Annotated in this window: 58 protein-coding genes and 1 other RNA gene (2 of these 59 running past the window's edge); 24 read left to right on the top strand and 35 right to left on the bottom strand. The window is 36.5% G+C overall.

What is annotated here, in order from left to right:
- On the bottom strand, positions 1–302 hold the start of the coding sequence (queA, locus tag LCM02_RS11675; protein WP_224929956.1) for a tRNA preQ1(34) S-adenosylmethionine ribosyltransferase-isomerase QueA. Its footprint begins 748 nt before the window's first position; only the first 302 of its 1,050 coding nucleotides appear in the window; it begins with the start codon at positions 300–302; its stop codon lies off the left edge, out of view.
- Positions 303–449: 147 nt separating this feature from the next.
- Here queA and ubiE point away from each other — a divergent pair, with 147 nt between their 5' ends.
- Entirely contained in the window at positions 450–1,178 is a 729-nt protein-coding gene (ubiE, locus tag LCM02_RS11670; RefSeq protein ID WP_224929953.1) for a bifunctional demethylmenaquinone methyltransferase/2-methoxy-6-polyprenyl-1,4-benzoquinol methylase UbiE, read from the top strand.
- A gap of 3 nt (positions 1,179–1,181) precedes the next feature.
- Positions 1,182–1,979 (top strand): type IX secretion/gliding motility protein PorT/SprT, encoded by a 798-nt coding sequence (gene porT / locus LCM02_RS11665; protein WP_224929948.1) that lies wholly within the window; start codon positions 1,182–1,184, stop codon positions 1,977–1,979.
- Positions 1,980–2,002: 23 nt separating this feature from the next.
- On the opposite strand, the gene LCM02_RS11660 is transcribed toward porT, so the two are convergent.
- Entirely contained in the window at positions 2,003–4,549 is a 2,547-nt protein-coding gene (locus tag LCM02_RS11660) for an adenosylcobalamin-dependent ribonucleoside-diphosphate reductase (protein WP_224929945.1), read from the bottom strand.
- A 251-nt stretch (positions 4,550–4,800) separates the two neighbouring features.
- Between LCM02_RS11660 and LCM02_RS11655 the strand changes: the two genes are divergently transcribed.
- Positions 4,801–5,313 (top strand): hypothetical protein, encoded by a 513-nt coding sequence (locus LCM02_RS11655; RefSeq protein WP_224929942.1) that lies wholly within the window; start codon positions 4,801–4,803, stop codon positions 5,311–5,313.
- A gap of 8 nt (positions 5,314–5,321) precedes the next feature.
- Here the strand turns inward: LCM02_RS11655 and LCM02_RS11650 are convergent, their stop codons facing one another.
- Positions 5,322–6,524 (bottom strand): NAD(P)-dependent oxidoreductase, encoded by a 1,203-nt coding sequence (locus tag LCM02_RS11650; RefSeq protein ID WP_224929939.1) that lies wholly within the window; start codon positions 6,522–6,524, stop codon positions 5,322–5,324.
- 149 nt (positions 6,525–6,673) lie between these two features.
- Here LCM02_RS11650 and ssrA point away from each other — a divergent pair.
- Positions 6,674–7,068, top strand: a transfer-messenger RNA (tmRNA) gene (ssrA, locus tag LCM02_RS11645).
- A gap of 84 nt (positions 7,069–7,152) precedes the next feature.
- On the opposite strand, the gene LCM02_RS11640 is transcribed toward ssrA, so the two are convergent.
- The 4 genes from LCM02_RS11640 to LCM02_RS11625 all read right to left on the bottom strand — a co-directional run bounded on the left by LCM02_RS11640 (position 7,153) and on the right by LCM02_RS11625 (position 10,218).
- The gene (locus tag LCM02_RS11640; RefSeq protein WP_224929935.1) at positions 7,153–7,836 is read right to left on the bottom strand and encodes a hypothetical protein; all 684 of its coding nucleotides are present in this window, start codon (positions 7,834–7,836) and stop codon (positions 7,153–7,155) included.
- Positions 7,833–8,627: a thymidylate synthase family protein gene (locus tag LCM02_RS11635; RefSeq protein ID WP_224929932.1), complete on the bottom strand. Its 795-nt coding sequence runs from the start codon at positions 8,625–8,627 to the stop codon at positions 7,833–7,835. Before LCM02_RS11635 ends, LCM02_RS11640 begins: the two co-directional genes overlap by 4 nt.
- A gap of 230 nt (positions 8,628–8,857) precedes the next feature.
- Positions 8,858–9,775 carry an HIT domain-containing protein gene (locus LCM02_RS11630; protein WP_224929929.1) on the bottom strand — a complete coding sequence of 306 codons (918 nt, stop codon included), beginning with the start codon at positions 9,773–9,775 and terminating at the stop codon, positions 8,858–8,860.
- 98 nt (positions 9,776–9,873) lie between these two features.
- Entirely contained in the window at positions 9,874–10,218 is a 345-nt protein-coding gene (locus LCM02_RS11625) for a hypothetical protein (protein WP_224929926.1), read from the bottom strand.
- Positions 10,219–10,420: 202 nt separating this feature from the next.
- Here LCM02_RS11625 and LCM02_RS11620 point away from each other — a divergent pair, with 202 nt between their 5' ends.
- Positions 10,421–10,747, top strand: coding sequence for a hypothetical protein (locus LCM02_RS11620; RefSeq protein ID WP_224929923.1), 327 nt, complete (start codon positions 10,421–10,423; stop codon positions 10,745–10,747).
- A 128-nt stretch (positions 10,748–10,875) separates the two neighbouring features.
- On the opposite strand, the gene LCM02_RS11615 is transcribed toward LCM02_RS11620, so the two are convergent.
- The 15 genes from LCM02_RS11615 to LCM02_RS11545 form a co-directional block, all read right to left on the bottom strand.
- Complete coding sequence (locus LCM02_RS11615; protein WP_224929920.1) at positions 10,876–11,871, bottom strand: hypothetical protein; 996 nt, start codon at positions 11,869–11,871, stop codon at positions 10,876–10,878.
- Positions 11,872–12,586: 715 nt separating this feature from the next.
- Positions 12,587–12,913, bottom strand: coding sequence for a hypothetical protein (locus tag LCM02_RS11610; RefSeq protein ID WP_224929915.1), 327 nt, complete (start codon positions 12,911–12,913; stop codon positions 12,587–12,589).
- Complete coding sequence (locus tag LCM02_RS11605; RefSeq protein ID WP_224929912.1) at positions 12,895–13,446, bottom strand: hypothetical protein; 552 nt, start codon at positions 13,444–13,446, stop codon at positions 12,895–12,897. Before LCM02_RS11605 ends, LCM02_RS11610 begins: the two co-directional genes overlap by 19 nt.
- 344 nt (positions 13,447–13,790) lie before the next feature.
- Positions 13,791–14,048: a hypothetical protein gene (locus tag LCM02_RS11600; protein WP_224929909.1), complete on the bottom strand. Its 258-nt coding sequence runs from the start codon at positions 14,046–14,048 to the stop codon at positions 13,791–13,793.
- 119 nt (positions 14,049–14,167) lie between these two features.
- Entirely contained in the window at positions 14,168–14,833 is a 666-nt protein-coding gene (locus LCM02_RS11595) for a hypothetical protein (RefSeq protein WP_224929906.1), read from the bottom strand.
- Positions 14,834–14,971: 138 nt separating this feature from the next.
- Positions 14,972–15,526: a hypothetical protein gene (locus tag LCM02_RS11590; protein WP_224929903.1), complete on the bottom strand. Its 555-nt coding sequence runs from the start codon at positions 15,524–15,526 to the stop codon at positions 14,972–14,974.
- Positions 15,527–15,683: 157 nt separating this feature from the next.
- On the bottom strand, positions 15,684–16,145 hold the full coding sequence (locus LCM02_RS11585; protein WP_224929900.1) for a hypothetical protein: 462 nt from the start codon (positions 16,143–16,145) through the stop codon (positions 15,684–15,686).
- A 498-nt stretch (positions 16,146–16,643) separates the two neighbouring features.
- Positions 16,644–17,270, bottom strand: coding sequence for a DUF4468 domain-containing protein (locus tag LCM02_RS11580; RefSeq protein ID WP_224929897.1), 627 nt, complete (start codon positions 17,268–17,270; stop codon positions 16,644–16,646).
- A gap of 60 nt (positions 17,271–17,330) precedes the next feature.
- Positions 17,331–17,900, bottom strand: coding sequence for a DUF4468 domain-containing protein (locus LCM02_RS11575; protein ID WP_224929894.1), 570 nt, complete (start codon positions 17,898–17,900; stop codon positions 17,331–17,333).
- 373 nt (positions 17,901–18,273) lie between these two features.
- The gene (locus LCM02_RS11570; protein WP_224929891.1) at positions 18,274–18,654 is read right to left on the bottom strand and encodes a hypothetical protein; all 381 of its coding nucleotides are present in this window, start codon (positions 18,652–18,654) and stop codon (positions 18,274–18,276) included.
- Between the two features lie 292 nt (positions 18,655–18,946).
- Positions 18,947–20,110, bottom strand: a complete 1,164-nt coding sequence (locus LCM02_RS11565; RefSeq protein ID WP_224929889.1) for an AAA family ATPase — start codon at positions 20,108–20,110, stop codon at positions 18,947–18,949.
- A gap of 4 nt (positions 20,111–20,114) precedes the next feature.
- Positions 20,115–20,399, bottom strand: coding sequence for a helix-turn-helix domain-containing protein (locus tag LCM02_RS11560; RefSeq protein WP_224929887.1), 285 nt, complete (start codon positions 20,397–20,399; stop codon positions 20,115–20,117).
- Between the two features lie 93 nt (positions 20,400–20,492).
- The gene (locus LCM02_RS11555; RefSeq protein WP_224929884.1) at positions 20,493–21,245 is read right to left on the bottom strand and encodes a hypothetical protein; all 753 of its coding nucleotides are present in this window, start codon (positions 21,243–21,245) and stop codon (positions 20,493–20,495) included.
- A 1-nt stretch (position 21,246) separates the two neighbouring features.
- Positions 21,247–22,506 carry a phage integrase SAM-like domain-containing protein gene (locus LCM02_RS11550; protein ID WP_224929880.1) on the bottom strand — a complete coding sequence of 420 codons (1,260 nt, stop codon included), beginning with the start codon at positions 22,504–22,506 and terminating at the stop codon, positions 21,247–21,249.
- 518 nt (positions 22,507–23,024) lie between these two features.
- Positions 23,025–23,609 (bottom strand): hypothetical protein, encoded by a 585-nt coding sequence (locus LCM02_RS11545; protein ID WP_224929877.1) that lies wholly within the window; start codon positions 23,607–23,609, stop codon positions 23,025–23,027.
- 201 nt (positions 23,610–23,810) lie between these two features.
- Here LCM02_RS11545 and LCM02_RS11540 point away from each other — a divergent pair, with 201 nt between their 5' ends.
- From LCM02_RS11540 to LCM02_RS11500, 9 genes are all read left to right on the top strand, one after another.
- On the top strand, positions 23,811–24,200 hold the full coding sequence (locus LCM02_RS11540; RefSeq protein ID WP_224929875.1) for a hypothetical protein: 390 nt from the start codon (positions 23,811–23,813) through the stop codon (positions 24,198–24,200).
- Between the two features lie 34 nt (positions 24,201–24,234).
- Entirely contained in the window at positions 24,235–26,634 is a 2,400-nt protein-coding gene (locus LCM02_RS11535) for a TonB-dependent receptor (RefSeq protein ID WP_224929871.1), read from the top strand.
- Between the two features lie 20 nt (positions 26,635–26,654).
- Positions 26,655–27,209, top strand: coding sequence for a type 1 periplasmic binding fold superfamily protein (locus tag LCM02_RS11530; RefSeq protein ID WP_224929868.1), 555 nt, complete (start codon positions 26,655–26,657; stop codon positions 27,207–27,209).
- 133 nt (positions 27,210–27,342) lie between these two features.
- Positions 27,343–28,191: a M48 family metalloprotease gene (locus LCM02_RS11525; protein WP_224929864.1), complete on the top strand. Its 849-nt coding sequence runs from the start codon at positions 27,343–27,345 to the stop codon at positions 28,189–28,191.
- A gap of 37 nt (positions 28,192–28,228) precedes the next feature.
- Positions 28,229–29,203, top strand: coding sequence for a phosphatidate phosphatase App1 family protein (locus LCM02_RS11520; RefSeq protein ID WP_224929860.1), 975 nt, complete (start codon positions 28,229–28,231; stop codon positions 29,201–29,203).
- Complete coding sequence (locus tag LCM02_RS11515) at positions 29,200–30,102, top strand: diacylglycerol/lipid kinase family protein (protein WP_224929857.1); 903 nt, start codon at positions 29,200–29,202, stop codon at positions 30,100–30,102. The genes LCM02_RS11520 and LCM02_RS11515 overlap by 4 nt, the downstream gene beginning before the upstream one ends.
- A 150-nt stretch (positions 30,103–30,252) precedes the next feature.
- Positions 30,253–32,148 (top strand): hypothetical protein, encoded by a 1,896-nt coding sequence (locus LCM02_RS11510; protein WP_224929854.1) that lies wholly within the window; start codon positions 30,253–30,255, stop codon positions 32,146–32,148.
- A gap of 41 nt (positions 32,149–32,189) precedes the next feature.
- Entirely contained in the window at positions 32,190–32,453 is a 264-nt protein-coding gene (locus LCM02_RS11505) for a hypothetical protein (protein WP_224929851.1), read from the top strand.
- On the top strand, positions 32,441–33,259 hold the full coding sequence (locus tag LCM02_RS11500; RefSeq protein ID WP_224929848.1) for a metallophosphoesterase family protein: 819 nt from the start codon (positions 32,441–32,443) through the stop codon (positions 33,257–33,259). Before LCM02_RS11505 ends, LCM02_RS11500 begins: the two co-directional genes overlap by 13 nt.
- 32 nt (positions 33,260–33,291) lie before the next feature.
- Here the strand turns inward: LCM02_RS11500 and LCM02_RS11495 are convergent, their stop codons facing one another.
- Positions 33,292–33,498, bottom strand: a complete 207-nt coding sequence (locus LCM02_RS11495) for a dodecin family protein (protein WP_224929845.1) — start codon at positions 33,496–33,498, stop codon at positions 33,292–33,294.
- 357 nt (positions 33,499–33,855) lie between these two features.
- Between LCM02_RS11495 and LCM02_RS11490 the strand changes: the two genes are divergently transcribed.
- From LCM02_RS11490 to LCM02_RS11480, 3 genes are all read left to right on the top strand, one after another.
- Positions 33,856–35,631, top strand: coding sequence for an amidohydrolase (locus LCM02_RS11490; protein ID WP_224929843.1), 1,776 nt, complete (start codon positions 33,856–33,858; stop codon positions 35,629–35,631).
- Positions 35,632–35,648: 17 nt separating this feature from the next.
- Complete coding sequence (locus LCM02_RS11485; protein WP_224929840.1) at positions 35,649–37,391, top strand: amidohydrolase; 1,743 nt, start codon at positions 35,649–35,651, stop codon at positions 37,389–37,391.
- A gap of 140 nt (positions 37,392–37,531) precedes the next feature.
- Entirely contained in the window at positions 37,532–38,155 is a 624-nt protein-coding gene (locus tag LCM02_RS11480; RefSeq protein ID WP_224929836.1) for a DUF4377 domain-containing protein, read from the top strand.
- Positions 38,156–38,345: 190 nt separating this feature from the next.
- Here the strand turns inward: LCM02_RS11480 and LCM02_RS11475 are convergent, their stop codons facing one another.
- The 6 genes from LCM02_RS11475 to LCM02_RS11450 form a co-directional block, all read right to left on the bottom strand.
- Positions 38,346–38,801, bottom strand: a complete 456-nt coding sequence (locus tag LCM02_RS11475) for a hypothetical protein (RefSeq protein WP_224929833.1) — start codon at positions 38,799–38,801, stop codon at positions 38,346–38,348.
- Between the two features lie 105 nt (positions 38,802–38,906).
- Entirely contained in the window at positions 38,907–39,566 is a 660-nt protein-coding gene (locus tag LCM02_RS11470) for a hypothetical protein (protein WP_224929830.1), read from the bottom strand.
- Positions 39,550–40,041: an RNA polymerase sigma factor gene (locus LCM02_RS11465; RefSeq protein WP_224929827.1), complete on the bottom strand. Its 492-nt coding sequence runs from the start codon at positions 40,039–40,041 to the stop codon at positions 39,550–39,552. The genes LCM02_RS11470 and LCM02_RS11465 overlap by 17 nt, the downstream gene beginning before the upstream one ends.
- A gap of 106 nt (positions 40,042–40,147) precedes the next feature.
- Complete coding sequence (locus LCM02_RS11460; RefSeq protein ID WP_224929824.1) at positions 40,148–40,516, bottom strand: YrdB family protein; 369 nt, start codon at positions 40,514–40,516, stop codon at positions 40,148–40,150.
- Between the two features lie 49 nt (positions 40,517–40,565).
- A complete protein-coding gene (locus LCM02_RS11455; protein ID WP_224929820.1) occupies positions 40,566–40,949 on the bottom strand; it encodes a hypothetical protein in 384 nt (127 codons plus the stop codon).
- A gap of 94 nt (positions 40,950–41,043) precedes the next feature.
- Positions 41,044–42,630 (bottom strand): M1 family metallopeptidase, encoded by a 1,587-nt coding sequence (locus LCM02_RS11450; protein ID WP_224929817.1) that lies wholly within the window; start codon positions 42,628–42,630, stop codon positions 41,044–41,046.
- Between the two features lie 243 nt (positions 42,631–42,873).
- Here LCM02_RS11450 and LCM02_RS11445 point away from each other — a divergent pair, with 243 nt between their 5' ends.
- A complete protein-coding gene (locus tag LCM02_RS11445) occupies positions 42,874–44,253 on the top strand; it encodes a glucoamylase family protein (RefSeq protein ID WP_394369940.1) in 1,380 nt (459 codons plus the stop codon).
- Positions 44,254–44,255: 2 nt separating this feature from the next.
- Here LCM02_RS11445 and manA read toward each other — a convergent pair whose 3' ends face one another.
- Entirely contained in the window at positions 44,256–45,464 is a 1,209-nt protein-coding gene (gene manA, locus LCM02_RS11440) for a mannose-6-phosphate isomerase, class I (protein ID WP_224929814.1), read from the bottom strand.
- Between the two features lie 237 nt (positions 45,465–45,701).
- Here manA and LCM02_RS11435 point away from each other — a divergent pair, with 237 nt between their 5' ends.
- Both LCM02_RS11435 and LCM02_RS11430 read left to right on the top strand, forming a co-directional pair.
- Complete coding sequence (locus LCM02_RS11435; RefSeq protein WP_224929811.1) at positions 45,702–46,268, top strand: RNA polymerase sigma factor; 567 nt, start codon at positions 45,702–45,704, stop codon at positions 46,266–46,268.
- Complete coding sequence (locus LCM02_RS11430) at positions 46,255–47,001, top strand: tetratricopeptide repeat protein (protein WP_224929806.1); 747 nt, start codon at positions 46,255–46,257, stop codon at positions 46,999–47,001. The genes LCM02_RS11435 and LCM02_RS11430 overlap by 14 nt, the downstream gene beginning before the upstream one ends.
- Here the strand turns inward: LCM02_RS11430 and LCM02_RS11425 are convergent.
- A complete protein-coding gene (locus LCM02_RS11425) occupies positions 46,989–49,862 on the bottom strand; it encodes a CHAT domain-containing protein (RefSeq protein WP_224929802.1) in 2,874 nt (957 codons plus the stop codon). The two genes, LCM02_RS11430 and LCM02_RS11425, sit on opposite strands and share 13 nt — an antisense overlap.
- Positions 49,863–49,930: 68 nt before the next feature.
- A complete protein-coding gene (locus tag LCM02_RS11420) occupies positions 49,931–50,509 on the bottom strand; it encodes a DUF3109 family protein (RefSeq protein ID WP_224929799.1) in 579 nt (192 codons plus the stop codon).
- A 141-nt stretch (positions 50,510–50,650) separates the two neighbouring features.
- Between LCM02_RS11420 and LCM02_RS11415 the strand changes: the two genes are divergently transcribed.
- Together LCM02_RS11415 and LCM02_RS11410 are read left to right on the top strand one after the other, a co-directional pair.
- Complete coding sequence (locus LCM02_RS11415; protein ID WP_224929796.1) at positions 50,651–51,226, top strand: MarC family protein; 576 nt, start codon at positions 50,651–50,653, stop codon at positions 51,224–51,226.
- Positions 51,227–51,232: 6 nt separating this feature from the next.
- Positions 51,233–51,844, top strand: a complete 612-nt coding sequence (locus LCM02_RS11410; RefSeq protein ID WP_224929793.1) for an NAD(P)/FAD-dependent oxidoreductase — start codon at positions 51,233–51,235, stop codon at positions 51,842–51,844.
- A 21-nt stretch (positions 51,845–51,865) separates the two neighbouring features.
- Here the strand turns inward: LCM02_RS11410 and LCM02_RS11405 are convergent, their stop codons facing one another.
- From LCM02_RS11405 to LCM02_RS11395, 3 genes are all read right to left on the bottom strand, one after another.
- Positions 51,866–53,458 carry a S41 family peptidase gene (locus LCM02_RS11405; protein ID WP_224929790.1) on the bottom strand — a complete coding sequence of 531 codons (1,593 nt, stop codon included), beginning with the start codon at positions 53,456–53,458 and terminating at the stop codon, positions 51,866–51,868.
- Positions 53,451–53,879 (bottom strand): deoxycytidylate deaminase, encoded by a 429-nt coding sequence (locus LCM02_RS11400; RefSeq protein ID WP_224929787.1) that lies wholly within the window; start codon positions 53,877–53,879, stop codon positions 53,451–53,453. Before LCM02_RS11400 ends, LCM02_RS11405 begins: the two co-directional genes overlap by 8 nt.
- A 97-nt stretch (positions 53,880–53,976) precedes the next feature.
- Entirely contained in the window at positions 53,977–54,513 is a 537-nt protein-coding gene (locus tag LCM02_RS11395; protein WP_224929784.1) for an RNA methyltransferase, read from the bottom strand.
- 210 nt (positions 54,514–54,723) lie between these two features.
- Between LCM02_RS11395 and LCM02_RS11390 the strand changes: the two genes are divergently transcribed.
- On the top strand, positions 54,724–55,398 hold the full coding sequence (locus LCM02_RS11390; RefSeq protein WP_224929781.1) for a phosphoadenylyl-sulfate reductase: 675 nt from the start codon (positions 54,724–54,726) through the stop codon (positions 55,396–55,398).
- A gap of 196 nt (positions 55,399–55,594) precedes the next feature.
- A protein-coding gene (mutS, locus tag LCM02_RS11385) for a DNA mismatch repair protein MutS (RefSeq protein WP_224930229.1) crosses the window boundary here: on the top strand, positions 55,595–57,671 show its 5' portion. The gene runs 497 nt beyond the window's last position; only the first 2,077 of its 2,574 coding nucleotides appear in the window; the start codon lies at positions 55,595–55,597; its stop codon lies off the right edge, out of view.

The raw sequence follows: 57,671 nt of genomic DNA, 5'->3' as shown, positions 1-57,671 counted from the left end.
GCGGGATCAACAAGAACGTCCCATAACCTGCTTTCAGCATTTAATTCCCTTAAAAGAAACACCTCGATACGAGCACCTGTTTTTTCCTTGTTTCCGTATAATCTTGCCGGAAATACCTTAGTATTATTAAAGACCAGGATATCTCCTTCGTCAAAATAATCAACCAAATCTTTGAAATGCCTGTGCTCAATAGTATTTTCCTTTCTGTTCAACACCATCAACTTAGCCTCATCTCTGTGTTCAGAGGGGTATTCGGCTAATAAGCCTTCGGGTAAATCATAATTGAAATTCGATAATTTCATAGTTCTGTTACGTTTTTTTCGTTAAAATGCTTGCAAATATACAATCTCAAACAGGCCCTTGTCAAGTGTTTTAGGAATTAAATTGGATTTTTAGACCCTTCTTACAAATTGTTTTGACGAATGCCTATCTTTACCCAAAATTTTGCGATGTCAAAAAACGTGACTCCATACAAGGGTTCTGAACTTGGGAAAAAGCAGCAGGTAACTGAAATGTTCGATAAGGTTTCGTCTAATTATGACTTCCTTAATCGGGTATTGACCTTTGGAATTGATGTCAGCTGGAGAAAAAAAGTTGTAGCGCTTGTGCAATCCGGAAATGCAAAAAAGGTACTGGACATAGCAACCGGGACAGGTGATTTGGTCATTATGATGGCCCAAAAAGGCATTGAGGAAGTTGTGGGGCTGGATATTTCACCGGGTATGCTTGACATCGGAAAACAAAAAGTGAAAGACGAAGGCCTTGAAGGCACGATAGACATGGTCATTGGTGATTCTGAGAATCTGCCTTTTAAGGATGAAACTTTTGATGCCATTACGGTCGCTTTCGGAGTCAGGAACTTTGAGAACCTCGAGCTGGGCCTTAAAGAAATTCATCGTGTATTGAAACCAGGAGGTTCGTTTACCGTGCTTGAGACCTCTCAACCAACCAAATTCCCTGTAAAGCAGGGATTCAAGTTCTATTCAAAATATATCATCCCAAGTGTGGGAAAATTATTCTCTAAAGATAAAAATGCCTACAACTATTTACCTGAATCAGCTGCTGCATTTCCATTTGGAGAAAAGTTCAACAATATATTGTTAAAAACAGGGTTTAATAGTTCTAAGATATACCCTCAGACATTGGGGGTGGCAACCATATATCACGCAATTAAATAAAACATGAACAGGCAATTCATATTTGTAAGTCTTCTTTTTTTTCTGATTGTTCCATTTGCTTATGCGCAAAAGGAAAGAATTGAATACCTGCCAAACTTTGATAAAAGGACCATTCACTTTGGCTATTACCTTGGGATCAACAAAAACAGTTTTGAGGTCAGTTATTTTGACCAAAGCGGTTTTGACCCAAATTCACCAGTTAGTCCACCTTCCTTGGAACAGGATATGTTTGTCTCTGTAGATGCCTCTTTGGGCTTTAACATAGGCTTTGTGGTCGACTATCGGATCCATAACAATATCAACCTCCGGTTTGAGCCAGGGCTGATGTCAAATGCAAAGACCATCACCTTTATAGATCCGAATCTTGATGCGGCTCCAAACGGGGTGCCTATTTATGCGAATTCCACCGATGACGTGGTGCGTGAAGTTGCAGGAACCTATTTGCACCTGCCTTTATTACTTAAATTAAGTACCAACAGATTAAACAATATCCGACCCTATATTATTGGAGGGGTCTCTTATGATTATAATTTCTCAAGCAACGAAAAGAACGGTAAAGACAATTTTGAAAGGGAATTCAGAATGACCCAACATAATTTTATGTATGAAATTGGATTTGGAGTTGATTTTTATATGTACTTCTTTAAGTTTACTCCTTCCATCAGGGGCGTGTTTGCCATGAGCAATGAACTGGTCAATGATGACAACCCTATTGATTATCCCCAGTACTCAAGCCCATGGACAGGCCCTATAGATTTTCTTGGAACAAGAGGAATCTATCTGAACCTGACCTTTGAATAATTTTCAATCTGCAAATTTCGAGTTTATCCGCATTTTGAATGACCGCAGCTTACGCATTTTAAGCAACCTTCAGAATAGATGATACCTTCCGGATCACCGCATTCACCGCATTTTTTGTCAACGGCAGCGGTACCGTCTTTGACATATCTTTTTAAGGCTCGGGCCACACCGTTTTTCCAGGTATTGATGTGATCGTCATACATGTTAAGATTCTGAATCAGATCAACCACGTAAGGCATTGGCATTTTATGGCGTAGGATACCAGAGATCAGTTTGGCATAGTTCCAGAATTCCTTATCGAACGATCTGGATAACCCTTCAATGGTAATTTTATATCCCTCTCTGTCCATATACTGGAAATCATATCGCGCATCCCCATTTTCATCACGGTTCTTGATGACCCATCCTCTCTCGAGCCATTGAGGCACATTAAAGGCATCCTTCATTTTACCCGTAAATATCTCATAAGGCCTTTCATCGATCAAACCTACAACAGCCAGCCACTTTTCAGATTCATTGTGGAACCGTACGATGTCTGCTTCTATTTTCTTCGGCCTTTTCTTGAACTGTACCTCTTTTTCATAGGCTGTGTCTTCTTCCTCTTTTTTATCATCGGCAACAAGAATTCCACTCCTCGATCCGTCTCTGTAAACGGTGATCCCTTTTAATCCCTGCTTCCAGGATTCCATATAAATATCTCCTACAAGTTCCTGAGAAACATCCGTAGGAAGATTAATGGTCGAACTGATGGAGTGTGTCGTATACTTTTGTACCAAAGCCTGAAGTTCAACACGCTTTTCCCAGTCGATTTCCGGTGCTGTTGCTCCGGCATAAGGGCTTTTGCGCTCATCCGTCTCCCCTGTGACCTTCATCCACTCCTCAAGTTTCTTGTGGTATACTGTGAACTCCTCAAAAGCATCGCCGAGATCATCCACAAAATCAACTTTGGCATTTTTATCGTCTTGATTGATCTTTCTTCTTCTTTTGTAGGAAGTCATAAACACGGGCTCAATACCTGAGGATACCTGGGCCAGCATACTTAATGAACCCGTTGGAGCCACGGTGCTTATTGAAATATTTCTTCTACCGTGATCCATCATTCTTGTATAGAGGTCCGGAAATTCTTCTTTGAGCATCTGAACGAATTCAGAGGTGTCTTCAATGTTTCGGTTGAAAACTTCAAATTGCCCTCTTTCAATGGCCATATCAATACTGCTGTCAAACTCAGCCGTCATCTTGCTTCTCATGATCTGATCCACTTCTTCAATGGCTTCAGAGGAGTCAAACTTCAAACCAAGTGCTGCCATAGCGTCCGCAAGCGCCGTAAAGCCCAATCCTGTCCTTCTTCCCTTTCTTCCTGTTTCCTGCAATAGCTTCCAGGTCTCGATCTCGTTTTGCTTAATTGTATCAGGCTCAGGATCTCCTTCTATTTTCTGAAGTATTTTTTCAACAGATTCCAATTCAAGATCTACAAGGTCGTCCATTAATCGCTGCGATTCATAAACCACCTGATAGAATTTTTTATGATCGAATTTTGCTTTTTCCGTAAATGGGTTTTCAACAAAATTATAAAGGTTAACTGCGATCAACCTGCAGCTGTCACCACCCTGCATGGCAATTTCCGAGCATGGATTTGTAGATGAATTCTTAAAACCTGGATAAAGCGATGAAGTTGAATAGTGGTGCTGTCTGTCCCAGAAGATCAATCCGGGTTCAGCCGTGTTATGAGCACTTTTTATAATGGTCTTCCACAACTGCTGAGCATCAACTTCTTTGGTGTATTTTGGAGTTTTTGATTCAATGGGCCATCTTAAAGTAAAAGTTTCCTCATTCTCAACGGCCTTCATAAACTCATCAGAAAGTCTCACAGAAATATTTGCTCCGGTAACTTTGGTAAGGTCTTGTTTTATGGTAATAAAATCCTCTATATCAGGATGGGCGATATCCATGGTAAGCATTAGTGCCCCTCTTCTACCGTTTTGAGCAACTTCACGTGTTGTAGCTGAAAAACGATTCATAAAGGAAACGGCTCCTGTGGTTGTTCCTGCCGCATTGGATACTTTTGAATCTTTCGGCCTTAACTCTGAAAGGTCCACCCCAACGCCACATCTTCTTTTAAAAAGCTGAGCCATTTGCTGATCCGTATAGAAAATTCCTCCATAGGAATCGTAAACGGGTGGGATAACCACACAATTGGATAAGGATGCTATGATTTCTTTGTTACCAAGCCCGAACATGACACTCCCCTGAGGGATGACATATTTAAAATCTTTGAATAGGTTATAGATGAATTCTTCGGTTGATTTTTTCCTTTTTTGTCCGTACAGGGATAAGCCTTCAAGCTTCTTTTTTTGCTTATTGTATTTCGCTTCTATTCGGCCAAATTCCCTGGCCATTCTGCGATGCATATCATCTGGTGTTCGCTCCAAAAAGGTACCATCACTTTTCTTTAACGCATATTTATTAATCCATGTAGTTGCAGCAAGTTCATCACCGTTAAAGTATGATAATGAGCTATTTAGAACCTCTTCATAAGTGTAATTCCCCTTTGTAACTTTTTCTTCCACCATAATTTTAAATGTATTTTTAATTAGAAACGCGACCTAAAATTAGCACAAAAGAAAGATCAAAATAAATGGTCTTTTATTAATTATTAACAATTGGCGGTTAACATTTTTTTAACTTTTTAAAAGTCTTGCTGCGCGGCGATTTACGATGAAAATCATGAGAACACGATTTTTCTCATTATAAAATTAAAAATATTTTATTATTTTTTTGGGGTGAATGAAGCCTTATGAATTACCGTCCTAAATTGTTTATTTTGACAGGCATTTATGGTTTGGCAGCAACCTTTGTGGCCAGGCAATTGTTCTCGAATTATTATTTTGGTGAATTCGGCCTGAATGTCTTACCCATTGATTTATTTGAATTGCTCATTTTTGGCTGGGCCTTCTTTGCTTTTTTGATCACCCTTATCACCATATCGATTCTTGTAAAAAGAAGTACCGATCCGGTAGGGTTTAAAAAAAGGTTCAACTTTCTGATCCCTGCATTCATGTCCTGGATCATTCTTTTTCTTTTATTAAAGCTAAATCTGAGTCACATCATTGTTCCCATAGCTCTGGGCCTTTTTGGGCTCATACTGATCAACCTGAATCGATTTGTAAGCAGCAAGCTTATGTATATGGCCCTTCTTTTGATTCTGTTAGGTGTGGTTTCTTTTTTCCTGCCAAAACTGAACTGGCTATTTATTTATACAGGCTTCGGAATTTTACCCATTGCATTTGGGTTAATCCTGCTAAGAAAATCAAAACGACAACCGGAACTATCCTGATCTTACATTTATTCTCCTTGAACGTATCCTTCAAGATAGCTAAACCTGTCAGTTAATTTACCCTTTTTTGTCATCGCGGAACGCTCCAGTATTCCATCCTTGTCACCATTAAAAAAAGCCGGGATCACATGTGTCACAAATCCTTCACTAAAGCCTCTGGAAGCATCTCTGGGCAACTCATTTGGCAGATTATCCACAGCCATAACTGCAATGGCCTCAGGATCTGAATAGGATGTTTCCTTTTCTTCAATCCTGTCATATCCATATACAGGATCGGCAATGGTTGAGGGCCGGATGGTGGAAGCCACAGGGCCGTCAATATCGCAGCTAATATCAGCAACAACACGTATCTTAAAATCCTCTGATTTAGCATCTTCACGAGTAAAGATATAAGGAGCCCCTGACGCATAAAAATGCCCTGCGATATAGACATCGCTTACTTTTGCAAATCGCATAAAATCACTTTCGTAATCCTCGGGGTGATCAAAGAAATCATACATGTCAATGACCCTTCCGTCTTTTCTCTTATTATAATCAAGGACATCAATCTGACAATAAACCGCTTCGTCAAATGAATCGTTTAAATAGGCCTTAACAGACACTTCTTTGATGCCCATTCCGTCCACCATTTCTTTTGCCCCGTTACTGACCCTGCCCTTTCCGGTCAGTACGATCTTAATATTGGGGAGAGCAATTTTTTTCAATTCCTCAATTAATTCGGCCTGATCCTTTAATTCCTGAGCTTTGGGAAGTTCAAAGCTTTTTTGCTTTAAGCCAAAGGTCCGAATCCCGTTATAGGCCCCTACGATTCCGGCATAGCGACCAAAAGCCACAAGCCTGATTTCATTCTTATCGGTAATGACCTCATGGTCGTGCAATTCAATATTCTTTTCCAAAATAGCCCTTAACAGATCCCTGTTATAAGGCTGCTCTTTAATCGTATGCGAAAAAAAGAAATATTTCTTATTCGGGATCAAAGCTTCTATCGGCACCTCTTTTACACCTAACAAAACATCTGCAGAACTCACATCGTCAAGCACCTGGATGCCTTTTTCCTCATATTCCTGATCTGAAAAAGTTCTGTTTTCACTTTTTTCAACGATAATTTCAAGGTCTGGATATGTTTTCTTTAGCGTTACGCAAGCATTTGGGGTAAGCACAACACGCTTATCAGGCGGGTCCTTTCTTTCTTTGATAATACCAAACTTCATTGAATTGAATTTTTTACATTAAACCTGACAAAATTTCCTGAATTAATCATTTGGAACAGTCTTTGCGCTAAGGTATTTTGAATTGTACAAATGCACAAACATTCAAGTTGAATTTTATACATTTGCTCTTCGAATGTTCTTTACAATATGGGGATGACTGGTTTTGACAGCGAGATCAGTTAGAATATAAGCATGTCGAGCCATGAAATAGTACTCGTAAAAATCGATTTCAAACATTTAAACGGCGAAGATAATTACGCTTTAGCTGCTTAATCTGAATCACAGTAGGATAGAGCCTCGTTCCGCAAGGCGGAAAAGCTAAATGTCTCTTGAAAGCCCTGGTATACGGCGTTCTGATTAGAGGCATCGTAAAAGTAAACCTAGAAGGATCATTGTTTCGCTGGTCTTTCGAAACTAAAGAAACTAAGCTTAAAGTAGGTGGTTTTTAGTCGGCTTTAGGTCTACAATCAAATAAAAACTAAGCATGTAGAAAGTATTTTAGTTGCTTGTTTGGACGAGGGTTCGAGTCCCTCCATCTCCACTAGAATAAATCACAATTGTTTGTATAACAAATAGTTGTGATTTTTTTTGTTTAATAATGTACGATTTTCGTATTGTTGTTTGAGTTTTAAGAAAAGAAATACGCTATAAGAGTTAAAGCTAGAAATATAGACCCGACAATTAACCCATATACTAATATCAATTTCATTGACTTTACTTGTTGAAATTTAAATCTCTGTAATAATTGCAAAATAAAAACCTGTTGTAGATCCTCCTTAACAAATCTGTCTTTTTCATTAGCATATTCCATCCATCTTGATAAAAAATCACCGTAAGCATCATTTACTTCTTTTACTTGAGTTTTTTGATCTGAAATATCCCCTTTCAGTCGGTCAGAAAATACTTTAGGAAAATTATATTTAAAATACCAACTTCTTATATCCGCAACCTTCCGATAAGGATGATTCAATTCAATTTTTCGAGCGAAATTAATTAAAATTATCAATCCTGTAAGAAACAATACTGATATGAATACCCATAAAAATGAATTTGTCAGCACTGACGAATCAATTGAAATATTATGAACAATTGTTCCAATTCCTGATGAAGCCGCAATCAATGTTAACCCTATTTGCAGTAATCCATTTCTTTGACGATCATATCTTTCATGGAGAGATGATGAATAATCAATCATCTTATATAACCTTTCCTGAATATTAGATATTTCGTCTTCAGACAAGTTTTTAAGATCAATGATTGTGTCTTCACTCTCTTTAAATTGACTTTTTTCCGATTCAAAATATGTATTCATGCTTTCTCTATCTCTTTAAAACTTTCATTAGAATTACGAATAGAAGTAAGTAAATTTCGTTTTAACCTATTTATTATTCCTTCAACCTCTTTCCCATTTACATATACTCCTTTTTTCATCTCCATCCTTAACGGTAAAAATACTCTAGAAAAGTGCAAATTAAGACTTCCTACTTTACCTTTTAAAAGCGTCTTGTTTTCTGTAACCTTTTGAGATTCATATAGAACATACTTTTGTAATTTTCGCAAAAAATAAATGTCAGGATAACAAAAATTTAATGCATCATGTGATCTAAAAAACACATTTAATTGAAGCTCTCCTTTTCGAAATTTAAAATCACCAACAACTGGGCATGGAACGTATCCTGGTCTTTGCTTTTTTACCAAATCAATTGGTCTAAAAATTGAGAAAGTCAATAAACTGTAACCAGGTTTCATTGATAGTTCATAAATAATATTCTCAATTTGATCTACTTCAATAATCTCGTCATTATACAATTCCTTATAATTTCTTAATCTTTTCAAGTAACTTGGTTTTGTAATCCTATCTGAATATGTTGTGTAAACTCTGATTGCTCTTTTCCAGGAAATATTGGCCGTTTCACCCACACTTGAAAAATATCTCTCCTTAAAAAGAATAAAATCATCAAATCTATTTCTATCATAATTAATAGAAAGTAGACAATTTGAAACCTCTAGATATCTATTACTTTTAAAGCCTTTTGACTTGATATGATTAAGGAGTAAATAAAATGCGTCCAATTCATTATCCGCATTTAACAATATCGCCATAATTTTTATTTTTATTATTCAGAGAACTACAGTCAAGTAGTAAATATTTTCCTAAAATTAAGAGTTTTAAACTTAATTTCATTTGACTAATTCGAATAATATTAGGAATAGCATTCTATTTGTCTGTGGAGCAAATTTTCTTGATTAAAAAAGAGCCTATCTGACAATTTTAAGATTCGAAATGGGTATGCACATTCTAGGTATTTATATTACTAAATTCATAGCAAGATTTATATCTTATAATCCCCTTTCCCTACAATTACATTCCTTACACCCCCAATTGGATTATCAACATCCCCTTCCCTTCTCGGCATCAAATGAACATGACAATGACTAATGGTTTGCCCCGAAACCTCCCCATTGTTAATGCCTACATTAAACCCCTCTATTGTGTCATCCTTATTTTCAAGTTGACTTTTTAGTCCCTTGAGTAATTGGTTTATCGCATTCAATTCTGCGTGTGACAAATCAAAGTACGAATCACAATGTCTTTTAGGAATTATTAGAGAGTGAAGTTCAGTAACTGGATATTTGTCTTTAATGGCAATTGCCAAATTATTCTCTAATATCACTCTCGATTCTGGATAGTCACAAAAAATACATCCCTTTTTTCTTTTAGAAAACTGGTCATTAAGGTTTCTAAAGTCTGTATCATCCGTATCTCTCTTATTGGCATTGCAAGAGTAACAAAGAACTTGATAATTATTTATTGAATCTTCACCACCTTGGTTCTTGGGCACTATATGGTCAACCTCAATTGCTTTTTCATCTTTAGAGATACCACATAGTTCACACCTTCCCTTTGCTCGTTTTAACACTTTGTATCTGATCGATCCAGGTACTGGTCTTCTATTTCTTCTGCGATGTTCCCAAATCTTTTTACCTCTGTTTTCAATATAACGATCAATTTTCTCATTGCACAAACCAATAAGTTCTTGGACATCAGTTTCACTCAATTGATCATATGATTTCAAAGAATAGAGATTCTTTTGCTTCTCAACAATATCATGATTTCTTAAAACTTTGCCTACCATGACATTAGTTACATTCTCATAATACTCTACTTGGGAAAAGTCATATTCAAGTATTTTCTTTGCGATAGTTGTTTTATCAGCCTCTCCCGTTTCTTCCAGAAGTGTCTTAATCATTACTGGTTGATAGATATGAGACATTCTCATCTTGTCTCGAATAAAGGTTTTTAAATCATTCATTTGGTCCAATTAAAATTTAGGCATAAAGCCAAACATTAGATAAATATTGAAATTATCCAGAATAGCAACCCTATAATATAAATCCAAAAGAAGAAATTAATTATCGATTGAGTCTTAGAGGTGTTTTTTGAAATTTCGATCAAAGTTTGAGTTTGTAACTCTATCAATTGCCTGTCACTAAGCTTTTCAATAGTTCTTTGAGAACTGTCTTTTGTGACAACTTTGGTCAATTTCTCTATTGGAGAATCATCACCTACCTGTCTATTTGGAACCTTGAATCCGTTACAATCATGACCCACTATTACATGTTTTCCTTGGACAAGTGTTGGTTCCTTCATTGTGAAGTTACAATGCGGGCATTTTATAAGTTTTATATCCATGATTCGAAGATATAAAATTCGATACATCTAATTCAAAAGTATTATCAACCTACTGAAATTTACCCTGGTGAGGTTATATAAAAAAGTTGTTAGAATTGATGAAAATTATTTTATTTGTCTGCATAAAAAAGGAGTTTAACAATTCATTTGAAACTCTCGATTCTTTAAAGAATTATTTTTTACGAAAAAAAAAGCTATGGAGATGATGGCAGTATTTATTCTACCAATATTATTATTTTATTTATTCTTCACATTTATTGTGGCTTTTCTAGGTCAGAAGAAAGAAATTGGTTTTTGGGGTGCTTTTATCGTGTCTACCCTTCTTAGCCCATTAATTGGACTTCTGATAGTTATTGCTTCTAAACCATTGAACACAGAAACTTTAAAGGTTGAGTTAGATTCAACCCCCAGACAAGAAGCCATTGCCAAATTAAAAGAAGCTAAAGACTTAGTTGATTTGGAAATGATGTCAAAAGAAGAATTTAATAGTCTAAAAGAAGAGTTGACTCCAATTATAAAAGAAGTATAACTCTTTTAAAACCCTTACTAATGATTCTTTTCAAGAGGATTATTAACAAGCCATATTCTTTTGGTTGAATCTAAATTTAATAAGGTGTTGCTGACTGTGACTAAATTTTATAAATGCTCTTAAACATTCTAATAACTGCAATCATTATTAAAATTTGCAGATAAAATCTTCGGTAATTCCTTGACATAAAAGTATGAACTTCCATCCATGTATATTACCTCTACACTTTTTAATTTAATACATTGAACCGTATTATTATACCATACATTTTCCCAATAGGAATAATCATATTTCTTATTTGGATATATTGGGCCGGTAATTTCCAATACTGAATTTGACTTTCCTCCTATATCACTTCGCACTATGTCACCAACAGCATTATATGGAACAACATAGAATCTAATATACTTTATGACCTTCTTAGGATTAAAGAAACCCCACTTAATTACCAAAGAAACTCCATCTGCAGAATTTATTTCTGAAACAGCTATATTTTCAATATCAATTTTTTTCTTTTTCAATAAATTATACTCAATTAATTCGATGCTGTCGTTCTTTATTTTCATCTCTTTTTCGGCATCCAAAACTGATATGAACTGAGATAATTGACTATAATATTTTGCTTCTGCCTGCTCCATTTTTTTTGAATCATCACCCGCACTATTTAAGGCTAACTCTCTATCGAAACAAATTTTCTCATACTTCCTGATTCTTTCATTCTTCTCTATTGAACTCCCAAAAACATAACCACAAACTCCATCGATCTGACAAACTTTAAAATACATATTTGAATAACCGATTATCATTACCGAATCCAATTGATCAAAACCAGCTTTATAAATCTCTTCTGCTCCTGTTCTGGGCTCAGATTGAATTCTGCCTCCAACTTTAATTCTAGCCTTTAAAGATATTTTTCTCGAGCTCAGCTTAAATTCTTTCTGCTTTCTCAAGGCAATTAAATGGTCCAAAACTTTAATAGAATCTTCTAATTCTTGAATCTGCTCATTAAGACTTGTCTTAATTTCGCTGAGATTCAATGAATCCGCATCATTCTGGGATTTCACAGTGTTATAACTAAATAATAAAATAATTATAATGTAAGAATGCCTTTTCAGAATTTTCATAGCCTTATTAAATTTAAGTTAAATATAATTAATTGACATTTTTAAATATCAAATTAAACTAAGTAATTTTTAATTAGCATGCGGAAAACCGTATTAATTAAAGTTATTGATGTTTGAAAAATTACATAATATCAATTAACGAGTCGAAATGTTAAAAATGGATTATATACACCTTATTCTTTTGATAATGTGTCTATTACATGACTTTTAATATGGTTTTTGTTAATGAAGCATAAGGGTCAATTCAAGACGAAATTCCACTCTAATGCTGTCTATGATAAAAAACCGAATTCCTTCGAAACAGGAATTTGCTATAGGGTACATCAAAACATGGGGCGTGTTTTTTTCTTAAACAACCTTGGCATAGTCTGAAATATAAATGTCCGAAGAGTTGAATAGAGGTTGGGTTTATTACTGAGTAGTTCCCAACTTTCAATTTATAGGGTGAACGAAGTGAATTCACTTTCCCGAAACTATTTTCTCTAGAATTTTTGAAAGTTTAGTTTTGAAAATATGATTCACTGTGTTCACCTTCATTATTAAACTTCTGATGTAGAATTTTATAACTTGATTTTTTTAATCCCGACAAATTCACTTACGGTTTTCAGTAATTAAGAATAGTACAACTCAAAAAAATATACCTCTGAAAACATCTTTCTGGCTTATGGGTAAGAAAACCCGAATGAATTAACACTCGGGTTATTAGATTTAAAATTCATTTCTTAATAAAAACTTTGAAGAGAATATTCCATTTATATTCTGAAAGTACCTCTATTAATTTTTCTTCAATAAAATCGCATGAAACGTAGAATGGCTTTTCGACAATATTAATATTGAGATGACCCGAAGTAAATAAATACTCAAAATTATATTCAAATGGACTTGTTCCCTGAACACTTCCACTTGTATAATCACCAGAAAAAGTTCCCCCCGTATTTTCCACGGAGTTCCTCAAGTCATCTATTAGCTTAATTTTATCGCCTTGAAATTTAAGTTTAATCTCGCATTGGTAACTCATAATTTCTAAGTGCAATTTTTCCAACGACCTTTCACCGTTTTAATTTTAATCGAAAAAGATAATGCTCTCACTATATCCTTAGATAATTTACTTTTGATACAAGGCCACCATAATTTACCAAAAGTTGCCATTCCAGCTGCTAAATTCCAACTTGCACCAATTGCTACAGCTGCTGCAGCTCCCGCCAAAATTGTGCAATCTTTGACTGCTTGTTCAATTGAATCATCCATATCATATCTGTATGTAATTCGTGCATACGCAACTTTGTATACATTTCGACATTTTAAAGACCTCCCGCGCCACATAGTCTCAGCATTAACCCACAACTTAAGAAGAGTGAAATCCTTTCGATCAACAATATCATTTTCATCAAAAAATTCAACGTCTAAAGGCATCCACTCTTGTGATTCTGCATCATCTGAATCCATGGATGGTACGCTTGATTCCACGTCACGTTGAATATCTCCAATATCTTGAGCTGTCAGACCCTCATTAAGGGTGAGAGTTTCAGATTGTCCATTTTTTCTCAATAATTCAAAAATTACTACTGTTTCCATATATTTTATTTTTAAAGGGGTTATTCCATTTAAGTTAAAAAGGAAATCTATTAATTTCTGTAACTCACTGAAAATCCCTGAAAACCACCAGTTTTTGAGTAATGGTAGAATCCTATAAAAGTCAATTATTATAGTACGAATGGCCAATATTATTTCTCGAAAGAACTATATTTTTTATCAAATCAAGAATTTTATACTTTTTCTAATATGTACAGGGTATATTTCTATAATTAGTGGAATTTTCCAAATTTTTAGTCAAAAACGTCAAATTTCGATCCATCATGATGAAAAAGTGATCAAATGTGATTGTAATTATTTTGATTTTAAAATGCAAAGGGTATATATTAATTTTCAGAAAGGATATACATTTCTTTGATTAAATTCTCTGGATTTTGGTTGCCGGTAAGGTCAGTTAGTCGTTTTTGATACTTGAAGATTACTGTATCAAATTTGTAAGGGTTTTTAGGGTCTAAAATACTTCTCAAACTGTGAATACTTCCTTCAAGATAAACAATGTTCATCACTCGCCTCCATTGATCAGAATTAAGATTCAATGAACCGTGTTCGTTTAGTATTCCGGCAAAGTATTTTGTATAAATCACCTTCCAAAATTACTAAGAAGGTACTGTAAGTGTTGATTAGGTTTGTACCATTATGGCAAGAAAAAAGAGCCAGTTGTTGGACTGACTCCTTTTGTTGCTTATTAAGTTTCTGCTTAATATTATTCGGATAAACTGAAATTATAGATTATTGCTCCAATTTGGTTTGAAGGAGCATTACTGTCCGCATTAAATCTTGATTTTAGTGCTGCTTCTTTTGCTGTTTTCAATAAACACTTGGCTGAATTGGTTGTCCCTTTTATCCCCGGGTCAGCTGAAATCACTCTTCCCGACTGGTCAACAGAAATTGAAACCACTACTCTTCCTTCTTCATTACAATCATATTCAGGTTTGGGCTTATTTAAAGCCTTTCTGTTCCCTAAACGATAATTTCCACCACTTCCATCTCCTCCGACACCATAATAACCACTGGCATTTGGATCTCCAGTTTCAACAGAAAACCCTCCCATTAAAGCATCTTTATTGTTTCTTTTCGGTTCTTCTCCTCCCTCATGAATCTCCATTAAAGCAAGATAGTCTTCAGGCGTAATAAATTCCTTTTCCAAAAACATTTGAATAGTCTCCTTAAAAAAATATTTACTTATTACTTTGTTTTCATATGATTCTGTATCACTGCTCTTAAGGAAATAATCATCCCCCAATTCCATAATTTCAATAGTAAACTCTTCACCAGATTTAGTATTAATTACGTGCATTGTGTGTAAAACCTCTTGACCATTCATAGACCCTGAGATTAATATCATCATTGATAGAAGTATCTTTTTCATATTGTTTAATATTTATCACAAAATTAACTTTCTTCATTCGACAATTAACCGACACATTATGTCATACCCTCACCAATTGTAAGGGTGAATTGAAGTTATTAAGAATTAGCTTTCCCCACCTAGAAACTAATTGAACAATTACCCTATCGCTCTTCCAATAAATAAAACTACGAACGCAATTGCAGTTATAAAATGTATTCCAAATTGCCTATCTTCTTCGTCATCACCAAAATGTATAAAAATAAAAAAAGCACCTATTAACCAAGCCAGACCATATAAAACAAAAAATCCTGCATAGACCAGCCCACCTTCAATTTGAACATTGCTTAGCAATATGAATTCAATGTTAAATAAAGAAATCCATCCCGATATAAGAGCGAATATAATTAATAAGATCATGAAAAGGGCAGCAGCATTTTCATAAAAACGAGTTATATAATTAAAAATAAAACCAAAAAAGGAGGCTAAGCATATTTCTAAAATAATTGTAATTGTTACTCTAAAACTAGTACTGTATTCAGCAAGGTCTAAATCAAAATTTAGAGGAATATCGAATGAGGTTTCTCCAGAAATTATCACAATTACAAAATTTAAAATTGTAATAATTGATGCCACTATGTGAAGAATACTTGAAGCAGATCCAAGACTTTGACTATTAACTCCGGCCACGGTTTCCTTTTTCCTTTTTGCCAATTGGATAATAAATTAAACCGAAATATACAAAAAAAAAGCCCCTTGCCAAAGTAGGGCAAAACCAGAGAACACCAAAAAGAAATACTATCTAATCATTGGAAATAATGGAATATGGAGTTGGATGAAATGATTGAGGGGTTGGATAAATTAGAATAAGCTATAATTCAAAATTCATTTTATCTGATTCTAATAATTGAGCAAATTCATACATTGCAGCAAAACTCTTTTTGGAAACAGAACCTCTCATACCTCTATTTTCAATATTGCTAAAAGAAGGTTTTGATTCTGCGCCACCATAGTCTATAGTTGCGTGTATGATATATTTTCCCCTAATAATTATTTGATTTGCTTTAGTACGAATAATAAAGTGGTAAGACGCATTTAATCCATTGACTTCTTCTAAATCAGTTTCGATTGTTGCATATTCTGCGTCTTTATCAGCTATTGAAAAGTCATTATCTAAAAGAGTTTCAATAACGTAAGAAAAATTATCATCTTTGGATAAATCGTTTTCTAGAATAATCTTAGTTGTTTTTTTCGGGATATGCTTCAGGTCTGTTTTTTGTGAAAACGTATCTGTTGCATACATCAAGGCGATGATTGCTATTATGTACTTCATTTCTAAAAATTGATTTTTAAATAAACCCAAATATAACCTACCGATAAATTTTATATCATGAGAATTATCAATCTATTGAAATTTACCCTGATGAGGGTATATGGTTTGGCAACCTGGGTTATGTGAAATATTGGAATATGGAGTTTGGTGTAATGATTGAGGAGCTGGAGAATGAATTATTTTAAAGCCATTGAGTTCATGTATTAGAATTATTCTAACCTTTAATTATTGGGGTTAACTCTTCTTTCAACACGTCATATTCTTCCTGCGTCATTACATCTAACTCGACAAGATCTTTTGCTTCTTTAAGTTTAGCAATGGCTTATTCTCATGTTAAAAGATGATTATCGGTCTGTGAGACATCCGCATCATCACCCTCCTCACAGTCATCTATTATACTTATGATTAAGAAAGATTCCGGGAATTGGCCAATCCTACCAGCCAATTGAGAAGGAGCAAAATTAAAGTTTGAAAAGATACTACTACATGGTCTATATTTCACCAATCCTCTTCTAACTCCTGCTTGACGAATGATCTTAGAGAATGAATTGTGCTTTTTACATTTAGAATTAGAATATCATTCATTTCCTTGAGGCCTTTTTTCTGACAAACTATCATTTCTTCCATTTTCTTTTTACTTACCCCTCCTTTGGCGTTGGCTTTAAATAATTCTTCGTATAAATAAAGTCTATCTTCATTGCTACCCCTTAGGTCGATTAAACTCATCATTATTCCTTGAACATCATTTTCAACATTCGTAACTTTATAAATTACGCGATATTTTTCGTCTTTTATATTAATTTCAATTAAATGGTTGAAAGTCTGCGTAACACTTCCTTGAATATACTTGTTTCTAGGATATAACTCTTTCATATAATTTTTATATGTAACTGTATTTATCCCTTTAATTATTATGGCCCCGGATTCTTTATCATTCAATTGTATGACATCATTTGATGAATTATAAGTTATTGAAATCCATTTGTTAATATTCGCAAATAATTCAGATTTACTTTTGTTTTCTTCCTTAAGAACTGCTGTCATGCCTCTTTCTTCAACTTCAAATTCTTGACCAAATACATTAAAACTCAAGATTAAAGCAATAATAAGTGTTAAATTATTCATTGAAATACATATTTAATTTGATCCGAAATAAGACCTATTTAAGGAATTCTCTAAATACAATTACCAATCCTCTTCTACTTTTTTCTTTTCAGACATATCATTATTTAAATTTTTGATGATGTCTTTCATTCTCATATCAATATGGCTTTTCATTGCATAAAACTGCTTTTTGTTCATGCAGATTTTAATTCTTTCACTATTCAAAGTAAAATTAGTTTTCTGACATTTTGAAACAGTAGTGGAATTCCACTTCCAATAAATCTGACTTATTTCATATTTATACCTTCCATCTTTTGCCTGAATCGAAATTGTATGGTACACGTCTAAATCTAATTTTGCCATCCCTACTTTTATGACTTCATTAAAGAATCCTTTACCTGTTATTTTCAACCTGTCCTTATCATCCAACTGAATCACATCATTTGCAGAATTGTAATTTTCAACAAACCAATCCTTTGATCTATTATACAGCTCTAATCCAGATTTCCCATCAATTTTTATTACATCCGTATAAATAACATTTCCTTCATCATCTTCGTTAAATGTTAACGGGTCATCTTGAGCGAATAAAAGATTGATAGTAAATAATAAAATAATTATAATGTAAGAATGCCTTTTCAGAATTTTCATAGCCTTATTAAATTTAAGTTAAATATAATTAATTGACATTTGTAAATAAATAGATTGACGACATATTTTAAAAATTAAAGTAAATAAAGTTAGTTTTAAAAAGTATACGGAAAACCGTATTAATTAAAGTTATTGATGTTTGAAAAATTACATAATATCAATTAACGAGTCGAAATGTTAAAAATGGATTATATACACCTTATTCTTTTGATAATGTGTCTATTACATGACTTTTAATATGGTTTTTGTTAATGAAGCATAAGGGTCAATTCAAGACGAAATTCTACTCTAATGCTGTCTATGATAAAAAACCGAATTCCTTCGAAACAGGAATTTACCATAGGGTATATCGAGACATGGGGGGGGGTGTTTTTTAATTAGGAGAATCTATATCAAACAGCTTATTTCTTAAATTTTTAAGCATTTCTTCTGGCAATTTGTGTTGCCAAAATTCATCCAAAGTAATTTTTATTTCAGTAGGACTATCTGAATGGTTGATAATCATATGGATTTCAAAAGGATTGCCAAATTCAACATTTTTATATTTAAGGTGTAGAAATAAATTTTCGAATTCACTGTCAACCACAGTATACATTGTTTCTCTCTCAAAAAAGTTTTCAGAATGTCTTATTCCAATGCTTAACTCTCCATTTTCATAATAATGTTTAAATTTAAATACTAAATCTTTGATTATTTGATCATTGAGATCGAAGTATTTAAAAAGGTTTTCATCTCGTTGATGTATTGATCCCATATTTATTTGTTTTATAATTTCCTAATCGAATATAGTATAAGAAAAACTATTTTTTTGATTTTGTCACCTATTATTTTGAAGTTTGTTTATTATCACAACCCGAACAATATTTTAAGTCCACTAAGCTCATCTCAGGACTCCCTCCAGATAATCATAGGGTCGAAAAACAACTTCAAAAAACAACCTCTTCAGTTTGGGGTTTAAACCTTTACTCAAACTTTAAACTTAACCAAGGTTTACGGTTTATCAGTTTACGGGCCTATATATAGGCCCTAAACTAAACCTTTAGACACTATTGCTGGTAGTCTCCCATTTGGTAACTATCCTTACTCTCTTCGAACTCACTTCTAGAAACTAACTTATAAGGTTTCTTCCGAGCATCTTGAAACAACCATCCATTATTCTTACAATGTGTTATGAATTCCTTGATCTTATTATCTCCAATATTCTTTTTTAAAAAATCTTTAGAAGTGAGTTTAATCTGAATCACCAATTCACCGTAATTATAATCCGTGTTTCTTTCAAAAATTTGAGATAACAGTAAATAAGAGTCATCCGACGATAGAGCTAATAAATGATTCTTGACAGTTTCTTTAACCTCAATTTTATCAACAAAATTATAAACTATTCTTGGTAACGAATTCTCATCTATTTCAAATGCAAATTTCTGAAACTCCTTATTTCTGCATTGCTGTGCCTCTACAATTGAGAGTTCCCTTTCCTTTTCGTCTACACTTATTGAAATAACGGTCTCGGCTTTATTTACAAGTTCCGTTCCTATGTGACCTCTTGCGTTAAAATCACTCTTATTCTGATGTAAAACAGTAATTATATGAATTCCTTTTTCTTCAGTCCATTTCAAAAGACAACTAGCAATTGAGGTTGCCTCTTCTTCACTGTTAATAGATGTAACTAGATCCTTGATGCCATCTATAACAACAAAGCCAAGATTGGGTGTTGTATTAATAGCGTGTTCAATTAAGCTAAGCCTATCTTGTGGCTTTTTACTTCTAAGGCCATATACTTTAAGGTTGGAAGGTTCCTCAATTCCTGTAAGCTTACAAATGCGTTTTAAAGAGCTTTGGACATGATACTTTCCTTGTTCTGTGTCAAAATAAAGGACTTCCTCCTTGCCATCTGGTAATTCGCTTTGAAATTTATTAAAAAATATGTCTTTTGAAATAGCTGTAGCAACGGTTATACCTATAAAAAATGTCTTTTTTGACTTGGCCTTTCCAATTACTAAAGAGAAATTTCCTAAAGTACCAAGGATACTTTGATCACCATTCTCTTCCAATATTTTCCATGCAGTTGGTGGAGGCTGAAGAGGTTCCTTCGGGTCTATCAATAAGGCCTCTAAATCATTGGACAATCGTTTTAGTTTATTTATCTTTATATCGTCTTTAATTGAGCCTTTAACCTCGGAAGTTTTGGGCTCTTTTCCTTGTTTACTCATAGCCCTATTTCTTTAAAAGTTTAATGCATTCAATAATCTCTGACCTCTTATAGTATCTTTTATTCCCAATCCCATAAGCTTTGACCTTTCCTTTGTTCGTCCAGTGCCATAGTGTGCTCAAGTCAATCTTTAGTAATTTACTCGTCTCTGCCCTTGAAAGAAGCTCATCTTCAAAATCCTTTTTTTGAAGTTCCTTTTTAAACTGATCAAAGTGAACTTTGATACTTTTGTCAATAAGCTCAGATAATTGATTTGGTGTAATTTCCTGAAGTAAAATCGAGTTTCGCATAATCGTTATATTTAGAATTATGCAACAAAAGTGGGTTGGAGATTGTACCCTAAAAGACCGTGTGTTGTACCTTTTTGGGTACGCGTTGTACCTTCATTTCTTAAAAAGACTATAAGCCCTTTCAAAAGCTTTCATTCTCTCCTTTGATTCTTGGTATCTGCTTGTCTTCTCGATTGTCAATTCATAAGTTTCATTGATCCATTCAAGTATGTCTACTTGTTTTACATTCTTATGGATAAGGCCTTTGAATTTCATTTCTTCAAACATAAATTTGATGTCAGCCCTATTGCTTTCAGCTATTTCAAATTCATCAAACATCGATTGCCATACTTCGAATGCATTACCTACAAATATATTCGAGTGTTTGTTTGGCTGATTCTGATCGGAGAAATCAATAAGTTTTGAATCAGATATATCTTTCTCGTTGTAAATATTAGGGTGGTCCTTTCGAATAATATCTTTTATTGACATCTCACTTAAGGGGTTCTTATCTAGGTCAAACTCCAAAAAGTCATCAAAGAGCGCTGCATTTATGACCATTAGTTCACGGCCATCTTGTAGAAAGTTATCATTATAATATTCGGTATTTCGCTGAAAATCATCGGCAGAAAATTTTTGTCTATAATAATCTATTAAAAGCCAATAATCTGCTATTCTTTTGTAATTCTCTACTTCAAATTTTTCTTCTTCTTTACTAACTTCTAGAAGTGATAAAATCCATTCGCTAAATCCAAAGTATTTATAGTTATTTGATAAACGGTCCAGGTAATTCTCAAATTTCAAGAAGGCTTGTGTAAGTCTCTGATGTATCTCCTTCAACGAAGGATCTTTCATTTCTCTCTCCATTTTAAAAATAGTTCGTTAGTTCCAGTGCAATATCCTTGTTACTCTTTCCTATATAATTCAAAAACATAGATTCAGTGCTATGTCCAGTTACATATATTAAGAATGAAGTTGGAATCTTTCCATAATAATTAGTAGCAAATGACCTCCTGCCAATATGAGAAGTCACTAACTCATACTTTTTATAATCTCCTTCTTGTTTTCTGTAAATGCCACTTCCCGAATAAGTTTCTTCTTTTCGACTTCCATTAACCAATTCATCAATCCCAGCAAGCCTACACACATCTTTGATATATACATTATAATTTTGATCAGAAATAGAGTGAGGAAATTCACCTCCTCTTTTATCTAAGATGGCCATTACTGAATCCATAAGTGGAATTGTCATCACTTTACCTGTTTTATGCTGAGTAAACTCAAGTAGAGGTTTAGACTCTTTTTTTTGATTTACCTCATATCTTATCATTTCTTTTTGAAAACGCATGAAATCTGATACTCTTTGGCCAGTATAACAACTAATGAGTAACCAATCTCTTGCATTATCCAAATGATTAGGTAATTCCTTTACATTTTCTATTGCTTCAATATCATTATTATTGAGATATATACTATCAACTTTTACATATTTTCCTTTGATCTTTCTAAGCTGGGAACTAGTCTCAAGGCCATTGTCCTTAGCATGATTGCAAACCGATTTGATAAATCTAATATCTCTGGCAATAGTATTCTTGGCGTAGTTAAGATCCAGACAATAATTCTCAAATTCATTAATAAATAATAAATCAACATCCTTGATCATTATAACTTTTCTTCTATGCGTCTCGAACCTTTCTAATTTATGCTTTGTAACATTAAATTTTTTCAAAGAACTCGGAGTTACGTCATTTTTTTTGATGTCACGATAGTAATCTATATACTTAATTAAATCTTTAGGAAACCTCTTCTTGTTTGGAGGATTGTAATATTTATCAATTATTGCTGCAAACCACTGCTTACTTAGATAATTCGGATCAGTTTCACTAAAATTTAATAATATGTGATTCTCAATTCTATTCAGTTCCTTATTAATTTTTTTTTGTTCATTGATTAGATCAATATCTCTTGGCCTTTTATTTTTATGATCTTTATTCCAATAGGTCTTACTAATAAATAACCTCGTTTTATGCCCGAATACATAGTCCTTTTCATTCCATCGGTATAAAAGACGTACTGTGAGAGGGGCCATTTCTCTTTTAGATCTATACAAAAAATTTACTGTTGCCATATCGTACATATTGTATGATAAATGTACGGCTTATTTCAATTACTTCCAATTTAATTCAACTCAAATCAATCTCTATATTTACATAAATAACTGTTATAAAGTTTTTTATATGTAGTTTATTTGCATTTTGACTACGTTTATTATACGTTTATTGACATCGTATATGTACTCCCTCCATCTCCACAAATTAATCAATATTTTTGAAACACATCTAAAGCGAGCCAAAAAAATAGCTCGCTTTTTTATGGGTCGCGAAAGATGTGAAAAGGTGTTAACCTTTGAAATATTGATTCTCAGAATGGGAGTCACTAGGGACCAGCGCAGCTAATCCCTCACTTTCTTAAATGTTGACAAAGGAAATATCGGATGACAATCCGATTATTCAATTTTCAGAATAGTAGGAGGTATTAGGGACAAACGAAGTTAATCCCTCCTTACCAAAAAAATAAAAAAGTCGCCAAGTTTTCACTTGAGCGTATTTTCTATTCAAAGATGTTATTTGCCGACAAGTAATTAATTCACAGTTTTGACTCTGATAATTTTATCTCTTCAATTCGCTCCTTTACATCGCTGAAAAAATCGATACCAATCTTAAAGTCAGTTAATTTGGCCTTATAAGTCCCATAAGTTTCTTTTTCTATATTGAATGACTCAAAATTCTCTTCATAGGTTGAAAATTGTCTATTGATATCTTCTCCTATATCATTGACCTCTCCAAATCCAAAAAAACGTTTTGCTTTTCCCTTATTCATATAATAGCCAACTACAAATCCATACGGCGTCATTACAATACTCTTCACTCCATCTTCCTGTCTTCTTTCATCTAATAGAGCTTTAGCTTCCAGTCTTTTAATTCCTGAAATTAGGGTTTCAAGATTTTCATATCTAATTGTACAATAGACCCTTCCTTCGTTGATATCTAAATAATAATTCGTTTCTCCATTTAAACTTACAGATCGTATTTTAGAATGAAGTGAACCCTTTAAATCATAATTTACTACCGGGGTTTTGTATATTGATATTTCTTTGATTCCTTTATCATTTTGTGCACAAATACTGATACATGATAAGAGGAAAAAAAGTAGGAACAAATTTTTTATCATGGTCCGATCAATTTAAGTTAATTCTGAGACCAAATTAGTGAGAACATATATCGTGAATGTTATGCATTCGTAAAAATTTCGTTAAGCTTAATCCAACATCTTTTTTAGTGAGAAGATGATTCATTGCTTATCGGCAATTGACATATTCCACAATCAGAATGAAAGTCAGTTGAAACCGGCTGAACCATTCACTTCCAAATTGTGCAAGTATTAATTTTTTTATCTATTTTTGCATCCTTCAGAGGAGCACTCATGATGAGTAGAAAAAGACAAATTGTAAAATTAGTTTCGGCATTGGCGCTATTGATGGCCTTCATGTTGCCGACAGCCATTCAGTTTGTTCATGTTTTTGGTGTCCACGAGCATTTCGTTTGCGACGATCAGGGAGACCATGTACATCAGACTCCTGTAAAATGCGAAATCTGTACGATTCAATTCGTACCCTTCGATTCTAACCTTTCTGGAAATTCGGAATTGTTATCTCCGGATTTTGAGATCTTACAAACCGAGGATCTTCCAAGGCTTCAGTTTGGCAGACTAACTTTTAATTCAAACCCACTTCGCGGCCCTCCTTCTTTTATTCTTAGTTAAACAAGCAAAATATTGATGTTAATTATGAATTGGAATGCGAAATACTGCCCTTTTGGTGCTGCTATTGGCAGCTACTCAATTGTTTTCACAGAAATGTGACAATACCCTTACCGGAATTATTACCGACTTGCACGACGGATCTGTACTTGTGGGAGCAACCGTTATCGTGGCTGGTTCTGAGATATATGCCCAAACTGATCTGGATGGAGAATTCAAAATCTCAAATTTATGCAATGGCACATACTCGTTACAGATAGCCCATCCAGGTTGTCTTACTCAAGGATTTACTGTTAGGATTTCAGGTGACACCTCAAAAAAATTCCGGATGGAACATCATTTGGAGGAACTTGATCAGATCGTCCTAAGAGGTAAAAGCCTTGGAGAGAACACCGAAACACTGGTAGAAAATCAGGTATCAACAGAGGATTTGGAGCGTTTTAGCAGCGGATCCATAGGTGATGCCTTAAATAGTTTGAGCGGTGTTAGTTCACTCAACACAGGGAGTACTGTAGTTAAACCCATGATTAACGGGCTTCACAGCAGCAGGGTGGTCATCATTAACAAGGGAGTACGAATGGAAGATCAGGAATGGGGTGCTGAACACGCCCCTAACATTGATATCAATTCGGTGGGCAATCTAACCCTGATCAAAGGGGCAGGTGCCTTACAATACAGTGGTGATGCTGTAGGTGGCATTATCGTGGCAGAGGCTCCAACCGCTCCGGTTGTCGACAGTTTATTTGGAAAAACCCTGCTCACCGGGGCTACGAACGGACGTGGTTTGTCAGTGGCAACACAGTTGACAAAAACCTCTCATACGGGATGGTATGGTGCGGTTCAGGGATCGTTCAAACGATTTGGTGACTTTGAGGCCCCGGATTATGTCTTAAGCAATACCGGTATAATTGAAGGAAACGGATCTTTTACAATTGGATTAAATCGTTATGACCAAGGGTTCGAGGCCTATTACAGTATTTTTAAAACTGAAATCGGTATTTTGCGTGCATCTCATTTATCAAGTGCCCAGGATCTGGTCAGGGCGATTAACAGCGACGTTCCTTTGATCATTGAGCCCTTTACCTATGATATTGATCCGCCGAAGCAGGACGCAACACATCAGGTGGCCAGAATTAATGGATTCAAGCGAATTGATGGACTCGGTAAGTTGAGCCTCCATTATGATTTTCAGCGAAATAATCGGTTGGAGTACGATATAAGGAGAGGAGACGACAAGGATAAAGCATCGCTCGATCTGGAACTTGACACCCACTCCCTGACGCTTGACCTCGATTCATATCTGAATGATGAGCTTAGATTAAAAACAGGGCTTATGGGGTCTTATCAAAACAATTTTGCCGACCCGAGTACTGGTGTAAGAAGATTGATCCCTGATTATGACAAGTATGACTTTGGTGTTTATGCCGTTGCCGATTATCAGTTCAGGGACAACTGGATGTTTGAAGCGGGTGCCCGCTTTGATTATTCCTTTCTGGATGCATTGAAATTCTACAAGACCTCACTCTGGGAATCTAAGGGTTATGATGTGTTATTTCCCGAATTCGAGGTCCGAGAGGTAGGCAATCAGATTTTGACAAATCCTCAGTTGCACTATCCCAATTTGTCAGCGACTCTTGGAGCAACCTATTCATTTGATAACAGCTCAAAGCTCTTTTTGAATTATTCCTTGGCTTCCAGAGCGCCAAATCCCTCAGAACTGTTCAGTGAAGGGTTACACCATTCAGCCTCGCGCATCGAAATAGGTGAGTTGGCCCTCAATTCTGAGGTTGCACATAATTTGTCTCTTTCTTATCAGTATCAAAATGAGGTCCTGAACATTTCGGTAAATTCTTTTGTGAATACCATACAGGATTTTATTGTGATCGAACCCACAGGGGTTCAGCAAACGATTCGTGGGACCTTCCAGGTTTGGGAATACAGACAAACCGATGCTCAACTGCTCGGTTTTGACTGGGATCTGTCTTATCTCTTTGCGAAGAATTTCCGATTCAATCATCAGTTTTCCTTTTTAAAAGGATATGACCGAATTCAGGACGAAGCCCTGATCAACATGCCTCCGGCAAACACTCAAAACGAGATCGTTTATCAAAATCCCAAGATAAGGGACCTGAGGATTTCACTTCAAAGCAATTATGTTTTCGAGCAAAATGAATACCCGGACAATAACTTTGAAGTTTATATACCCGAAACGGGAACGACCGAATTGGTTGATGTAAGCACACCTCCCGGTGCTTATCATCTGCTGAACTTCAGTTCCAGCATCACCTTAAAGTCGACAAATAAATCAAAATTCACCGTAGGACTTGACATCACCAACATGATGAATACTTCCTACAGAAATTACCTAAACCGCCTGCGTTATTATGCAGATGATCTGGGGAGAAACTTTTTATTAAATCTTAAATTTTATTATTAAATAATTAAAAAAATAAACATATGAAAACTTTAAAATTATTAGCAGCCCTCTTTTTCTTTTCCGCATTACTGATTTCCTGTAATGATGACGATGATGATCTTCCTCCTGTGAACGAAGAGGAATTGATCACGACAATGACTGTTACTTTGATACCGGAAGGTGGAGGAACGAACGTGGTACTGAAGACGGTTGACTTAGACGGCGACGGACCTAATCCTCCGGTAATTACGGTATCGGGACCTTTTAGCACCGGGACTACCTATCAGGGCAGTATTGAGTTACTAAATGAATCAGTAAACCCCGCTGAGGACATCACGGAAGAAGTTGAAGAGGAAGCGGAAGAGCATCAGTTCTTCCATACCGTTGGAGGGGCACTTGATGCAACAACTTTCGCTACCAATTTCGACGGCAACGGACACCCACTGGGAACCGAGTTTACTTTGAATGCCGCTAACGCCAGCACAGGAACATTGACTTTTACGCTTCGTCATGAGCCGAAGAAACCAAATTCCGGCCTGGCAGATGCAGGAGGTGAGACGGATATCACAGCTACGTTCAATGTAGCCATAGAATAAACGAAAATTCTAAGATTCTAAAAAAAAACAAATCTATGCTGTCATTGAAACTTATGAAAGTAGGTTCAAAACAGGTATTAAAGGAGTACAAATGTGCTCCTTTTTTTATATCTTAATCTCTCATAATCAATGTATGCGCTTTATCAGGAAGATATTTAATAAGTTTCGAAGGGTTATACTGACGCTTCTAGGCATTGGTTTACCTCTTTTTATTTACCTAGGCTACATAAGACAGGACCCTTTATTTGAGCCCAAGTATGATATTCAGATCGGTCGGGAATCCGTAATTTCCATTCAAAATGACAGTTTAGAGAATCCCTTGTTGCCAGAGAGGGAATATCCTAAAGCCTATGCTTATATCCGTGAAATGGTTTCAGAAATCACCAAGTCCGAATCCATTGAGTATGACAACTTATATAAATACGATAGTATCCGAATTATTCAGCGGGATGATATTCTAAATGCTTTTTGTACACCGGGAGGTTATATCTATGTATACACAGGATTAATTAAATACCTGGACCATCCTGATCATTTGGCCGGAGTTATAGGTCATGAAATTGCCCATGCTGAGCTCAGACACTCTGCCATTAGGCTTCAAAAAGAATTTGGACGCGATAAAATTTTAGATTTTATATTATTTAGTAGCGCTGGGGTCGGGGGTTATATTCAGGCACGTATATTGTCTCAGATGCTGACACTCGAATATTCAAGGGATCAGGAAACCGAAGCAGATGAATTATCCGTAGTCTATCTCAGTGACAGCCGATTCGCCTGTGACGGGGTTGGGGGATTTTTCAGGAAACTCGTTGAAAGAGGCGAAGATGATGCCATACCCGAATTCTTAAGTGATCATCCGGATTCCAAAAAAAGAATTTCGAATATTGATGCAAAGGTTGCATCCCTGAGATGTAATTGTGATTTATCCTCAACTGAGACCTGGGAGGCTCTTAAAAAATCTCTTCCTACACCTCCCCAATAAAACTAAAACCAAATGTTTATCTTTCATCATCAAATGAATGGAAGTTACAATCTTATTCCTCTATATAAAAAACGCGCAACGAACTAAAATGGCAATTGTCTGGTACTTATCTTCTGTTGAATTTTCGAATAAAACCTTGGTGTCCGGGGTACTATTGAGGAAAAAACCAAGTATTTCTAATCCTGGGAATTCTTCCTTTAGAAATGCACTGATGATTATTGATTCCTATTTTAATACTGCCTACTCTAAAAGGAATATTGTAGTCAAATTAATGGGTGAGCGCATCAAGATTCAAACAGACAGTCATGGAGGGTTTCAAGTACTATTTGATTTTTGTTCGGATCAGGAAGTAGCAATTTTTGAGGAAACGGGTTCCACTTCTCTGGAAGTGATTCAAAATTATCCCATTCGATTTATAAACTCTGAGAGCTCTATATCTATCATATCAGATATTGATGATTCCATTATGGTTTCCTATACCAAAACGAAGGTCAAGAGATTTCTAACGACTCTTTTAAAACCTTCACATCAAAGAAAAGTTATTCCTTTTACACAGGAACTCTATCAGAAATATAAACAGAATGGGGCTCGATTTTTCTACGTTTCAAAAAGTGAATGCAATTTAATGCCTACCATTTCAAATTTTATCAGTCACAATGGTCTTCCTCAAGGTAATTTATTTCTGACTCCTTATTTAAGTTTATGGCAATTAATAAGTACTTCAAAGGATAAAAACTTTAAATTTAAAGTGATAAGGGATATTCTCGAAAATTCACCAATACAAGATTTTATTTTGATAGGAGATGATTCTCAACGGGATATGGAAATTTATACAAAAATAGTGCAGAAATACCCATCAAAAATTAAAAAGGTATACATAAGACAAACCCAAAACAAATTGAACAGAAAAAAAATGCGAAGCTGGGAATACTTGAAAGAAACCGGAGTTGATGCTTACTACTTTAAACTTGAGGAAATTTTTTCAAAAACCATTAAAACAGACGAATCATGAAACTATTATTCATTGTAAATCCCATCTCTGGAGGTGTTGATAAGGAACCCTTTTTAAAACAGGCCGAAACCTTATGTAAAAATTACGGATTAGAATACGACATATTCAAGACAACGGGAGTGAACGATCACGAAGAGGCCTTAAAAGTTCTTCATGAGTCAAAACCAACAAAAGTGATATCAGTGGGCGGAGACGGTACCACACTTTTTACCTCAATTTTACTCTTAGGTACTGGCTATCCCATGGGAATAATCCCATTAGGTTCAGCAAATGGAATGGCGACTGAGTTATTTGTGAACCCTTCACCAATAGAGGCTTTTAAAGATATTATCATGTCGGATATAGTTGAGGGATTAGATATTTTAAAGATCAATAATGAATTTTACACGCTGCATATAGGAGATGTTGGAATCAATGCCAGCATTGTTGATTCCTATGAAAAGGATGAAAACAGGGGCATGACCACTTATGCCAAATATTTTATGGAGGAATTAAAGCAATTAAAGCCCTTTCCCATTAAAGTCGTTACAAATGAAGAAACCATTGAAACCCATGTCCTGATGTCTGCCATCTGCAATTCACGTAAATACGGGACCGGGGTCCCTTTAAATATAGTTGGTAATCCAATGGATGGTAAATTTGAGATTGTCTTAATAGAATCCATAAACCTTTCCTCGCTGCTGAAGGCAGGGCTTTCCGCTTTTGACGATAAGTTTTACGATAATCAAACCAGCCAGGTGCTTTCCACTTCCATGGCCGAATTCATTTTTGACACCCCCAGATTGCTTCAACTCGATGGCGAAGTGATTGGGAAATTCAAAAATATCTCTATAGAATTGCTTGCTGGTGCCGTGAACCTGATCACTACCGGAAAAAATAAATACATAAAAAATCATTGATTACGGTCAATCGATTCATTGATCATCATCATGAAAATTCCTTTTTAAACAAGGTAACTTTGATAGTCTTGTTGTAGCAGCCTAGTAACCATTTTCAACCTTGACCTTTCAACAAGACAAACTTAATTCCATCAAGTTATACAACGAATTATGATTCGGTTTTTGATCATTTACTTTAGTTTGTTCGCCTATTTTATGACAGGAGAACTCAGAGCCCAGTACTGCAACCCTTTTGAAATTGAAGAAACCGATTTTAAATCCGAGACCCGTGTGGTCAAAGTTAATGCGGGCTGGTATCCCTCGTGGCTTGAACATAGAGAAGGGCAATTGAAATATCCCGAGCCCTTACCTCCCTTAAAGAAGTGGAATCATCCTTTTATGAAAGATAAATTACCCAGTGCCATGCATGAAGATTCTTACGCCTCGGACATTAGCAATATGCAAGGGCCGATTCCTGAGAATGCCACGGTGCAGTACTTCCAGGTGAGAGAAACAGGAAAAGAATTTTCAGGGATGTGCCCTTCATTTGCCTTTGTTGATGAAAATACCATGGTTACTTTGTCTTTTGGAAGGACGAATACTACCCTACTCATTCTGGATATAGAAAATAAAATTAAAGTTCTTGATGCCATAAAAATTCCCGGGCGAGGCCACACTGCCATGGAACTCGCAAGCAAAAAGGCAAGAATGGCATTATTCCGTAATACCTCCGGCGGAGCATATTTCTTCCTTTCCAAAGAAAATGAAGTTATTATTCCCGGCCCTGAATACAGCATTTTCTATATCCCGATCAAGAACAGGAGATTTGAAAGAGACCGGATGCTCCAATATGACATTCTGGAAGAAATTGAGAAAGGAGACTTACTTGTGGAGGGTTTAAAAGCTAAAGAGGGCCGAAATAAACTCACTGCAGTGATGCCGGATGGTGAGGGTAATATTTGGTATACTTCCAAAATGGGGGTTATTGGTGTTATTGATTTGAAAAACTTCAGGAGAGGAGACTATCAAAATAAAGGGCTCTGCCCTAAAACCTATTCTTTTTACATTGGAGGATTCGGCCTGCTGAGAAAAATTGAGCATTTCTTTGGTAGAAAATATGACGCATTGGAAGATCTTGAATTTTATAAGGAAGGGATGTCTGACGTTGAATACAGAAGGCTGTTTAGGGAGTTTTTCATGCTGGACCCCGATACTCGTGAAGAAATTCAAAATTCTTTTGCAGTAGGTCCTGATGGAGTCTATATCGTTTCCAACATAGCACTCTACAAGTTGAGATTCAACGATCAAACCAAAACCATTGAAATGGATCCAAAATGGGAAGAAACCTTCCGTACCCTTGGTGATCAGATCTACCCCAATGACGGAACGCAAAAAAGGGGGCACCTTAATGATGGAAGCGGGACTACTCCCACCCTAATGGATAATCGATTCGTGATCATTGCAGATAATGACCAAGGCCAGATCAATCTGAACATATATTCTCAGGAAGACGGTCAACTTGTAAATCGACTGCCCTTGTTTGAAAAAGACAGCAGTGCCTGTGAGAACTCCGTTGTAGCTTATAGGAACAGTTTATTTATAGGCAACACCTATAATTATGTTGATCCTTTCAAATTCAATGATACCCCGGGTGGTATTGATCGTTATGACTTAAATCCGGAATCCGGAAAATTCGAAAAAGTTGAAAACTGGCCTTTCGAACACGTAGACGCCAAAACAGCGACTCCTAAGATGTCTACAAAAACAGGTGTGATTTATGTATACAACCGGCACGAAGAATCAGACTTTGGCCATTATGACTGGCAATTGACAGCGCTCGATTACGAAACCGGAAGAAAGGTATTCTATATTCGGCCTGAATTTGGAAAAGGAGAATTCAATGATAATATCTTCTTCCTGATGAAGTCCTTTTCACTCGGCATGAAGAATTATGATAAAAAAGTATTTAACAACATTTGGGCGACCTACACCTTTGGCCCCAATAACAGTATTTACATTGGTGCTTACAGGGGATTCCTGAAATTTTCTTCTGACACTAAGCCTTAATTATCTAAACCCTGTTGAATCAAAAAATAAAACAATAAATTATGAAAATTTCGAGACCTCTTACTATTGGGTTGACTACATTGCCATGGGTTCTTTTATTATTTGTTGGCTGCATCCAGGATCAGCAAAAATCAAAAGATAATGATACTCCCTTTCAATACAATCAAACTAAGTTCAGCCAGGCATTTCCCTGGACTGGCGAGAATTTTAAAAACAATCCCGCAAACTTTCAATTTGCAATCATCGGAGACCGAACAGGTGTGCGAATGTTAAGGGAACCTATGCAGCAGCAATGGATCAACTAAACCTTCTTCAGCCTGAATTTGTGATCAATGTAGGGGATTTGATTGAAGGATACACGCGAGAAAAAGATGAATTGCATTCTCAGTGGAATGAAGTAGAAGGCTTGATTTCTAAACTCAAGATGCCTTTTTTTTATACCCCCGGCAATCATGACCTAAGTTATCCTGAGGCCAAAGAGGTTTGGAACGAACGTTATGGCCAGGGTTATTACTCCTTTTTGTACCACAATGTTCTGTTTCTTGTACTGAACAGTGAAGATGCTCAGAGAATGGAGCCCCCTCCTGGGATGGAGGAAAGCATAAAACTGTATAACAGGTTACAAACCGAGAACCCTCAAAAAGCAAAAGAAATGCTGGCCGAATTCATGAAAGACGAAGCCGTGGTAGCCGGACTGACCAAACCCGTGGAATTTCCTGAAGAACAGTTGAACTGGATCAAAAATACCCTACAGGAGCATTCAACTGTGCGTTGGACTTTTCTTTTTATGCACGAACCTGCATGGGAAAACCCATCGGAGAGTTTTAGGGAAATTCAATTACTTCTTAAAGGAAGATCCTTTACCTGGTTTGCAGGTCATTTGCACTATTATGACTATGACAATATCGATGGTAGTGAATACATCACAATGGGCCCTGCCGGCGCTTCCTGGCATCATGACGGGCCAGGCAATGTGGATCATATTACCTGGGTGACCATGAAAGAAGAGGGCCCTGAAATTGGCAATATTGCACTAAAAGGAATATTTGATCGAAAAGGCCTGGATACAACCATGTTTGGTGCCTATGACAGGAAAGGGTTGCCAGAATAAATTCTTTTATTGTTTTAAGACTGATTTAAAGACTATTCATCTAAAATTCCGAAGGTCACTTTGGCATTTATACGATACTCACTCACCTTGTTATCTCTAACCATGGCCTGCATATCCTGAATATAAACGGATTTGATGTTTTTAATAGTTTTTGACGCTTCTTTAAGGACTTGATCAACCGCATCCTCCCAGCTCACGGTGGAGTTGCCTAAAATCTCTACTACTTTTAAAACTGACATATCATTGGGTTTTTAAATTAATGACAAAAGTTACGAATGATTCCTAATTTGATTAATGACCCTCATCAACCGGATTGATGATTTTCATCATTGTAAACCTTATCTGGATTTTCTGTTCCCTAATGTTGTACAAACTCATAATCCTGAACCATTTGCCTACTAACCAAGTTGGGTATACCAAAAAATAAGTGTATCTTTAAACAAAATCCTACCTTTTTTAAAATACTAAAGCCTCTGAATTATGTTTGTCCAAAAGTGGAAATTTGTGTCAATGCTCACAGGTTTAGTACCTTTAAAATACGACAAGAGAACACAAAATCGACCAGGAAAAAGATTATCCGCTAATCAAAATAATATATGTTTAAAAAATCTATCAACATAATTTTAATCTGTTTTACACTGTTACTTTTCCTAAAGTGTAAAGAATCAGGAAAAAGGCAAATCGAAGAAAAATCAACGGCATCAACCGCAGAGGCCGAACAAACAGTCTATTATGGAGGAGATATCATCACCATGGAGGGAAAGGAAATGGAAACCATTGAATCTGTTGTCACCCGGGATGGTGAAATTGTTTTTACTGGAGCTAAATCTGAAGCATTGGCTCAATTTCCTGAAGCTGTACAACACGATTTAAAAGGAAATGTTTTACTCCCCGGTTTTGTGGAGCCGCATGTTCACCCATCTATAGCAGCGACGATGCTTCCTAATGAAATAATCGCACCTTATGACTGGGTTCTGCCTACAATTACAAAAAAAGGTGTTTCCGGACATGAAGCCTATATGGAACGCATCACAAGTTCAATCAACGAAAATGCCAAAGAAGGCGAAATGTATTTTATATGGGGTTACCACCAATTATGGCATGGAGAATTATCTCGGGATATGATCAATGCGATCACAAAAGATAAGCCTGTAGGAATTATACACCGCTCCTTTCATGAAATATTCCTGAATGATGCCGCTATTGAGTTGCTCGGTATTAAAGAAGAAGACTTTCAAGGCAACCCGCAGGTTAAATGGGACAAAGGTCATTTCTACGAAGGCGGCTGGTTGGCCCTAGTCCCCAAAATGGCACCAATTATGTTGGAGCCGGCTAATTATATGAAAGGACTTGGAGTGATGACCCAGCTCATTCAGAAAAATGGCATAACCACGGTTGCAGAGCCCGGCTTTCCAAGTGCTGATTTTGACGGTGAGTTGACATTACTTAAAAAAGAAATGGAAAAAAACCCTCCCTATGATGTGTATTTGATCCCAAGTGGAACTCAATTATTTGGTATGAAGGGAGGTAATGAAGAGGCCATGGCTTTTATGGAAACTTTAGATGAAACCTACAATACAGACAATATCCATTTTTTACCTAAACAGGTGAAACTGTTTTCTGATGGAGCTATTTACTCCCAGCTGATGCAGATGAAAGAGGGTTACACAGATGGCCATGAGGGAGAATGGATGACTCCACTAGATTTGTTTCAGGAACAGATTAGCATGTATTGGGACAACGGTTATAAAATCCATGTGCATTCCAATGGTGATAAGGGTATTCAGCAGGTATTGGATTTTCTTGAATTGGACCAAAAAAGAAATCCAAGAATCAACCACCGGTTTACTCTGCATCATATGGGCTATTACACCGATGATATGGCTGAAGAAATAAAATCATTAGGTGTTGAAGCCTCAGTTAACCCTTATTATCTATGGGCATTGGCAGACAAATACAGTGATAATGGATTAGGCAAAGAGCGAGGTGAAAATTTAGTCCGTATCAATAGCCTGGTAAAACGAGACATTCCCGTGTCTTTCCATTCTGATTTTTCTATGGCACCTATGGAGCCCTTAACATTGGTTTGGACTGCGGTTAACCGTGTCACCTCACAAAACAGTGCCTTTTCTCAAGACCAGCGTATTCCTGTCTATGAGGCTATGAGGGCCATAACCATTGATGCGGCACGTACACTTAATTTGGAAAGGGAAATAGGATCCATTGCGGAAGGCAAGCGTGCGAATTTTGTTATTTTGAATGCAAGCCCTTTCAAAGTAGACTCGATAGAAATAAAAGACTTAAAGGTCTTGGCGACCATTTATGAGGGTAACTTTAATATTGTTAAGACCAATAATTTAAAAGGTAAATAATAACTAAAATTATCAATATGAAAATCTTAAATTTTTTAGTTACAGTCTCTATTCTTTTTACAATTTTTGGTTGCAAAAATGAAGCATCCAAAGAGGGTAAATCAGATCCTGTAGCTGAGCCCTACAAACTCCAACAAACCCTGTACCACGGAGGAGATATCATTACGATGGCCGGAGAAGAGCCCTCTTATGTCGAGGCAGTAGTGCAGCGAGAGGGTCAAATTATATTTACCGGTACTAAGGCTGATGCGTTAGTACAATTTGAGGGAAAAGCGGAACTAGTCGACCTACAGGGAAAAACAATGCTTCCAGGTTTTATTGATGGTCACGCTCATTTTGGCGCCTTTTCAGCACAAGCTATTGGTGCTCAAATATTACCTCCGCCAGATGCCGGTGCTAATAACATTGCCGCACTGATTGATATTTTGAAAGATTGGAACACCCCTGAAAACCGTGCATTAACGGGTTGGATCTTTGGAGCTGGATTTGACGACAGCGTTCTTGAGGAAAAGCGCTTCCCAACGAAACATGACCTGGATAAGGTGACTACTGAATTTCCGATCATGATCATTCATATCTCAGGCCATTTCGCCGCTGTAAACTCTAAAGGTTTGGAGCAATTAAATATTACCGCAGAGACAAAAAATCCTGAAGGAGGGCTTATTCGAAGAGAAAACGGAAATGAACCCAATGGAGTTCTGGAAGAACTTGCTGCTATCCCATATTTTGCAAGGGCTTTAACACCAAAAACCTTAGAAGCAGCAGAATTATTTTTTGAGTCAGGACAAAATATGGCACTTTCTTACGGTTACACTACAGCTCAAGAAGGAAGAGCCATGTTGGAAAGTCATGCTCTTTTGTCTGGTAAAGCTAAGGAGGATAAGTTAAAGCTGGACGTGGTAAGTTATGTGGACTATATGTTTGTTGACTCCCTGATGGCAACCAAATGGAATAGCAAAGAATATACGAAGGGTTATCGCATCGGTGGTATGAAACTTACATTAGATGGCTCACCTCAAGGAAGAACAGCCTGGAGAACGCAACCCTATTTATTACTTCCTGATGGTGCAGAAGAGGGTTATTTAGGCTATCCGGCCATTCCTAACGATAGTGATGTAGAAGCAATTTATAAAAAATCATTTGAAAATGACTGGCAAATCCTGACACATGCCAATGGAGATGCTGCCATGGATCAAATGATACGAACCATGTCTAAAGTTTCAAAGGATTATGATAAGAAGGATCGGCGAAATGTTTTAATTCATGGACAGTATGTCAGGGAAGACCAATTAGATGCCTTTAAGGATCTCGATGTAATCGCCTCATTATTTCCGTTACACACCTTTTACTGGGGTGACTGGCATAAACAGATCATAGGGGAAGAATTAGGAAATAAAATCAGCCCGACAAGATCGGCTTTAAACAAAGGATTAAGATTAACAATTCATACCGATGCTCCTGTTGCCTTACCTAACTTAATGCGTATGGTTGGTATTTCTGTAGAACGTAAATCCAGATCTGGACAGGTTATTGGTGCCGGTGAAAAATTAACAGCTTACGAAGCTTTAAAGGGCATAACAGAATGGTCTGCCTATCAACATTTTGAAGAAGACCATAAAGGAACTCTTGAAGAAGGAAAACTTGCAGATTTGGTTATCCTTGATAAGAATCCATTAAAGGTTGAAGAAGAAGACATTAAGGACATTGTTGTTTTAGAAACTATAAAAGCGGGAAGAACTGTATATTCAGTTGACGATTAATTGCTCTAAGCAAATGATAAATTAAAATTAAACAAATGATGCGTTTAATTAAATGGCTTTGTCGGACTCCAAATCGTAGTTTGCTCAAAAATTTTTGTGTCGGCACGAATGCATGTATAATTATAATCCTTATTTCATTTATGTCCTGCGAATCGGATCAGGGCGCACAAACGCTTTGGGTAAATAGTGCAAAAGTTGATTGTGTTGGGGTTGGCCCCATGCAATGCTTTCAAATTAAAAGTAGCGAGAATGAGGACTGGACCAACCTGTATCAGGAAATTTCAGGGTTTGATTTTGAACCAGGCTATATCTACAAGCTTCAAGTTGCCATTGACACCTTGGATAAAAACACGTTACCTGCTGATAAATCGTATTTGGAATACCGGCTTCTTGAAGTTTTATCAAAAGAAAGAGATCCTTTTTTATCGCTTCATGATATTTGGGTCGTCACCGATATATCGGGTTTAGAGACAGGAGTCGCTGGATCAGGGCCTCGCCCAAATCTGGAAATTGATATTCGAAGCATGAGCATAATGGGATCGGATGGTTGTAATCAATACAAAGCAAAAATAGAGTCCTTATCTGAAAACAAAATAAGGTTTGGTCCCATCATGGGAACCAAAAAGGCTTGTCGGGATATGAGTATCCCAAACAGTTACAACGGGGCTCTGGCCAAAGTGAGTTATTTTAAACGAGAAGGACTGTCTTTAGAATTTTACAATCAAAATAATGTAAAACTCATAACCTTTAAAAAAGTGGACTGAAATTAAGAACCTCTAAAGATAAGAAGAGAGTATCTTAATAATATGAACTACGATTACAAATACTGTTGTTATCATTGACTTCAAAACTTTGATTTAGAAAATATTACACATAAAATTGTTCTGCATCAAACGGATGCAATATGCACTAGAAAAAGATGTTGACATTGCAGGCTAATTTGCCTTTTAGTGGTTATATGACCTTACCTTCTTTCTCGGCCTCGGCGTCTTTGAACCTACCGATAAGTATTCCAATCAACATACCCATACAAATACCGAGGGATATTCCCATTGATTTATCAGAAGCCTCTCCAATAAGGATTCCAAAGGTTACTCCGAAAACCATTCCGATAATTAAATACAGGTTCTCATAGTGATTTTTAGTGGTCAGAGAAAATGATTCATTCAAAAATTCCTTGAAACTATGGAGTTGTTTCTTAAAATACCTTTTTCTGTTTTTAGGTTCGGATTCCAAATTCAGGTCCTGCAGTTTCTCTTCTACAGACTCTATTTCTTCTTTAGAAAGACCTCTTTCGTCTAATCGTTTCAAAATATGAATAAACTCTTTGTACACTCTTATTTCGGATTCCTTTGTCGATTCGTTTTTTAAACTTGTAAGTAAGCTAATTGCCTTATCTATTGTCATCATGTTCATTGTTTTTCTTGGTTAGTGGCCCATAACAATATTTATTACAGGTAAACGGCGATTTTTTTCATATAATTCATATAACGCTCGTTGTCAGACTATTATAAATTAATTATTTTTCAGCTCTTCCATATCAGCCATTAATTCATCTAACTTTTTGAATACTCTGCCATAAACAATATTTAAATCCCATCTGTAAATTATTCCTCCCAGCAATGTCAGGATAATTACAATAACAAGAACTGCGATGATTCCAATCAGAGGAACTCCCTGAACAAGATACATCTCAGGATAGCTATTCAATAGTTTATCAACCAGCCTTTCTCCCAATAACTCTCCTCGAACATCTTTAAACCAAAATCCAATGATAAAAGACATAAAAATAATTGGATACAAAAATCGAGACCCGCGCTCATTGATGTTTATCTGTTCTTTGATCCATTCATTGAAAGCTTTTAAGTATTGATAACTGCTGGCGCCCTTATCAATTTTCTCCAACTCATTAAGCAATCGCTTATTGACTGCCACAAGAATGCTAAGCGTTACAAAAAATATGATTCCCATAAGTGGGATGCCTATAAAAAATGAGACGATCAAAAAAACGGATGAAAACACCACGATGGCAATCAAATTTATTTTAAACATTCTTTTGAACTTGTCAATGATATGAATTGACTTTCTATTGTAGAGGTCCATTATTTTTGGAGCCACTAAGGCATCTTTTTTCAGAAATCCTTCTTTCCAAATACTTTCAATTGATTTTTCCATCCAGGATCTTTTTTAATCGTTCTTTAATTCTTTTAATTCTAACTCCTATATTATTCTTGTTCGTACCTAAAATATCTGCTATTTCCTGGTAGGACTTTTCATCGAGGTATAATAATATGACACCCCTGTCAACTTCGGACAGCTGTTTGATACCGTCATAAAGTATATTCAGATTTTCATCATCAAAGACGCCGCTTTCCTCGCCAACTTCCTCAGGGACATAGTCAGACGCAAAATGCTGGACATTCCTTTTTTTCTTTTTCAACAAGGTCATACACACATTCAGGGTAATTCTGTACACCCAGGTAGACCATTCAGATTCAGCCCTGAAATTATCTCTGCTCCGCCAGATCTGCAGGCATACCTCCTGGTAGTAATCATCAAAATCTTCCTGAGAGTTCGTATAGGCTCTGCATAATTTTATGATGATACCGGCGTAGGGTAAAATGGATACTTTGTAAAAATCTTCACTCACTTAATGGAATTAGTGGCCGGAAAAGGGAATTATTACACCCTGTGTCAACTTTTTTTAAAAATAAATAAATAACTGCAGTGAATTTAATTTTTCTTTTAAGGGGTTTCTATCGAGATAGTAACCATGATATTCGATCAATAGAGAAAATATAATGAACGATTACGAGTACTCCGTAAATGATACAAAGTCTTTGATATCCCAGATCATAGAGGAACCATAAGGCAAACCCAAAAATACTGAATTCAATAAATAATCTAAGAATCCCGGGAACCGGAACTGGAGCCTTGCCCGAACGGCTTGGATCATCTGGAACATTGAAAATACCCCAAACCAGCATCACTACTCCAGGCATGAATACAGCGAGGACCACTGAGGGCCATCCCTCAATCTGCCTATATCCCCATAGAGAGAAAACAACCAAAAAAACCAGTTCGAGTATAAACCTAAAAAAAAGATTGACAGGGTGAGATCCCATAAAAAATACTTCAAAAGCAAACGTTGATGAAACAAAGTGTTTGACTCCTTTACTCTAATTTATAAACCACTGATACACCATCCTCCTGAACGGCTAAAACACATTTGTCACGATATCCTACATCTCCGTAATAACCCCGAAACTGAACAAACATATCCGCTCCTATCACCTCATATAATTCTCCAGGGCCATCAGAAATTTCTATTTCATATTGACCCGATTCAATTTCGGCTTCTGATTTAGCGTAAATAATACTGATATGATTACCGTATTCATCCAGGGTGCCATAATCAAGTTCAATCTTCTTGTAAAAAGAATCAACCGAAAAAGATTCATAGTCCTGTAAACTGGGCCCGCTATATTCTTTTAGTTCCTGTCCAATGGATAACTGGGCCACTAAAAACAACCCTAAAATCAAATATTTAAATTTCATGATCGATTATTTATGCCTAAATATAATATCAAAGAGGCTTATTTTCAAGTATATAACAAATAAATTACAGATCAATTTTCTGAAAAGCCCTTTTTTATCTCTCATCAAACAACAGCCAGACTTCCGGATCTATTATTACTTCATCAGGTTTGTTCTCATAAACGGCTTCAAAAGTTTCAGAAGATTTGTTGATTTCAAATTTTACCTTTTTGATTTCGTCCCCTGATCTGATACCAAACTCAATGGGAAACCGAAAAACATGATGTTTTTGAAGCTGTTCCAAATTAATGATCAGTTTTCCTTTTTTGTAATTCCAGGACCATTTGATTTCAGGATAACCTTTTTGATAAAGCCACTGATCAAAGAAAAACTCAAGATCTTCTCCTGAAACCTCTTCCATTGCTTCCTGAAAATCCGAACTCATGGCGTTACCATCTTTAAATTTTTGATAATAGGACCGGATTCCTTTCCAAAAAACTTCTTCTCCAAGCCGGTAACGCAACATATTCAACACCCATCCACCTTTTTGATATGTATTTCTGTTCAATACTTTTTTGGGATCTGAGATTGACAGGTCAACGATGGGAGAGGGATTCTTTTTGTAGTATTCAATGACTTCCTTCCTGTCCTGAATCAACTCTTCTTTTCTCTTTGAATTACCACTAACTGATTCCTGATATAATATGGCAAAATAGGTAGCAAAACCTTCACTGAGCCATACGTGGTTCCAACTACGTTCTGAGGCAGAATCTCCAAACCACTGATGAGCTATCTCGTGCGCCATTAAACGTTGCAGCCCCTTGTTCCCGGTAATCGAGTTCTCTGCATAGGAAATAGTTCCTGCGTTTTCCAGGCCTCCCCATTGCGTCTTGGCCTGAACATTGGCAAGTTTGGCATAGGAATAAGGCCCTATGTTTTCGATAAAATAATTTAGAATCCTTGTGGCTTCCTCAAAGTCGTCAAATCCTTCTTTTCTGTTTTCCGGATACACCCAGGCGCTCACGGCAATACCGCCAACATTTCCAAGGTATTTATAAGCAAATTTTGTAACACCAATTGTCATCACTTTGGTAGCTACAGGAGCCTTTTCTATGTAACGCGTCAGTTTCTCACCGTTCCCCAGGCTACTTTCCTCAATTTTAATTCCAGTGGCCACGACGCTGTAATGATCAGGGGTAAAAATTTGGAACTCTACGGAAGCCTTGTCGTAGGGGTGATCAACCGAAGGCAACCAATACCTGGCAAGATTGGGCCAGTTATCTCCAAAAAAAGAACGTTGACCGTATTTGGTTCTATCAATAACAAGTCCCCGCTCAGGAATACCTTTGTATTTTACTTCATAGATCCTTGTGCCACTTCCTTCCATATTAGGATATATTGAAAGCTTATTCTGTGAATATTCGTACTTTACTTCCTTCTGATCTTCCAAAACTTGTATCAACTCCATCCCGTATTCTCCACTTTTCCCTACAAGATCCAAGTTGAACTCTTCCACATCTTTGGTAAAATTAACTTTAATCTCAGCTTTTCCTTCAATTACATTCGATGCGTCATTTAGTGAAAGTTGAAAACAATAATGTAACACATCTGCCGACTTGTTTTTTTGATAAGCGTCCTGAGCCAGAACAGAATTAATTGTAAAGAGCAATAAAAATATTGCTATAAAGGATCTGAATATCATTTTAATCGTTTTAAGAGATAGCCTATGGAATAAGAGCCCTGTTTTTATAATGTCATATACTCCATAAAATTTCGGGAAATTACAAAATAATTAGATTCGGTTCGACTCCTGACTTGATTTCAGTATCATAATCTAAATAAAAAATTGTGAAACTCTTTTCAAAGAGAGTATTCAAATGATATTAGTCATTCGCTCTTTACAGGATTTGTTTATATTGCGCCATGAACGCAGATGATTAAACATATGCCAAAAATAATTGCCAAAAGATATCTATTCCTATGTTCCCTCTTTTTCTGGATTGTATTTTCCTGCGGTGGAGACGAGCCAATGGATATTCCAATTCCGGATCCCAATCCGGGCATTCCGATACCTGATTTATCTGATGATGAATTGCTCGAGCTGACTCAGGAATCAACTTTTAACTATTTCTGGGATTATGCCGAACCAAATTCCGGGGCAGCAAGAGAGCGGTTTCATCCCGGTAGCTCAACACTTGATCAGGTAGTAACCTCAGGAGGCACAGGTTTTGGGCTAATGGCCATTCTTACGGGAATAGAAAGAAATTTTATTTCAAGGCAAGAAGCGGTGGAAAGATTTGAAAAAATCTTTGGGTTTTTAGAAAATGCCGATCGCTTTCACGGGGCATGGCCACATTGGATGAATGGTGAAACGGGAAAAGTTGTTCCTTTTAGCCCTCAGGATGATGGGGGAGATTTAGTTGAAACAGCCTTTTTGTGTCAGGGCCTAATCTGTGTAAAGGAATATTTCAAAGATGGGAATGAAAGAGAAAAGCTTTTGGCTGAGCTAGCTGATCAATTGTGGAAAGGTGTTGAATGGGATTGGTATACTCAAGGGCAGGATGCACTATACTGGCACTGGAGCCCAAATCATAATTTTGCCATGAATTTTAAATTGTCAGGATATAACGAGGTATTGATCACCTATGTGATGGCGGCAGCATCTCCTGACCATACAATAAGCAAAAAGGCTTATACCTCAGGATGGGCTATTGATGGAGGCATTAAAAGTGACCGTATTGCCTATGGCCAGCCTTTACTGGTAAAACACAATGGTGCAGAAACCTATGGGGGTCCTCTTTTTTGGGCCCATTACTCCTATTTAGGTCTAAATCCTAACGGTCTTCAGGATGAATTTGTTAACTACTGGGATGTCAATGTAAATCATTCAAAAATAAATTATCAGTATTGTGTTCAGAATCCGAAGAACTATATGGATTACGGAAAAGATTGCTGGGGATTAACTGCGAGTTACTCAAGAAATCCTGATGGAAGCATCGGTTACGCAGCGCATGCCCCCGGGAATGATCTTGGGATCATCTCTCCGACTGCGGCTCTGTCATCAATGCCCTATACCCCTGCTGAGTCCTTACGAGCCTTGCGATATTTTTACAGTCACAGAGAAAAACTTCTAGGCCCGGCAGGATTCTACGATGCCTTTAAACCGGGAAGTTCCTGGGTTGCTGATGCGTACCTTGCCATTGACCAGGGGCCGATTATCGTTATGATTGAAAATTACAGGACAGGTTTGTTATGGAATCTGTTCATGCAGAACGAGGAGGTTCAAAATGGCCTTGATAAATTGGGGTTCTCTTACTCTAACTAAAACTATTTTTGAGGAGTGGTTGCTTTAAATAAAGTGGTCCCTTTTTTTGATCTTAAGCTAAATCTGGCTCCTGAAATAGTCAAAAAACTTTCCCCTCTATGATATATATAGACTGATCCGCCTTCATAAACCTCAACCTCACCATTCATGACAAGAAAAATTTCGACTGTGGTTGATGAAAGGTCAAGTGATTCATCGGTATCCAGAGAAATTTGATTTATTTGAAAATCCTTTGCCTTGCATTTATAAATCGTTTCTTTTTGATTATCTGACAGCTCACCCTTAATAATCTTTGGTTTCGTTTCCACATACTCAACGTGCTTCAGTAACTCTTCAACATCAACGTGCTTTTCGGTTAAACCTCCTCGAAGAACATTATCTGAATTTGCCATGAGTTCCAAGGTTTGACCCTCAAGATAGGCATGGGGAATTCCTGCATCCTGAAAAACGGCTTCTCCTTTCTGAACCTTGAGTAGGTTAAAAAAATAAATAGAAAAAATCCCTTTGTCCAATTGGGCTTCGGATCCCCTTTTTACACAACTTTTGGCTGCCCAAAAATCAGGGGAAGACTTCAGGAGTTTATTCTCCCTGAACAAGGGAATGATCCGATCAATTAACGGCCTTAAGATGATATCAGCATCCTTTTCTGATAATTTCATCACGAATTGATATAAGCCTTTATAGCCCTCTTTGACAAAAAGGGGCGCCAAGAAAGCTAATTCGGGAACCTTCTTTAATTGTGACAGAAGCGCTTCTTTGCTTTTAAACCCATGTAATAACCAGAACTCCCCCAGGGCGACCATAATTTCTGGTTTATGGTTATCATCTTTGTAATTCCTGTTGGGGGCTGTTAAAGGAATTCCTGTTTCATTCTCTTTTAAAAAACCCTTCCTTGCTTCTGATTTGCTGGGATGAACCTGAATAGAAAGCATTTCTTTAACATCGAGAATTTTAAACAGGTAGGGTAGCCTGCCAAATTCCGAACTGATCTTTGAACCAAGAACTTTTTCGGGATCTGTCTGGATAAAAGTATCGAGTTTCATTTCCTCTTCTTCCGTGCTCACTATTGAGGGAGCCGTTTTATGCGCCCCCATCCAGTATTCTGCAAATGGTTTCTCATCCGGGTTCATACCCAAAAATTCCGGAATAAAACTGAATCCGCCCCAGGCGTAATGTTGAATTTGGCCCCGTAAAGGAAATACCCTTTTCATAGATTATTTTTTGAAGCTTCGAAGATACAAACTTGTCATTGGTTTTTAAAGCAAGATATATTTTAATCTTTAATATAAACAGTTTATCGAACGGGGAATTAATGGACTTGCCTTACCTACTGAACGGTTTATTCTTCAATTTTCTTGATCCAGGAACCTAGTTTTACAAAAGAAATGTAAATCCTATCAGGATACATAGAAATTATTCGATTATAAATCTTTTCACCATCTTTGCCAATGATGAATAAGGAACCAAAAAATATTATTGAACTCGTAAAACAAGGGGACAAAGTGACCCTTGAAAAAATCTACCTGGAAAACAGAGAAGGATTCATCAATTTCGCCAGGAAATACAATGTTTGTGAGGAGGATGCCATTGATATCTATCAGGATGCAATTATCATATTGAGAGAAAACGCAATAAACGGAAGAATCGATGAACTGCAAAGTAATATTTCAACTTACTTGTTTGCCATTGGTAAATATAGAATCTATCAAAATTTCAGGGTTCAGTCCCGAACAGAACTGACCAGCGATTTTAACATGGTTGAAGAAAATTTTGATTTAGATGTTAACCTTTATGGTCAAATTTTAACTAAAGAGCAACAGTTATTGAAAAAATACTATGCTGAATTGGGTGATAGATGCAAAAGTATATTAAATTTGTTCTATTATCAAGGGTACAGTCTCGATGAAATAAGGGACATACTTAACTACAGCAGTAAAACTGTCTTAAAAAGTCAAAAATCCCGTTGCATAAAGCAATTAAAGGATTTGATAAATAAGCACTATGGAAAATATTGATTTAATCGATCGTTATTTTAAGAATTCGCTCTCCCCTAAGGATCAGAAATTATTCAATGAGTTGTTACAAAACGATCCGGAATTTAAAGAGGAATTTGTTTTCCAGAAGGACTTGAAAAAGGTTCTTTCATCAATTCAGAATGACGAATTGAAATCGACCCTAAGCAATTTTGAGGAAGTAGCTGATAAACGATCCTACTTTTTCTCAATTCCTAAGAAATGGCTGGTTGCTGCTTCTATTATGGTCGTTTTCGCCTTGGGTTTATGGGGTGTGAAATCTACGTTTTATCCTTCAAATGAAGCTCTTTATGCAGAGTATTTTCAGGCAGATGAAAATACCGTTGTTCCCATTGTTCGAGGAGAAGAGATTCACAGTATAGAATATAGGGCTTTCGTAGCCTACGAGGAAGAGAACCACCATAAAGCGATAAATCTTTTTAATTCAATCAGTAATCCTGAACAAACCTATATCCTTTATTATAAGGCTCTTTGCTACATGTCTCTTGACAAATTTGATGAGGCCTCGAACCTGATGAATCAGGTGGTTGAGAAAGGGGCCTTAGAAAATGAATTTTCTAATTTTGAGACTCGCGCACATTGGTACATGGCACTTGCCCATATAAAAATGGGAAATAATACGGAAGCAATAGATGAGCTCAATAGAGTTATTGACCAGCAAAATTCTGTATTTAAGAAAAAAGAGGCTCAGAAATTAAAGAGTTATCTCGAATGATTTCTCTTTATTTTTTTTAGAACAAGGAGCAAGATTACAATCCCAAATAAACTTGATAAAATCCATATCATCGGATGGGTTGGCTGTTGAAGGTATATTTCTTCAATATTTCCATTGATAACAAAACCAGACCAGTAGTAAGGATGAGCCAAAGCAGTTTGCTTGTTCTTGTTAAGATAATTGATTTTTGCCTTTCTCAGTGCATGGTTTTTTTTCTCACCCCTTTTCAAATTTTTATAGAAATCAACCATGACAGATTTAGTTTGCTTATCCGGAATCTTCCATAGACTCATCACAATAGACGGCACCCCGGAAAAGTGAAAAGCTCTGGCCATACTCATAACACCTTCACCTTTTTCAATCTTGCCAAATCCTGTATTGCAAGCACTTAGAACTGCGAGATTTGCATTTGATTTCATCGTATAAATTTCAGAAGCTGTCAAGGGTCCGTCATCAAATAACAAGCTATTGTGCATAGGGTTGTCATCATCAATTTCTGCGTGCATCGCCAGGTGTAAAATCGAATATTCAAGGCTATGAGCATTAAAATTACTCCTGACAGCAGTTCCGTCTGTAAATTTTCTTCCTCCCGTAATGGCTGAAATTTCTTCAATTTCACTCTTTGTGTGAGACAAGCTTTCGCTATCCAGGTACTCTGGAGCAAAACCTGCCCAGTTATAAGGAGTGTCATAATTATAAAACTCATTTTGAAGTTCCATATATAAACTTACTGAACCATTGTAGCTAACCGAATAATCTTCAATTAAAAATGAACCCTTAGGAGTTTTGAGCACCTCATACGGAATATAATTCAGCACATTATCAGGAATGATTATCAGATCTTTTTTGTCTTTATACAATTGCTGACCCATTAGATACATATACAGATCATAACTCAGTTCTTCTATTTCTTCCCTTTTTGACAAGTGGTTCTTAAAGTCATTGGTTATCTGAGTCAATTTAGGTGCAATATCAGCTCTCAACAGACTTACTGTGTCTCTTGTAATTGTAAATGAAAATAAACTCTCCTCTCCTAAAAAATAAGTCAACACCTGAGAGTTTTCGTCTAAAATGCTTTGAACTTCTTTAATTTTAACAACGGAATTACTATTTACGCCGTGATTAAATTTCGGGTAATTACTGACAAAGTCCTTATAAATACTGTCTAATCTGTAAGTCAGGCTAATTCTGAGATCCAGCAAAGATTGATAATATTCTTTATCCGGCTTGCTCGAGGATTTTTCAAAATAAAGGTCCATTTTAACCCTTTCGAGGTCCTTTTTGACAGATCGCTCCAACTCTATTTTCTCTTCGGGAATATCACTGAAAGCCATATATTTTATTCCCTGCAATCCCTTCAATAAGGTTGTGTTCCTATTTGTTTCCGAAAGCTCAAATGCTTTTTCAAGGTATTTGTTATCCCTTGTTTCATGGTATAATTGCCAGCAAATACCTAAATCTTTCTCAAATACCTCTCTGTATTTATTAGCGAAGTCAATTCGAGATCTGTCAGAAGAAAAATTGCTTTGTGCCAGCTTAATCAATTTTACTTTCTGATCTACTTGACTAAAAGACTTTTCCAAAGTCCCGATGTTTCCGTTTTTTTGATATTGATCCAAATAAAAGTCCGTCAATAACATCAAAGCTTCGATCGCCTGAAGGGGTCCTATAACCTCATTTGGTCTGTCAGCCTTATAATTTGCCGCTTTTAAACACCGATCCACATATTGAATAAATTGGGCATTATCTCCTTTAATCTTGTATAACCTGGCTATTTGCAAATAATTCTCTGCTACAAGATCACTTATGTCACCATAAATTTCTTTGTTTACTTCCAGGGCCAAGTGAAATAAACTCTCTGCTTTATCAAGATGAATTCTTCGATCCAGATAAAGCTGTCCGAGAAAGTTTCTTGCATTTGCCAGATACTGTCTGCTGTTGATCCTTTTTCCAATCTCAATCGCTTTAAGATAATGTTCCTCTGCCTTATCATAATTTTTGATCAATACGTATGAATTTGCCAGATCGTAATTCGTTTCACATGTCCATCGATGCCATTCCCCGTAACTTTCCTTTCTGATCTTTAAATTTTTCTCCAGTAAATCAATGGCTGCCTTATACTCCTTCTTCGCTTCCAAAATATTTGCATAAGTGGTGTAAACAAAAGTCATATTCGGGTTGAACTCGCCATAAGAGGACAATCCTTTTTCCATAGCCTTCTCCACATAGATTTCTGCTTTGGACAGATCACCTGAGTAAAAATGGATAAGTGCCATCCCTACATAAACATCAGATAGAAAGTTGCTTTTCTCCTTACTCTCTAAAAGTAGGGTTTCAGATTGGTGGTACATTTCAAGGGCCTTTTCCGTTTGACCCAGATCATCATAAACTAACGCCAGATTGTATGTGGAAACAGCAAGTGCGTAAGGATTCGTTTTTAATTTTCTTTTTATTTCCAGCGACTTCTCATAGTAAAAAGTAGTACTGTCATAATCCGACCGAAAATAATGATTGATTCCAATGGTATTCAGGTTATCCGCAATTTTTACGCTATCCAAAAGCCTCAAACTAATCTGAAGGGATTTCCGGGCCAATGAATTCGATTCTTCGTAGTTTCCAAGATTCTGAACGATCTTGGCTTTAGTCTGATAGGTAACTGCAAAATAGTTTTCACTTGAGTTTTCCTCCTTCAGTTTTGATAATAAAGATTCCAGAATAGCATTCGCCTCCACAAACTTCCCTTCTCTGTTTAGGTTTAAAGCCTTTCTGTTTTTTTCTAAAACATAAGCATTATCAATGCTCTGCCCCCAGCCAAACTGAAACACAAGAAATACAACAAAACTTAAGCGTCTTAAAACCATTTAATTGACAGGGATAAAATAAAAACGTAAATATAAACTAAGTTGTCAAATTCATCTTATGGTTTTCCTTACAGTTTCTTTACATTTCTTTCTTTCGCAACTCGATCCAGTTCTTCATACCATTGCTCACCAAATTTTCTGATTAAAGCCTGCTTGACGAACCTGTAAACCGGAACCTGTAATTCTTTCCCTAAGGAGCATGCATCATCACATATTTCCCATTTATCATAGTTCACAGCTGCAAACTCACTGTATTGCTTTATTCGAACAGGGTATAAATGGCAGGAAACTGGTTTTTTAAAACTTGTTTCGCCCTGATTATACGCCTCTTCAATTCCACATAAGGCCACTCCCTTCTCATCATAAATGACATAGGCACAATCGGCTCCCTCAATCAATGTGGTTTCATGTTCCCCAAATTCGTTAGTCGTATAAGGGCCCTGACTCTCTATGGCCTCCAGCCCTTCTTTTCTCAGGAATTTTTTTACCTTGGGTAAAATCTTTTTTAATGTCAATAACTCCTCCTGTTCCAGCGGAGCTCCGGCATCACCATCCACGCAACAAGCACCTTTACAAGCGCTTAGGTTACAGACAAATTCCTTATCCAGAATATCCTCAGAAATTACCGTCTTTCTAAGTTGAAACATAATTGACGAATTTTGATCAGCAAAAATACATTCTTTTTGGCTAATTCATCTCAAGAATAAAATTCAAATAAGATCCTTAGATGGAGTCATGTCTTATTAATTCAATTTTTCTAACTTTGACACCTTACCAAAGAAAAGGAAATGGGATTAAATTTTAAGGAAATTGTAACGGCAACCATGGTGCTTTTTGCAGTTATCGATATTATCGGGAGCATTCCAATCATTATCGGCTTACGAAAGAAAGTTGGTCATATTCAATCGGAAAAAGCATCAATTGTGGCCATGTTATTGATGATTTTATTTCTTTTTGTTGGGGTCCAAATACTTAACCTTATCGGCATCGATGTATATTCGTTTGCTGTTGCCGGTTCCTTTGTTATATTTTTCCTTGCCATTGAAATGATCCTTGGCATTCAACTTTACAAGGAAGATTCTCCAAAAACGGCCAGTGTGGTTCCCTTGGCTTTTCCGCTGATTGCCGGTGCAGGAACCATGACAACTATTTTATCACTTAAAGCAGAGTTTCAAACCATTAATATTGTCGTTGCAATAATTGTAAACATAATTTTCGTTTATGCCGTACTCAAATCTTCCTCGAAGATCGAACGTTTGATCGGTGAAGGTGGAATCAGTGTTGTGAGAAAAATATTTGGAGTTATTCTTCTGGCGATTGCTGTAAAATTATTTGCTTCAAATATTCAAGGGCTGCTTAATTAATAGAATATGGATTTCGATGTTTTAATAGTAGGAGGAGGAGTAGCAGGTATGTCTGCTGCGCTTGTCCTGGGTTCAGCAAAGAACAAACCATTTGCCAAGGATAAAAAAATTGGAATTATAATGCACCAGAGGACCTCAGCACTTAATGGGGCCTTATTCAATAATGTGTTGGGAATTCCTCCTGGAACCACAGGTAATGAGATTTTGGAAAACGGCCGAAAACATTTATCTCATACCTATCCTCATGTTATCCAAATCGAAAAAGAGAAGGTCAGTGAAGTAGAGCCTTTAGGGAAGTTTTTCAATGTCAAGACAAATAAAGGTGCTTATTCTGCCAAAATTGTAGTTATTGCGGTAGGGCCATCTAATTTATTTAATATTAAAGGCCTGGAACAGTTCATTGAGCCACATCGAAATTTACCTGCAAAAAAAGAACGGATTCAGTTAAAAAACACAAACCACAAAATTCAAGAAAATCTTTTTGTGGCAGGAGTTCTGGCCGGGTGGCGCAGCCAATTTGCCACAGCTGCAGGTAGCGGTACCCACGTTGCTACAGATATTCTCACGATTTGGAACGGAGGACAGACTGCTATGGTTCACGATTCGGAACCCAAATAGAATTTGAGAAAAAAATGGTCTTTAGGGTTCAAGTGGATAACCTTCCCTATCTAACTCCAGGACTTTTTTTATCATCAGGTCCTGATCATTGATGATCTGGAAATACGCATTGACATCAAATATTTGTTGTGCAAAAAGAGCCTTCAAATAGAGTCTGAAATTAGCCCTTTCTTCGTCTGTAAAATACTGAAAACTTTTTGGTACTGAAGCCATGTATTCTTCAAAAATATGATCATCCCTGTCAAACTCTTTGTTAAATCTTTCAAAACTCCATCCTTCAAATTCATCCACATGATTGTCACAATACTGAAAAACGAACTGGCGGGATTTCTGATAATGAAAATCAGGAAAAAACATTGTTGTGTCAATAGATACAAAGACATCCGGAATTATTCCACCTCCTCCATAAACTATTTTACCTTTCGGGGTCTCAAACTTGAGTGAATCATTTACCTTAATACTGTCGGCATTCATTAATTCTCCGTTGTGGTACCTGGTTTCAAAATCATTAAAGTATTCTCCCCCCTTTTTATTTTCATAAGGTTTTTGAATCGACCTTCCCGTAGGTGTATAATACCTTGAAACTGTTAAACGGACAGCTGATCCATCTCCCAATTGCATTTCCTGCTGCACCAGTCCTTTGCCAAAACTCCTTCTTCCAACAATCGTGCCTTTGTCATTATCCTGAAGAGCACCGGCAACAATTTCACTTGCAGAAGCAGAGGCTCCGTTAATCAGAACAAATACATGGCCCTTTTCAAAATCTCCCTTGCTGGTGGCAAAAGTTTCATCAATTCTTTCTTTCTTATTCTTGGTAAAAACTATTAGTTTTCCGTCTTCAAGGAATTCATCGATGATCTGGGTGGCTACCTGAAGATATCCTCCAGGGTTGTGCCTTAAGTCAAGAACCAGTTTTTCCATACCCTGATCAATAAGATCATCCAGGGATTCCTTAAACTCGTCATAAGTGGTGGCAGCAAATTTATTTACTTTAATATAACCCAGATCTTCATTGAGCATATAATGGGCATCCACGCTTGCAATGGGTACTTCTCCCCTGGTAATTGTAAAAGGCAACTCCTTATTTTCCGACTTTCTGTAAACAACAAGATTTACATCGGTATTTGGCTTTCCTTTCAAAGTCTTAAGAATGTAATCGCTGCCTATTCTCTTTCCAAACAAAGTGTCATTATCAGCAATCAAAATTCGATCACCTGCCTTCAAACCTGCTCTTTCACTTGGTCCATTGTCCAAAACCTTAACAACCGTAAGAGAGTCTTTATACATTCTGAACTGGATTCCAATTCCAACGAACTTACCGTTCATTGACTCGGAAACTCCTTCCAGTTCCTTTGCAGATATATATACAGAATGCGGATCCAGTTTATCAAGCATGTTTTTGATGGTCCCATCCAATAAACTGTCTGTGTCCACATCGTCCACGTATTCGTACTGGATATAGTCTATGAGCCTTTTAATTTTTCGTTCCTGAGGTGTGCCCCCAAAAAAGGTAATGGTTTTCTTTTGATAGTTCAGAGAAGTCCCCAAAAAGATGCCCACAGCAATCGAAATCGCTATGATCAATGGAAGAAATATTCTTGTTTTTCTATTCATCTATGGGCAGATATAAAATTTCAACATTGGCTCTTTTCAAAAATTCGATACCGGAATCATCTTTGTAAGAATTCGCATAGACCATCCTTCGAATTCCCGATTGATGGATCAATTTACTACACTCCTTACAGGGAGACAAGGTGATGTATAATGTTGCCCCCTGGCAACCCTGAGTAGATGAGGCCACTTTTAAAATGGCATTCGCCTCAGCATGCAACACATGCCATTTTGTATTTCCTTCTTCATCTTCACAACAATTATCAAATCCTGTGGGTGTTCCGTTATATCCGTCTGAGATGATCATTTTATCCTTTACGATCAGAGCTCCAACCTGTTTCCTCTTACAGTGTGAAAGTTTTGACCATTCCATCGCCATTTTCAAATAGGCCCGATCATACCTTCTCTGTTTCTTTTCCGTCATGCTTCTTGACTATGGTATATGATTCCTTGTTAGCGAAAATAAAAAACTTTGAAGTGAAAGCTGTTAAAAAATCATCAAAATTTAATATGAGTGCCTGTCATTGATAAAATTTCAACTTTGAAACCAAATCCCAGAGAACAATACCGCAGCTTACCGAAATATTCAAGGAGTGTTTTGTTCCATACTGAGGAATCTCCAGACAAAGATCCGATGCATCCACAACACGCTGTCCCACACCCTTAACTTCATTTCCGAAAACCAGGGCATATTTCTGCATTTTTTTGGGAATGAAATTCTCCAAAGAAGTGCTTTTATCTGCCTGCTCCACTGAAATAACGGTAACGCCCTCATTTCGCAGTCGTTTAACAAGTTCCTCGGTATTTTCCTCGTATTCCCAATCAACAGATTCTGTTGCTCCCAAGGCTGTTTTATGAATTTCCTTATGTGGAGGCTGAGCCGTAATTCCGCAGAGATATACCTTTTCAATTAAAAATGCATCAGCGGTTCGGAATACTGAACCAATATTATTAAGGCTTCTTATATTATCGAGAATAATGATCAGCCCGACTTTTTCAGAATTTCTAAAATCTTCAATGTTCAGTCTGTTTAACTCGCTGTTTTTAAGTTTTCGCATAAGTTTGAACCATTTCAAGTGGCCAAAATTAAATAATTCGTGTCAGATGATCGAAATCTCATGGTAAATTGTCATCAAAATCCAATCTTTTTTGCCCAAACATGACTTTTATCATACTTTTCCTATAGGATTATTAGTTTTTTAACATTTATTTTGATGCTTTACCCCCGTATATTATTATTTTTGCCACTGAATATTGAAATCTGAGAAATGATTGATACCCTGAAAACACCGGAAATTAGTAAACTAAACGGGAAGTATAATGAACTGACCGTTTATAAAAGAGTGGAACAGCTTTATCTTGATTTCAATTCAGAGGATATCATGATTACTTCTGCCTTTGCTGCCACCTCAGCCTTTTTGTTAAAGGTGTTCTCAGATATAAACAAGAACCAGGTAATTTATTTTATAGATACGGGATATCATTTCAAAGAAACACTCATTTACAAAGATTACCTTACACAATTATACGACCTGAATGTTGTAAGCATCAAAGCCGATCCCAGTGAATTCAGGTTTAGCCAGGAAAAACAATTATGGAAGAATAGTCCGAACAGATGCTGCTATATCAATAAAGTTAAACCTCTTGACCTGATAAAGAAAGATTATAAAATCTGGGTATCGGGCCTGATGAAATGGCAAAGTGATCACCGCAAAGGATTAAATATTTTTGAACAGAAAGAAACTCTCCTAAAATTTTACCCTTTATTGGATATTAATTCTGCTGAACGTGATCAGTTCATTATAGATCACCATCTTCCTTTCCATCCCCTCAAGTCTAAAGGATACGCATCCATCGGTTGCTCTCATTGTACGGTTCCCGGGGAAGACCGCAATGGAAGATGGAACAACTCACCCAAAACGGAATGCGGACTGCACCTTTAAATCAGTTCACAACAGGAATCATTATCAGCAGAAAGATGCTTTTATTCAAACATCCGGGATATCATTTTCGTCAATAGAGCATTTTTGTATTCTTATTAATATTATATCTTTGCTCATCTTACCTGAAGACTAAGGTAATTCAAAGACAATCTAAAAATTTCAGGCCTTGGCAAAATCTAATAAAGTAACTCCGTTGATGTTGCAGTACAACAACATCAAAACCAAGTACCCTGATGCCATGCTTCTTTTTAGAGTTGGTGATTTTTATGAAACTTTTGGTGAAGATGCCAGGGTAGCCGCCAAGGTACTTGGAATCATCCTTACCAAAAGAGGTGCGGGGTCTGAAAGTGAAACAGCCTTGGCGGGGTTTCCTCATCACTCCCTGAACACCTACCTGCCAAAATTGGTCAAAGCGGGTCTAAGGGTCGCAATTTGCGATCAGCTGGAAGACCCCAAAATGACAAAAAAAATCGTGAAAAGAGGGGTAACGGAGCTCGTAACTCCCGGAGTTGCCTTAAATGATGAAGTCCTGAACTCAAAATCCAATAATTTTCTGGCTTCGGTACATTTTGGAAAAAAAATAATCGGTATTTCCTTTCTCGATGTCTCTACCGGAGAATTTATTACGTCTCAGGGAAACTCAGAGTACATTGATAAACTATTACAGAATTTTCGTCCGAGTGAAATATTGGTTCAAAAAGAATTTAAGCTTCGTTTCAGGGAATTGTTCGGAAACCAATTTTATACTTTTTTTCTTGATGACTGGATCTTTAAAGAAGAAGCCTCAAACGAAATTCTTACCCGTCATTTTAAAGTCGCTTCTTTAAAAGGATTTGGAATAGAAGATCTGAAAGAAGGTATCATTTCATCCGGGGTTATCATGCATTATCTCTCTGAAACCCAGCATCATCAACTGGAACATATTTCCAATATCCAGCGGCTTTACGAAAATGACTTTGTCTGGATGGATAAATTTACAGTCAGAAATCTTGAGTTGTACCAAAGAAATAGTCCTGAAGCGGTAACTCTTCTCGACGTGATCGATTCAACGATTTCTCCAATGGGTGGGAGAATGTTGAAAAGATGGCTTGCCCTTCCGTTAAAAAATATTGAAGAAATTCAAAAAAGACATGAAGTAGTTCGCTATTTTATTCAAAAGGAAGAAGATCTTGAATTTCTTGACCATCAGCTGGATCAGGTAAGTGATCTTGAAAGACTTATCTCAAAACTTGCCACAGGAAAAATCAACCCGAAAGAAGTTGTCCTATTAAAAAATTCTCTTGAAGCCATAGTTCCCATTAGACAACGGGCCCTGAAGAGCAACCATAAAACAATGGTCTCGCTTGCGGAAGAAATTGAGCCAAATTTTGAGCTGATAAAAAAGATTGACTCCACCCTTGAAGAAAATGCCCCGATTCTTTTGAGCAAAGGTAATGTTATAAAAAAAGGTGTGAATACGGAGTTGGATGATCTAAGAAATATCTCTTCTTCGGGGAAAGCCTACCTGGACCATATTGTGGAGCGTGAGATTGAACGTACCCAGATCTCAAGTCTTAAAATAGCTTTCAATAATGTATTTGGCTACTATATTGAGGTACGAAACACGCATAGAGACAAGGTACCCGAAAACTGGGTCAGAAAACAAACACTTGTATCTGCAGAAAGGTACATTACGGAAGAATTAAAAGAATACGAATCGAAAATTCTTGGTGCCCAGGAAAAGATTGGTCTTCTGGAAAACACAATCTTTCAGGAATTACTTAAAGATCTGCATCCTCATATTCTGAAGATTCAAAAGTCGGCGAAAGTAATTGCTCAACTGGATTGTTTAGGGTCTTTCGCCAAGGTTGCCGTACGGAACAATTACGTTTGCCCGGTCATTGACGATTCTACTGTCATAGAGATCAATAACGGAAGACATCCGGTCATTGAAAGGCAACTGCCCGCGGGTGAGCTCTATGTGGCCAATGATGTAGTATTAAACAGGGAGCAACAGCAGATCATAATGATCACGGGTCCTAACATGAGTGGAAAATCAGCCCTATTGAGACAAACCGCCCTTATCGTCTTGTTGGGGCAAATAGGATCTTATGTACCGGCCCAAAATGCAAAACTGGGAATCGTCGATAAAATCTTTACCCGAGTAGGTGCCAGTGACAACATTTCCATGGGGGAATCAACGTTTATGGTAGAAATGAATGAAACTGCCAATATCCTCAACAACCTTTCCGAAAGAAGCCTTATACTGCTTGACGAAATCGGAAGGGGAACAA

The organism is Lutimonas saemankumensis, from assembly GCF_020171465.1.
GTDB classification, from domain to species: Bacteria; Bacteroidota; Bacteroidia; order Flavobacteriales; family Flavobacteriaceae; genus Lutimonas; species Lutimonas saemankumensis.
The sequence above is the reverse complement of the archived record's forward strand: the minus strand, read 5'-3'. Positions and strand labels throughout refer to the sequence as shown.

What these genes read in the sequence shown, in the direction of transcription:
- LCM02_RS11415 (WP_224929796.1), top strand. Translation starts at nt 50,651, where the DNA reads ATGGGATTAAATTTTAAGGAAATTGTAACGGCAACCATGGTGCTTTTT.
- LCM02_RS11450 (WP_224929817.1), bottom strand. Translation starts at nt 42,630, where the DNA reads ATGATATTCAGATCCTTTATAGCAATATTTTTATTGCTCTTTACAATT.
- LCM02_RS11520 (WP_224929860.1), top strand. Translation starts at nt 28,229, where the DNA reads ATGGAAGTTACAATCTTATTCCTCTATATAAAAAACGCGCAACGAACT.
- porT (WP_224929948.1), top strand. Translation starts at nt 1,182, where the DNA reads ATGAACAGGCAATTCATATTTGTAAGTCTTCTTTTTTTTCTGATTGTT.
- LCM02_RS11595 (WP_224929906.1), bottom strand. Translation starts at nt 14,833, where the DNA reads ATGAAAAAGATACTTCTATCAATGATGATATTAATCTCAGGGTCTATG.
- LCM02_RS11635 (WP_224929932.1), bottom strand. Translation starts at nt 8,627, where the DNA reads ATGGCGATATTGTTAAATGCGGATAATGAATTGGACGCATTTTATTTA.
- LCM02_RS11405 (WP_224929790.1), bottom strand. Translation starts at nt 53,458, where the DNA reads ATGAATAGAAAAACAAGAATATTTCTTCCATTGATCATAGCGATTTCG.
- LCM02_RS11545 (WP_224929877.1), bottom strand. Translation starts at nt 23,609, where the DNA reads ATGATAAAAAATTTGTTCCTACTTTTTTTCCTCTTATCATGTATCAGT.
- LCM02_RS11390 (WP_224929781.1), top strand. Translation starts at nt 54,724, where the DNA reads ATGATTGATACCCTGAAAACACCGGAAATTAGTAAACTAAACGGGAAG.
- LCM02_RS11605 (WP_224929912.1), bottom strand. Translation starts at nt 13,446, where the DNA reads ATGGAAACAGTAGTAATTTTTGAATTATTGAGAAAAAATGGACAATCT.
- LCM02_RS11425 (WP_224929802.1), bottom strand. Translation starts at nt 49,862, where the DNA reads ATGGTTTTAAGACGCTTAAGTTTTGTTGTATTTCTTGTGTTTCAGTTT.
- LCM02_RS11555 (WP_224929884.1), bottom strand. Translation starts at nt 21,245, where the DNA reads ATGGAGAGAGAAATGAAAGATCCTTCGTTGAAGGAGATACATCAGAGA.
- LCM02_RS11420 (WP_224929799.1), bottom strand. Translation starts at nt 50,509, where the DNA reads ATGTTTCAACTTAGAAAGACGGTAATTTCTGAGGATATTCTGGATAAG.
- LCM02_RS11460 (WP_224929824.1), bottom strand. Translation starts at nt 40,516, where the DNA reads ATGGGATCTCACCCTGTCAATCTTTTTTTTAGGTTTATACTCGAACTG.
- LCM02_RS11475 (WP_224929833.1), bottom strand. Translation starts at nt 38,801, where the DNA reads ATGATGACAATAGATAAGGCAATTAGCTTACTTACAAGTTTAAAAAAC.
- LCM02_RS11575 (WP_224929894.1), bottom strand. Translation starts at nt 17,900, where the DNA reads ATGAAAATTCTGAAAAGGCATTCTTACATTATAATTATTTTATTATTT.
- LCM02_RS11480 (WP_224929836.1), top strand. Translation starts at nt 37,532, where the DNA reads ATGTCCTGCGAATCGGATCAGGGCGCACAAACGCTTTGGGTAAATAGT.
- manA (WP_224929814.1), bottom strand. Translation starts at nt 45,464, where the DNA reads ATGAAAAGGGTATTTCCTTTACGGGGCCAAATTCAACATTACGCCTGG.
- LCM02_RS11585 (WP_224929900.1), bottom strand. Translation starts at nt 16,145, where the DNA reads ATGAAGTACATAATAGCAATCATCGCCTTGATGTATGCAACAGATACG.
- LCM02_RS11525 (WP_224929864.1), top strand. Translation starts at nt 27,343, where the DNA reads ATGCGCTTTATCAGGAAGATATTTAATAAGTTTCGAAGGGTTATACTG.
- LCM02_RS11620 (WP_224929923.1), top strand. Translation starts at nt 10,421, where the DNA reads ATGATGGCAGTATTTATTCTACCAATATTATTATTTTATTTATTCTTC.
- LCM02_RS11640 (WP_224929935.1), bottom strand. Translation starts at nt 7,836, where the DNA reads ATGAATACATATTTTGAATCGGAAAAAAGTCAATTTAAAGAGAGTGAA.
- LCM02_RS11485 (WP_224929840.1), top strand. Translation starts at nt 35,649, where the DNA reads ATGAAAATCTTAAATTTTTTAGTTACAGTCTCTATTCTTTTTACAATT.
- LCM02_RS11650 (WP_224929939.1), bottom strand. Translation starts at nt 6,524, where the DNA reads ATGAAGTTTGGTATTATCAAAGAAAGAAAGGACCCGCCTGATAAGCGT.
- LCM02_RS11470 (WP_224929830.1), bottom strand. Translation starts at nt 39,566, where the DNA reads ATGGAAAAATCAATTGAAAGTATTTGGAAAGAAGGATTTCTGAAAAAA.
- LCM02_RS11570 (WP_224929891.1), bottom strand. Translation starts at nt 18,654, where the DNA reads ATGGGATCAATACATCAACGAGATGAAAACCTTTTTAAATACTTCGAT.
- LCM02_RS11490 (WP_224929843.1), top strand. Translation starts at nt 33,856, where the DNA reads ATGTTTAAAAAATCTATCAACATAATTTTAATCTGTTTTACACTGTTA.
- LCM02_RS11535 (WP_224929871.1), top strand. Translation starts at nt 24,235, where the DNA reads ATGCGAAATACTGCCCTTTTGGTGCTGCTATTGGCAGCTACTCAATTG.
- LCM02_RS11565 (WP_224929889.1), bottom strand. Translation starts at nt 20,110, where the DNA reads ATGAGTAAACAAGGAAAAGAGCCCAAAACTTCCGAGGTTAAAGGCTCA.
- LCM02_RS11435 (WP_224929811.1), top strand. Translation starts at nt 45,702, where the DNA reads ATGATGAATAAGGAACCAAAAAATATTATTGAACTCGTAAAACAAGGG.
- LCM02_RS11395 (WP_224929784.1), bottom strand. Translation starts at nt 54,513, where the DNA reads ATGCGAAAACTTAAAAACAGCGAGTTAAACAGACTGAACATTGAAGAT.
- LCM02_RS11515 (WP_224929857.1), top strand. Translation starts at nt 29,200, where the DNA reads ATGAAACTATTATTCATTGTAAATCCCATCTCTGGAGGTGTTGATAAG.
- LCM02_RS11530 (WP_224929868.1), top strand. Translation starts at nt 26,655, where the DNA reads ATGAAAACTTTAAAATTATTAGCAGCCCTCTTTTTCTTTTCCGCATTA.
- LCM02_RS11510 (WP_224929854.1), top strand. Translation starts at nt 30,253, where the DNA reads ATGATTCGGTTTTTGATCATTTACTTTAGTTTGTTCGCCTATTTTATG.
- LCM02_RS11445 (WP_394369940.1), top strand. Translation starts at nt 42,874, where the DNA reads ATGCCAAAAATAATTGCCAAAAGATATCTATTCCTATGTTCCCTCTTT.
- LCM02_RS11630 (WP_224929929.1), bottom strand. Translation starts at nt 9,775, where the DNA reads ATGATTAAGACACTTCTGGAAGAAACGGGAGAGGCTGATAAAACAACT.
- LCM02_RS11430 (WP_224929806.1), top strand. Translation starts at nt 46,255, where the DNA reads ATGGAAAATATTGATTTAATCGATCGTTATTTTAAGAATTCGCTCTCC.
- LCM02_RS11625 (WP_224929926.1), bottom strand. Translation starts at nt 10,218, where the DNA reads ATGGATATAAAACTTATAAAATGCCCGCATTGTAACTTCACAATGAAG.
- LCM02_RS11400 (WP_224929787.1), bottom strand. Translation starts at nt 53,879, where the DNA reads ATGACGGAAAAGAAACAGAGAAGGTATGATCGGGCCTATTTGAAAATG.
- LCM02_RS11580 (WP_224929897.1), bottom strand. Translation starts at nt 17,270, where the DNA reads ATGAATAATTTAACACTTATTATTGCTTTAATCTTGAGTTTTAATGTA.
- LCM02_RS11495 (WP_224929845.1), bottom strand. Translation starts at nt 33,498, where the DNA reads ATGTCAGTTTTAAAAGTAGTAGAGATTTTAGGCAACTCCACCGTGAGC.
- LCM02_RS11615 (WP_224929920.1), bottom strand. Translation starts at nt 11,871, where the DNA reads ATGAAAATTCTGAAAAGGCATTCTTACATTATAATTATTTTATTATTT.
- LCM02_RS11660 (WP_224929945.1), bottom strand. Translation starts at nt 4,549, where the DNA reads ATGGTGGAAGAAAAAGTTACAAAGGGGAATTACACTTATGAAGAGGTT.
- LCM02_RS11550 (WP_224929880.1), bottom strand. Translation starts at nt 22,506, where the DNA reads ATGGCAACAGTAAATTTTTTGTATAGATCTAAAAGAGAAATGGCCCCT.
- LCM02_RS11500 (WP_224929848.1), top strand. Translation starts at nt 32,441, where the DNA reads ATGGATCAACTAAACCTTCTTCAGCCTGAATTTGTGATCAATGTAGGG.
- ubiE (WP_224929953.1), top strand. Translation starts at nt 450, where the DNA reads ATGTCAAAAAACGTGACTCCATACAAGGGTTCTGAACTTGGGAAAAAG.
- LCM02_RS11560 (WP_224929887.1), bottom strand. Translation starts at nt 20,399, where the DNA reads ATGCGAAACTCGATTTTACTTCAGGAAATTACACCAAATCAATTATCT.
- LCM02_RS11410 (WP_224929793.1), top strand. Translation starts at nt 51,233, where the DNA reads ATGGATTTCGATGTTTTAATAGTAGGAGGAGGAGTAGCAGGTATGTCT.
- LCM02_RS11505 (WP_224929851.1), top strand. Translation starts at nt 32,190, where the DNA reads ATGAAAATTTCGAGACCTCTTACTATTGGGTTGACTACATTGCCATGG.
- LCM02_RS11455 (WP_224929820.1), bottom strand. Translation starts at nt 40,949, where the DNA reads ATGAAATTTAAATATTTGATTTTAGGGTTGTTTTTAGTGGCCCAGTTA.